Origin of the sequence: Mesorhizobium sp. B1-1-1, assembly GCF_006442955.1 — a bacterium.
GTDB lineage: Bacteria > Pseudomonadota > Alphaproteobacteria > Rhizobiales > Rhizobiaceae > Mesorhizobium.
This window is the reverse complement of sequence record NZ_VFWW01000009.1, coordinates 1-56570: the sequence shown is the minus strand read 5'-3', so window position 1 is coordinate 56570 and position 56570 is coordinate 1. Positions and strand designations below refer to the sequence as shown.

At 61.3% G+C, this 56570-nt stretch carries 53 protein-coding genes and 4 pseudogenes (1 of these 57 running past the window's edge); 34 read left to right on the top strand and 23 right to left on the bottom strand.

Annotated features, from left to right (window positions below; all coding sequences use genetic code 11):
- The 3 genes and pseudogenes from FJ986_RS19410 to FJ986_RS19400 form a co-directional block, all read right to left on the bottom strand.
- Window positions 1-575: the start of an MDR family MFS transporter gene (locus tag FJ986_RS19410; protein ID WP_140523129.1), read on the bottom strand. Its footprint begins 1039 nt before the window's first position; only the first 575 of its 1614 coding nucleotides appear in the window; its start codon is at window positions 573-575; the stop codon falls past the left edge of the window.
- 44 nt (window positions 576-619) lie between these two features.
- Window positions 620-1858, bottom strand: a complete 1239-nt coding sequence (locus FJ986_RS19405; RefSeq protein WP_140523132.1) for an HlyD family secretion protein — start codon at window positions 1856-1858, stop codon at window positions 620-622.
- A gap of 352 nt (window positions 1859-2210) precedes the next feature.
- Window positions 2211-2632, bottom strand: a pseudogene (locus tag FJ986_RS19400) (alpha/beta hydrolase); the annotation flags it as partial.
- Window positions 2633-3118: 486 nt separating this feature from the next.
- Between FJ986_RS19400 and FJ986_RS19395 the strand changes: the two are divergent.
- From FJ986_RS19395 to FJ986_RS19380, 4 genes are read left to right on the top strand one after another with little or no spacing between them, the layout of a single operon-like run.
- Window positions 3119-6913, top strand: coding sequence for a PAS domain-containing protein (locus FJ986_RS19395; RefSeq protein ID WP_140523137.1), 3795 nt, complete (start codon window positions 3119-3121; stop codon window positions 6911-6913).
- Entirely contained in the window at window positions 6910-7557 is a 648-nt protein-coding gene (locus FJ986_RS19390) for a response regulator (RefSeq protein ID WP_023767341.1), read from the top strand. Before FJ986_RS19395 ends, FJ986_RS19390 begins: the two co-directional genes overlap by 4 nt.
- Window positions 7554-7943 (top strand): response regulator, encoded by a 390-nt coding sequence (locus FJ986_RS19385; RefSeq protein WP_013896619.1) that lies wholly within the window; start codon window positions 7554-7556, stop codon window positions 7941-7943. The genes FJ986_RS19390 and FJ986_RS19385 overlap by 4 nt, the downstream gene beginning before the upstream one ends.
- Complete coding sequence (locus tag FJ986_RS19380) at window positions 7933-8661, top strand: response regulator transcription factor (protein WP_140523140.1); 729 nt, start codon at window positions 7933-7935, stop codon at window positions 8659-8661. The genes FJ986_RS19385 and FJ986_RS19380 overlap by 11 nt, the downstream gene beginning before the upstream one ends.
- 239 nt (window positions 8662-8900) lie before the next feature.
- Here FJ986_RS19380 and FJ986_RS19375 read toward each other — a convergent pair whose 3' ends face one another.
- Complete coding sequence (locus tag FJ986_RS19375; RefSeq protein WP_140523142.1) at window positions 8901-9866, bottom strand: alpha/beta hydrolase; 966 nt, start codon at window positions 9864-9866, stop codon at window positions 8901-8903.
- Between the two features lie 566 nt (window positions 9867-10432).
- Between FJ986_RS19375 and FJ986_RS19370 the strand changes: the two genes are divergently transcribed.
- Both FJ986_RS19370 and FJ986_RS19365 read left to right on the top strand, forming a co-directional pair.
- The gene (locus tag FJ986_RS19370) at window positions 10433-11410 is read left to right on the top strand and encodes an alpha/beta hydrolase (RefSeq protein ID WP_140523145.1); all 978 of its coding nucleotides are present in this window, start codon (window positions 10433-10435) and stop codon (window positions 11408-11410) included.
- A 177-nt stretch (window positions 11411-11587) separates the two neighbouring features.
- A complete protein-coding gene (locus FJ986_RS19365) occupies window positions 11588-12337 on the top strand; it encodes a glucose 1-dehydrogenase (RefSeq protein ID WP_140523148.1) in 750 nt (249 codons plus the stop codon).
- A gap of 204 nt (window positions 12338-12541) precedes the next feature.
- Here FJ986_RS19365 and FJ986_RS19360 read toward each other — a convergent pair whose 3' ends face one another.
- On the bottom strand, window positions 12542-12769 hold the full coding sequence (locus FJ986_RS19360) for a DUF680 domain-containing protein (protein WP_013896614.1): 228 nt from the start codon (window positions 12767-12769) through the stop codon (window positions 12542-12544).
- A gap of 418 nt (window positions 12770-13187) precedes the next feature.
- On the opposite strand from FJ986_RS19360, the gene FJ986_RS19355 reads away from it, so the two are divergent.
- From FJ986_RS19355 to FJ986_RS19320, 8 genes are all read left to right on the top strand, one after another.
- Window positions 13188-13958 carry an alpha/beta hydrolase gene (locus FJ986_RS19355; RefSeq protein WP_085984582.1) on the top strand — a complete coding sequence of 257 codons (771 nt, stop codon included), beginning with the start codon at window positions 13188-13190 and terminating at the stop codon, window positions 13956-13958.
- A gap of 66 nt (window positions 13959-14024) precedes the next feature.
- On the top strand, window positions 14025-14783 hold the full coding sequence (locus FJ986_RS19350) for an SDR family oxidoreductase (protein ID WP_140523151.1): 759 nt from the start codon (window positions 14025-14027) through the stop codon (window positions 14781-14783).
- Between the two features lie 71 nt (window positions 14784-14854).
- On the top strand, window positions 14855-15256 hold the full coding sequence (locus tag FJ986_RS19345; RefSeq protein ID WP_140523153.1) for a cupin domain-containing protein: 402 nt from the start codon (window positions 14855-14857) through the stop codon (window positions 15254-15256).
- 68 nt (window positions 15257-15324) lie between these two features.
- Window positions 15325-15972, top strand: coding sequence for a hypothetical protein (locus FJ986_RS19340; RefSeq protein WP_140523156.1), 648 nt, complete (start codon window positions 15325-15327; stop codon window positions 15970-15972).
- Window positions 15973-16030: 58 nt separating this feature from the next.
- Complete coding sequence (locus tag FJ986_RS19335; RefSeq protein WP_140523159.1) at window positions 16031-16468, top strand: CBS domain-containing protein; 438 nt, start codon at window positions 16031-16033, stop codon at window positions 16466-16468.
- A gap of 209 nt (window positions 16469-16677) precedes the next feature.
- Window positions 16678-17412 carry an ATP-binding protein gene (locus tag FJ986_RS19330; RefSeq protein ID WP_140523162.1) on the top strand — a complete coding sequence of 245 codons (735 nt, stop codon included), beginning with the start codon at window positions 16678-16680 and terminating at the stop codon, window positions 17410-17412.
- Between the two features lie 51 nt (window positions 17413-17463).
- Window positions 17464-17745 (top strand): GNAT family N-acetyltransferase, encoded by a 282-nt coding sequence (locus FJ986_RS19325; RefSeq protein ID WP_140523165.1) that lies wholly within the window; start codon window positions 17464-17466, stop codon window positions 17743-17745.
- A 45-nt stretch (window positions 17746-17790) separates the two neighbouring features.
- The gene (locus tag FJ986_RS19320; RefSeq protein WP_140523168.1) at window positions 17791-18222 is read left to right on the top strand and encodes a DUF1810 family protein; all 432 of its coding nucleotides are present in this window, start codon (window positions 17791-17793) and stop codon (window positions 18220-18222) included.
- A 48-nt stretch (window positions 18223-18270) separates the two neighbouring features.
- Here FJ986_RS19320 and FJ986_RS19315 read toward each other — a convergent pair whose 3' ends face one another.
- The 4 genes from FJ986_RS19315 to petA all read right to left on the bottom strand — a co-directional run bounded on the left by FJ986_RS19315 (window position 18271) and on the right by petA (window position 22688).
- On the bottom strand, window positions 18271-19179 hold the full coding sequence (locus FJ986_RS19315; protein ID WP_140523171.1) for a pirin family protein: 909 nt from the start codon (window positions 19177-19179) through the stop codon (window positions 18271-18273).
- Window positions 19180-19183: 4 nt separating this feature from the next.
- Entirely contained in the window at window positions 19184-20743 is a 1560-nt protein-coding gene (locus FJ986_RS19310; RefSeq protein WP_140523174.1) for a mechanosensitive ion channel family protein, read from the bottom strand.
- A gap of 157 nt (window positions 20744-20900) precedes the next feature.
- Window positions 20901-22196 carry a cytochrome b N-terminal domain-containing protein gene (locus FJ986_RS19305; protein WP_140523177.1) on the bottom strand — a complete coding sequence of 432 codons (1296 nt, stop codon included), beginning with the start codon at window positions 22194-22196 and terminating at the stop codon, window positions 20901-20903.
- Window positions 22197-22211: 15 nt separating this feature from the next.
- Window positions 22212-22688: a ubiquinol-cytochrome c reductase iron-sulfur subunit gene (gene petA, locus FJ986_RS19300; protein ID WP_023767325.1), complete on the bottom strand. Its 477-nt coding sequence runs from the start codon at window positions 22686-22688 to the stop codon at window positions 22212-22214.
- A gap of 470 nt (window positions 22689-23158) precedes the next feature.
- On the opposite strand from petA, the gene FJ986_RS19295 reads away from it, so the two are divergent.
- The 3 genes from FJ986_RS19295 to FJ986_RS19285 all read left to right on the top strand — a co-directional run bounded on the left by FJ986_RS19295 (window position 23159) and on the right by FJ986_RS19285 (window position 26269).
- Window positions 23159-23743, top strand: coding sequence for a glutathione binding-like protein (locus tag FJ986_RS19295; RefSeq protein WP_140523180.1), 585 nt, complete (start codon window positions 23159-23161; stop codon window positions 23741-23743).
- 360 nt (window positions 23744-24103) lie between these two features.
- Window positions 24104-25165, top strand: coding sequence for an alpha/beta hydrolase (locus FJ986_RS19290; protein WP_140523455.1), 1062 nt, complete (start codon window positions 24104-24106; stop codon window positions 25163-25165).
- Between the two features lie 123 nt (window positions 25166-25288).
- A complete protein-coding gene (locus FJ986_RS19285; RefSeq protein WP_210239471.1) occupies window positions 25289-26269 on the top strand; it encodes a Dyp-type peroxidase in 981 nt (326 codons plus the stop codon).
- Window positions 26270-26468: 199 nt separating this feature from the next.
- On the opposite strand, the gene FJ986_RS19280 is transcribed toward FJ986_RS19285, so the two are convergent.
- The 6 genes from FJ986_RS19280 to FJ986_RS19255 all read right to left on the bottom strand — a co-directional run bounded on the left by FJ986_RS19280 (window position 26469) and on the right by FJ986_RS19255 (window position 31366).
- Complete coding sequence (locus tag FJ986_RS19280) at window positions 26469-27413, bottom strand: threonine/serine dehydratase (RefSeq protein WP_140499646.1); 945 nt, start codon at window positions 27411-27413, stop codon at window positions 26469-26471.
- Window positions 27410-28426, bottom strand: coding sequence for a succinylglutamate desuccinylase/aspartoacylase family protein (locus FJ986_RS19275; protein ID WP_140499644.1), 1017 nt, complete (start codon window positions 28424-28426; stop codon window positions 27410-27412). The genes FJ986_RS19280 and FJ986_RS19275 overlap by 4 nt, the downstream gene beginning before the upstream one ends.
- A gap of 79 nt (window positions 28427-28505) precedes the next feature.
- The gene (locus tag FJ986_RS19270; protein WP_056570895.1) at window positions 28506-29294 is read right to left on the bottom strand and encodes a transporter substrate-binding domain-containing protein; all 789 of its coding nucleotides are present in this window, start codon (window positions 29292-29294) and stop codon (window positions 28506-28508) included.
- Window positions 29295-29329: 35 nt separating this feature from the next.
- Window positions 29330-30061, bottom strand: coding sequence for an amino acid ABC transporter ATP-binding protein (locus FJ986_RS19265; protein ID WP_140499643.1), 732 nt, complete (start codon window positions 30059-30061; stop codon window positions 29330-29332).
- Window positions 30048-30698 carry an amino acid ABC transporter permease gene (locus FJ986_RS19260; protein WP_140499641.1) on the bottom strand — a complete coding sequence of 217 codons (651 nt, stop codon included), beginning with the start codon at window positions 30696-30698 and terminating at the stop codon, window positions 30048-30050. The genes FJ986_RS19265 and FJ986_RS19260 overlap by 14 nt, the downstream gene beginning before the upstream one ends.
- Window positions 30695-31366 (bottom strand): amino acid ABC transporter permease, encoded by a 672-nt coding sequence (locus tag FJ986_RS19255; protein WP_140499639.1) that lies wholly within the window; start codon window positions 31364-31366, stop codon window positions 30695-30697. Before FJ986_RS19255 ends, FJ986_RS19260 begins: the two co-directional genes overlap by 4 nt.
- 122 nt (window positions 31367-31488) lie before the next feature.
- Between FJ986_RS19255 and FJ986_RS19250 the strand changes: the two genes are divergently transcribed.
- Window positions 31489-32250, top strand: a complete 762-nt coding sequence (locus FJ986_RS19250) for an IclR family transcriptional regulator (RefSeq protein WP_181165404.1) — start codon at window positions 31489-31491, stop codon at window positions 32248-32250.
- Window positions 32251-32256: 6 nt separating this feature from the next.
- Here the strand turns inward: FJ986_RS19250 and FJ986_RS19245 are convergent, their stop codons facing one another.
- Both FJ986_RS19245 and FJ986_RS19240 read right to left on the bottom strand, forming a co-directional pair.
- Window positions 32257-33414 carry a Xaa-Pro peptidase family protein gene (locus FJ986_RS19245; RefSeq protein WP_140523182.1) on the bottom strand — a complete coding sequence of 386 codons (1158 nt, stop codon included), beginning with the start codon at window positions 33412-33414 and terminating at the stop codon, window positions 32257-32259.
- The gene (locus tag FJ986_RS19240; protein ID WP_140523185.1) at window positions 33414-34613 is read right to left on the bottom strand and encodes a RidA family protein; all 1200 of its coding nucleotides are present in this window, start codon (window positions 34611-34613) and stop codon (window positions 33414-33416) included. The genes FJ986_RS19245 and FJ986_RS19240 overlap by 1 nt, the downstream gene beginning before the upstream one ends.
- Before the next feature lie 123 nt (window positions 34614-34736).
- On the opposite strand from FJ986_RS19240, the gene FJ986_RS19235 reads away from it, so the two are divergent.
- Window positions 34737-35333 carry a TetR/AcrR family transcriptional regulator gene (locus FJ986_RS19235; RefSeq protein ID WP_140499631.1) on the top strand — a complete coding sequence of 199 codons (597 nt, stop codon included), beginning with the start codon at window positions 34737-34739 and terminating at the stop codon, window positions 35331-35333.
- 91 nt (window positions 35334-35424) lie between these two features.
- Here FJ986_RS19235 and FJ986_RS30875 read toward each other — a convergent pair.
- The 5 genes and pseudogenes from FJ986_RS30875 to FJ986_RS19215 form a co-directional block, all read right to left on the bottom strand.
- A pseudogene (locus tag FJ986_RS30875) lies at window positions 35425-35658 on the bottom strand (transposase); the annotation flags it as partial.
- Window positions 35659-35806: 148 nt separating this feature from the next.
- Window positions 35807-36065, bottom strand: a pseudogene (locus FJ986_RS30870) (IS110 family transposase); the annotation flags it as partial.
- Between the two features lie 221 nt (window positions 36066-36286).
- Window positions 36287-37222, bottom strand: coding sequence for a choline/ethanolamine kinase family protein (locus tag FJ986_RS19225; protein ID WP_140523188.1), 936 nt, complete (start codon window positions 37220-37222; stop codon window positions 36287-36289).
- Window positions 37223-37231: 9 nt separating this feature from the next.
- A complete protein-coding gene (locus FJ986_RS19220; protein WP_140523191.1) occupies window positions 37232-38317 on the bottom strand; it encodes a phosphotransferase in 1086 nt (361 codons plus the stop codon).
- A 132-nt stretch (window positions 38318-38449) separates the two neighbouring features.
- The gene (locus FJ986_RS19215; protein WP_140499625.1) at window positions 38450-39214 is read right to left on the bottom strand and encodes a DeoR/GlpR family DNA-binding transcription regulator; all 765 of its coding nucleotides are present in this window, start codon (window positions 39212-39214) and stop codon (window positions 38450-38452) included.
- A 471-nt stretch (window positions 39215-39685) separates the two neighbouring features.
- On the opposite strand from FJ986_RS19215, the gene FJ986_RS19210 reads away from it, so the two are divergent.
- The 11 genes and pseudogenes from FJ986_RS19210 (at window position 39686) to FJ986_RS19160 (ending at window position 52727) form a co-directional block, all read left to right on the top strand.
- Window positions 39686-41239, top strand: coding sequence for an ABC transporter substrate-binding protein (locus FJ986_RS19210; RefSeq protein ID WP_140523193.1), 1554 nt, complete (start codon window positions 39686-39688; stop codon window positions 41237-41239).
- A 57-nt stretch (window positions 41240-41296) separates the two neighbouring features.
- A complete protein-coding gene (locus FJ986_RS19205; RefSeq protein WP_140499621.1) occupies window positions 41297-42286 on the top strand; it encodes an ABC transporter permease in 990 nt (329 codons plus the stop codon).
- Entirely contained in the window at window positions 42286-43200 is a 915-nt protein-coding gene (locus tag FJ986_RS19200) for an ABC transporter permease (protein WP_140499619.1), read from the top strand. Before FJ986_RS19205 ends, FJ986_RS19200 begins: the two co-directional genes overlap by 1 nt.
- Window positions 43197-45068, top strand: a complete 1872-nt coding sequence (locus FJ986_RS19195) for an ABC transporter ATP-binding protein (RefSeq protein ID WP_140499617.1) — start codon at window positions 43197-43199, stop codon at window positions 45066-45068. The genes FJ986_RS19200 and FJ986_RS19195 overlap by 4 nt, the downstream gene beginning before the upstream one ends.
- Window positions 45069-45147: 79 nt before the next feature.
- Window positions 45148-46731 carry a GMC family oxidoreductase N-terminal domain-containing protein gene (locus FJ986_RS19190; protein WP_140499615.1) on the top strand — a complete coding sequence of 528 codons (1584 nt, stop codon included), beginning with the start codon at window positions 45148-45150 and terminating at the stop codon, window positions 46729-46731.
- A gap of 34 nt (window positions 46732-46765) precedes the next feature.
- The gene (locus FJ986_RS19185) at window positions 46766-48202 is read left to right on the top strand and encodes an aldehyde dehydrogenase (RefSeq protein ID WP_140523199.1); all 1437 of its coding nucleotides are present in this window, start codon (window positions 46766-46768) and stop codon (window positions 48200-48202) included.
- 18 nt (window positions 48203-48220) lie between these two features.
- Window positions 48221-49630, top strand: coding sequence for an amidohydrolase (locus tag FJ986_RS19180; RefSeq protein WP_140499610.1), 1410 nt, complete (start codon window positions 48221-48223; stop codon window positions 49628-49630).
- 453 nt (window positions 49631-50083) lie between these two features.
- Window positions 50084-50890: an SDR family oxidoreductase gene (locus FJ986_RS19175; protein ID WP_140523201.1), complete on the top strand. Its 807-nt coding sequence runs from the start codon at window positions 50084-50086 to the stop codon at window positions 50888-50890.
- A gap of 13 nt (window positions 50891-50903) precedes the next feature.
- Window positions 50904-51848 carry a 3-hydroxyacyl-CoA dehydrogenase gene (locus tag FJ986_RS19170; protein ID WP_140523204.1) on the top strand — a complete coding sequence of 315 codons (945 nt, stop codon included), beginning with the start codon at window positions 50904-50906 and terminating at the stop codon, window positions 51846-51848.
- Window positions 51845-52062, top strand: a pseudogene (locus FJ986_RS19165) (3-keto-5-aminohexanoate cleavage protein); the annotation flags it as partial. The gene FJ986_RS19170 and the pseudogene FJ986_RS19165, both read left to right, overlap by 4 nt.
- A gap of 29 nt (window positions 52063-52091) precedes the next feature.
- Window positions 52092-52727, top strand: a complete 636-nt coding sequence (locus FJ986_RS19160; protein ID WP_140523207.1) for an AAA family ATPase — start codon at window positions 52092-52094, stop codon at window positions 52725-52727.
- A 57-nt stretch (window positions 52728-52784) separates the two neighbouring features.
- On the opposite strand, the gene FJ986_RS19155 is transcribed toward FJ986_RS19160, so the two are convergent.
- Entirely contained in the window at window positions 52785-53708 is a 924-nt protein-coding gene (locus FJ986_RS19155) for a nucleotidyltransferase and HEPN domain-containing protein (RefSeq protein WP_140523464.1), read from the bottom strand.
- A 407-nt stretch (window positions 53709-54115) separates the two neighbouring features.
- On the opposite strand from FJ986_RS19155, the gene FJ986_RS19150 reads away from it, so the two are divergent.
- The 4 genes from FJ986_RS19150 to FJ986_RS30625 all read left to right on the top strand — a co-directional run.
- Window positions 54116-55375 carry a DNA repair exonuclease gene (locus FJ986_RS19150; RefSeq protein ID WP_140523209.1) on the top strand — a complete coding sequence of 420 codons (1260 nt, stop codon included), beginning with the start codon at window positions 54116-54118 and terminating at the stop codon, window positions 55373-55375.
- Window positions 55372-55665 (top strand): AAA family ATPase, encoded by a 294-nt coding sequence (locus tag FJ986_RS30865; RefSeq protein ID WP_246674848.1) that lies wholly within the window; start codon window positions 55372-55374, stop codon window positions 55663-55665. Before FJ986_RS19150 ends, FJ986_RS30865 begins: the two co-directional genes overlap by 4 nt.
- Window positions 55566-56252, top strand: a complete 687-nt coding sequence (locus tag FJ986_RS19145; RefSeq protein WP_246674846.1) for an AAA family ATPase — start codon at window positions 55566-55568, stop codon at window positions 56250-56252. The genes FJ986_RS30865 and FJ986_RS19145 overlap by 100 nt, the downstream gene beginning before the upstream one ends.
- The coding region (locus FJ986_RS30625) for a hypothetical protein (RefSeq protein ID WP_210241341.1) at window positions 56252-56570 on the top strand (319 nt) is incomplete at its 3' end. The genes FJ986_RS19145 and FJ986_RS30625, both read left to right, overlap by 1 nt.

Below are 56570 nucleotides of genomic sequence, written 5' to 3'. Positions count from 1 at the left end.
TTGACGTAGAAGATGTATTGCCAGCCCCAGTTCTCGGTGAGATAGCCGCCGATGGTCGGGCCTATCGCTGGCGCGAAGGTGGCCGACAGCGCGAACAGGGCCAGGCCGATCGGCTGCTTGGCTTTCGGCAACATCGTGATGACAATGGTGAAGGCGAGCGGGATGAGCACGCCGCCGGTAAAACCCTGGATCGCTCGTAGGACAATCATCTGACCTAGATTGGCGGCGAAGGCGCAGGCGACCGAAAAGACGAGGAACAGCACCGCGTTGGTGATCAGATAGATCCGCAGCGAGAAGACCTGAGACAGCCAGCCGGTCAGCGGGATCACCACAATCTCCGCTATGAGGTAGGACGTCGAGATCCAGCCACCGTCATCGATGCCAGCCCCAATCGCCCCCTGGATGTCGGCAAGCGAGGCATTGACGATCTGAATATTGAGCACGGCCATGAATGCTCCGAGAGCAGAGCCGACCACCGCCACCCAGACCCGCAGCGAATTGGCGGCACCAGCAGATCCGGCCGCGTTCTGGACGTCGCCGGCCGACGTCGGAAGCGAGGAGACGGCGGTTTTCATTGCTGCAACTCCTCAAGCGCCAGTAAGAACGGCGCCAGTGTCAATCATCGCGAAACTGAGGAACGACCGTCGGCCAGCACGGCCGCTTTGGTGTTAATGGTCGGCTCGACGGACATGCCGGACCTGAGCAGCCCGTCGAGCTTGTGATTGTCGATGGAGATCCTCACCGGGATACGCTGCACGATCTTGGTGAAGTTGCCGGTCGCGTTGTCGGGCGGCAGCAATGCGAATTCCAGGCCGCTCGCCGGCGACAGGCTGTCGACCTGACCAGTCAATTCGACGCCAGGGAAGCCGTCGACGGCGACGCGCACCGGCTGCCCGGGACGCACATGAGCGAGCTGCGTCTCCTTGAAGTTGGCGACGACATAGACGGCATGCAGCGGCACCACAGCCATCAACTGCGTGCCTGATGCCACATACTGTCCAACCCTGAGCGTGCGCGCGCCGACCGTGCCGTCGACCGGTGCCGTGATTGTGGCATAGGAAAGGTTCAGTCGGGCCTGATCGGAAGCTGCCTCGGCGCGATCCGTTTGGGCAACGGCACTGTCGCGCTCGGTGGCGAGTACGTCGATCTTAGCCTTTGCGGCGGCTAGGGAAGCCTGGTCGCGCTGCAACCCGGCGATGAGTTGATCGGCCTGGGCGCGGCTTGCTTCGGCTTTCTGCGCAGTACCGGTGCCGCTCCTTGCCAACGTCGCATAGCGGTCGGCGTCGGTGCTGGCGAACGCCAGCGAAGCTTGCGTTGCGGCGACTGTCGCCTTTGCCTGCAGGATCAGCGACTGCTGGAGCGCGATCTGTGCGTCGAGATTACGGACGGCCGCCTCGGCGGCCTCGACCTCGGCATCAGCCTGGGCGAGCGCGGCACGGAAGTCGCGGTCATCGATGCGGGCGAGAACCTGCCCGGTCTCGACAGTCTGGTTGTCATGCACCGGCACATCGGCAATGTAGCCCGATATCTTCGGCGCCACCGTCGTGTAGTCGGCTTTCAAATAGGCGTCGTCGGTAGACTCCAGATACCGGCCTGCGGTCCAGTAGCCATAGCCCCAATCACCTCCCGCGGCTGCGCAAATCAGAAACGTCGCCGCGAATGCGATCCGCTTGAGGCGGCGGCTCCTAGATACCGCCGCAGTGACGTCGCCGGGAGTAGCTTCCGTACCAACCGGCAAGGCACTCGGCTCTTCCGCCGAGGGCCGAGCTGGCTGCTCGACGAAGGCAGCCGGCCGCGGCTGAGGCACGGCCGCGCCGGGTGCGTTGGAGAAGTTGGTGGTCGCGGGCATCTCGGACATCTCATTCGTCCTGACGTTCATCGTGCTTTGCGCAAGAGCGGAATGCCCCTGTGCTCAAAAATCGGAAGCCGGACAGGTAAGAAGCTCGCCTGCCTCTTCGTTGGCTGCAGAGAGAAACCGGAAAAACCCCTGCTTTCGTCGTCCGTACCTCGTCCGGTTGACACGGCTCGAAGTACATATTGCGATATCCGAGCCGAAAATCATCTGCACCAGCGTATAGGGAGGTGGCTGCGATAGCAGCGATGAAGATGGTCGTTCTGATCGTTCTCTTGCTCCTGTTTGTGAAGGGGGATTGCCTGCCGATCGGAGCGGCAGCCAGACTGGGCTCTTGTCGGGGGGAGGCGGCGCGAGCCTACGACCTGACTAGGGTGAGCAGGTCAGGATTTGATAGTGTCGGCCTGCGTCGTGCACATGCCGTGCGGAAATTTCTCATAGACCTTGAGTGTTGCTCGCTTCAGTGTTCGCGAGAGTAGCGCCGAGTCATGGATCGGAACGATCTAGTCGTCGTCGCCATGCATCACGAACGGAGACAAGTCGATTGACTTGGAGGTGTTCGGTGAAGTGGGTCTCCGAAAAGGCCTTGATGAATTGAATCTGGGCATTGGCGGCGCCCATCATGTGTGAACGACGCTCGCAATGGCTTCGCGTCGGATCGGTTGAACACTTAGAACGGGCCGCTCGCAAAATCGAGATAGAACTGCGCCCGACTTGCAGCGCTTGGCTCAGCCCGTCAAAAACTTCGATAGGCAAACCACTTGGATTGGCAGGCGTCTCAAGATCGGTGGCACTGCCGGAGGCCGGCATCGCGATCACCCTGAAGCCGGCATTGCGATACACGCTGTGGACGGCCGATCTTGGCAGCTTGGAGGCGAGCGGGCATTTGGCCTTTGCCCCGAACGAGTGTTGCGGCAAACATTACGAAAATACCGGCATGGCGAAGATGAATTTCACGGGGAGTTCCGGGGACTGCTCAGCGTAGTTGAGGCGAGGCCCGAGGCTTTCTGTATGTCGGTGAAGGCATGCGTTTTTAACGGCTAGGTTTTCGATTTCTCCGCGTGAAAGGCTATAGCTTCAATCGGGACGTGTAGGTGCCTCACCCGGAGGTTTGGTCACTCACATCTCATGGATTTCCATGAGGTGCGGCTGCGGCGTGGTCCGGTTAAGATCGGAAAAACGAATTCACGAGCCCAGATGGTCAATGATGAGAGTTAAAGAAGGCGCTGACAGTCTCCGCCTTTCATTGTCCGGCAGGAGAAGACAATGACGACAGCGTTCAACTCGCTTGGCGAACCCGACGCGGAAGCGTTGCGGGCGGCTCGGATCATTGAAAGCGTGGTCGGCAATGGGTGGGCGACAGACGCGGCCGGCAGATTCAGCTATGTTACTCCCAGCACGCTATCGCTTCTCGGCACGACGCTGGAGGAGTTCAACACTTCGTCAGAAGGTGGCCCCGCGGGTTGGAAGCGGCTAATCCATCCAGACGACTATGACCGAGCCGTGGCCGAGTGGCGTCGCTGCCTGCAGACAGGTGAGCACTACAATGTGGAGCACCGCATTTTGCGCGCGAGCGGTGCTTACGGTTGGAGCCGAATCTCCGGACAGCCGCTGTGCGATAGCGAAGGTAACGCCGTTGCATGGTATGGCACATTGATTGAAGGCGATTCGCCGTCCGCAGCCACAGAGCGATCCGCTGACGTGATCATTGCGGCCGAGAAGGAAGCAGCCTCCGACGCTCACCATTCCCTGAGACTGGTCCATCCGGACGACCGGACAGCGGCGGCGCACGCAGTCGCCCGCGCGTTCTGGACAGGTGTCCCCCAGGTAACGAGGCACAGGCAACTGCAGGCCGACGGAAGTTATCGCTGGAACGAGACCCGATCGGAGCCCGGCTACAGTGTCAGTGTGGACATTGATGATCTGGTGACAGATGGGGAGCCGCTTTCCGGGGCGAACCTGGATCACTTGGTTGAGAACAATGCCGGGCCAATTCGATCGGCGAAAATCGTTGAAAGCATATTCGGGAACGGATGGGCGTTCGATGCGGCGGGTAGATGGATCTACCTGCATCCGTTCGCGCTGAGCTCCCTCGGGGTGACGCTGGAGGATCTGAACGCTCCATTGAACGAGGGGTACACCGCCTGGAAGCGTTTGCTTCATCCAGACGACTATGAGCAGATCGCGGTTACCTGGCGCCATTGTCTGAGGACCGGCGATCATTTCAATGTCGAGTTTCGCTTTCGGCGCGCAAACGGCACCTATGTATGGGCCCGAACCGCCGCGCGGCCCGCGCGCGACAGCCAGGGTCGTATCACGGGATGGTATGGAATCGCGCTCGACAACGATGTCTACAAGAAAACCGTGGCGGAGCTGCGCGGTCGGGAGCGGGAACTTTCTCAGCTCGTCGACATGGTCCCAGTCCAGATCAGACGGCTGACGCCTGAAGGCGAGCCGACCTTCTTCAACAGACGTTTGCTTGACTTCTTCGGTCTCGACGGTGTGGCGGATCTGGACAAGCCGGGGATGAGCCGGCAGGCGGCGGCCATACAGTCCCTCGTCTATCCCGAAGATGCGGCACGCCTCCTGGAGACCGTCCGCCACTCTCTGGCTACCGGCGAACCATACTCCATGAAGTATCGAATGCGCCGTGCGGACGGAGCGTACCGCTGGGTGGATGGACGCGGCGAGCCGCTGCGTGATCACAGCGGCGCGATTGTTCAGTGGTATGTGATCTCTATCGACGTCGACGACGAGATGCGCGCACAGGAAGCGTTGCGCGACCGGGAGCGGGAACTCTCGCAACTGGTCGACATGGTGCCGAGCTTCCTCTGGCGCCTGTCTGCGTCGGGCGAGCCGGTCTTCTTCAGCAAGCGAATGGTTGAGTATCTCGGCCTTGACGTAGGAGGATACGAGAATGTCGGAGGAAATGGCCTGAAGGCGGCCATTGCGGCTGTCGTACATCCCGATGACGCCGCCACGCTGGAAACAGCGATCAACCACTCGGTCACCACCGGGGAAAGCTTCTCCCTGAACTATCGCCTGCGTCGTGCTGACGGCGTCTTCCGATGGATGTCGGGCCGAGCGGAACCGATGCGGGACGAGTGTGGGACTGTCGTCCAATGGTACGGTCTTTCGCACGACATCGACGACCAGGTGAGGGCAGAAGAAGCGCTGCGGAAAGCCAACCGGCAACTGGAGCAAATGATTGACGCTGTGCCCGTGAATCTCCTGAGCTTTGCCCCTTCAGGCAGGATCACCTACACCAGCAAGCGATACCTGGAGAAGGTCGGTTCGCCACCGACGCACATCAATAATTTCGATGCCCTGGCCCGGGACCTGGCCCATCCTGAAGACTTTCCGACAATGTTTCGGAGGGCTTCGAATGGCTTTGCGTCCGGCCAGCCTTTCGTGAACCGCTTTCGTCGACGCGAGAAGGATGGCGTGTACCGCTGGATAGAAGCACGAGCGCAACCGTTAAGGGATACCGATGGCGCGATCGTTCAATGGTATATGGCTTCAATCGACATCGAAGATGAGATGCGGGCGCAGGAGGCATTGCGCGAAAGAGAGCGCGAGCTTCAGCAGCTTGTCGATGCCTTGCCGGTCCACATCTGGAGCTGGACGCCCGATGGCAAGCTTGCGTACGTCAATAGGCGGTCTTTGGAGGAACTCGGCATCTCCGGGGCAAACTTCGAAGACTTCACGAGGGTGGCTCGAGATCTGATTCATCCCGAAGACGCTCTCGAGGTGCTCAATAGGTCAGCCAGCTGCCTCAAAACTGGCGACTCCTTCATCATGCGGTATCGCCGGCGTTGGAAAGACGGCAGCTATCGCTGGATAGAAGGGCGTTGCGAGCCTCTGCGCGATCGGGACGGAGCCATCGTTCACTGGTACCAGGTCTCCATCGACATCGACGAGGAGATGCGCGCACAGGTGGCGCTGCGCGAGAGAGAACGTTCGCTGTGGCAGCTGGTTGAAACGCTGCCGGTGATGATCGATTGCGCCGCACCGAATGGTGAGCCGATATATCGAAGCCGTCAGCTCCGCGAGTTCCTCGGATATGAGTTGGAGGTATTGGACGGTAAGGGAAAATCCCGCCTTTCCGGGACACTCGACGAAGGCGTTCATCCTGACGACCTGGCGGGCGTCAAAGCGAACTATGCTCATTCGTTGGCCACTGGCGAACCGTATGCGCGGAGGCACCGTCTGCGTCGCTTCGATGGCGAATATTGCTGGGTCGATACGCGCGCGGCACCGATGCGCAATGCAGAAGGGGCGATTGTTCAGTGGAACGTCGTCTGTCTGGACATCGACGGTGAAGTTCGCACGCAAGAAGAGCTGCGCCTGGCGCAAGAGAGACTTGCACGCGCGAGCCAGGCGGCGAGTCTCGCCGAGCTTTCAGCCTCTATAGCGCATGAGGTGAACCAGCCTCTGGCGGCTGTTGTCGCCAATTCATATGCCTGCCAGCGTTGGCTCACGGCCGATCCGCCAAATATCGAGCGGGCGCAGAAGACTGTGGAGCGTATTATCCGTGATGCCAACTCAGCTGCGGATGTCGTCAGCCGTATCCGCGCCTTATTCAAGCAATCGGCAGACGCGATGGCTTACACAGCACTCGACAGCGTCATCGCGGAGGCGCGCGACCTCATCGCCGAGGAGGCGGTGCGGCGCCGTGTTCGTCTGGATATCGATGTCGAAAGCGACCTTCCTATTGTCGCGCTCGATCGGGTGCAGATCCAGCAGGTTCTGGTGAACCTCATCCGCAATGGGATCGAGGCGATGGACTCTGTTACCGGTGACAAGGTTCTTGGACTTCGCGTGGGCCGTATAGGGGACGCGATCCAGATCGAGATCAGCGATTGTGGCCCGGGCATTGAGTTTCCTGACCGAATATTCGAGCCGTTCTTTACGACGAAAGAGCATGGCATGGGCATGGGACTCGCGATCTGCCGTTCGATCGTCGAGTCCCATGGCGGACGGTTGTGGGTGGAGAAGAACGACCCGCACGGAACGGCGTTCGTCTTCACGATGCCAGTTGAAATGAAAGCGGCAGCATGACGCCCCACGATCAAATGGTCTTCATCGTCGATGACGACGTGCGTATTCGGGAAGCGCTTGGTGAGCTTCTGGAGTCCCATGGCATGCGCGCCGTAGCGTTCGGATCGGCCGGCGACTATGTCCTTGCCGACAAGCCGGACGTCCCCGCCTGCCTGATCCTCGATGTGGAATTGCCTGACATCAACGGTCTAGATCTGCAGAAGCAGATCGCCGAGGGCGATCATCCGCCGATCGTCTTCATAACGGGGCATGGCGACATCCCGTCCTCTGTGCGTGCGATCAAGCACGGCGCTGTGGACTTCCTGACAAAGCCTTTCAGCGATACGGACCTCATGGTCGCGATCCGGGCAGCGATCGCCCAGGACCGGGAAAGGCGATCAGAGCGCGCCGAACTCACCGTGTTGAGGCAACGCTATCAAGAGCTCACGCAGCGAGAACGCGAGGTGCTGCCGCTCGTTGTGAGTGGCCTGCTCAACAAACAGGCCGCGGCTGAGTTGGGGATCAGCGAGGTCACGCTGCAAATCCATAGACGGAACGTGATGCAGAAAATGGTTGCGGCATCACTCGCTGATCTCGTGCGCATGGCGGAGCGGTTGGAGATACCGATCAGCCACTCTCGACGAACGGGAGGGAACGGAGTGTGAGCAAGGTGCGACCTGTCGTGGCGATTGTCGATGACGACCCAAGATTGCTCGAGTCGCTCGAGAACCTTTTGGAGTCTGCGGGCTATGCTGCCCGCATCTTCTCGTCGGCGGGATCACTGCTCGTCAGCGGGCTGTCTGACGTGGACTTGCTCATTACCGATATCGGGATGCCTGGTACGGACGGCTTTGAACTTCGTGACTTGGTCAAGAAGACGCGTGCGGACCTGCCGGTGTTCCTGATCACCGGTCGTCACGAGATAGCCGATCAGCACCGCGCCAAAGGCATCAGCGGGTTTTTCCGAAAGCCTTTCGATGGCCAGGCCCTGCTTGCGGCTGTGAGCGACGCTTTACGCAACCAAGAACCGAGGGATGAACATGAGAGTTGACCAACCGCTCTTGCAGAGATCGACGCCGGTGTCACGGCAGCGGAACGCCGAGCCGCAGCAGCCGCTCGTCATCATTGTCGATGACGATGCGTCTGTTCGGGAGGCACTGTCGGAGTTGATACTGTCGATGGGCTTTGAACCGGTCTGCTTCGCTTCGACCCGAGAATTGCTCGACGCTGACGTCTTGGACAGCCCCGGTTGCTTGATCCTCGACGTCCGCATGCCAGGGGCAAGCGGCCTGGATCTACAGCACCATCTTGCGTCAAACGGCAATCCCAAGCCCATCATCTTCCTGACTGGGCATGGCGACATACCGATGACTGTCCAGGCGATGAAGGCGGGCGCGGTGGATTTTCTCACCAAACCGGTGCGCGACCAAACACTCCTTGACGCCGTGATCGCGGGCATTGCGGTGGATGCCAAGCGGCGGGCAGATGCGGTGGTCGTCAAGCGCAACATCGAGCGTGTCGAGACGCTGACCCCGCGCGAGCGCGAGGTGCTGCATGAAGTGGCGCGTGGGCGCCTCAACAAACAGATCGCTTTCGACCTCGGCATCAGTGAAGTGACCGTCAAGCTTCACCGCGGCAATGTCATGCGCAAGATGGAAGCAGCTTCCATCGGAGAGCTGATCCGGGCCTGGGAAACGCTGCCCCCGCCGATGCGCGAGGCCGGCGCGGCCAGGACTTTCGAAAGGGTGAACCTCGCCTCCGTCCGATAGGATCGCCCAGCGGCTGGCGCTTCTCCGTTAAGAGTAGCCTGCCCAGGACGATCCGGACTCAGACAAATTTTCATGAAGTTTAGAGCGATGATCGCCGCGTGTAACCTGGTGTTGAGGCTACACTACCAAGCTCTTGCCGCGCATCGCCAGCTAACGGCGGCGCATTGGGAAAGCTTTGGAGCGGAGTATCTCCATCACGGCGACTATCGCTAATGTTGTGCTTCAGCCAGCCGCGAAGCTTAGTATGCTGGTGGCAGGAATTCGATCAGGGCCCTTGTGACGGCGGCCGGCTGCTCCTCCGGAACCCAATGGCCTGAGCCTTCGACTACTACGGCCCGTACGTTTTCGGCGACGTGGCGGAGATGGCCTTCGTACATCGATGCCAGGCCACCCGAACCGCTTATACCGAGTACCGGCATCGTCAGCTTGTGTTTTGCAAAGGCTTTGTTCTGTTCTTCGTCACGCGGGAAAGCCCGGTAGTACTCGAAGCCTGCGCGCAATGCGCCAGGCTGGGCATAAGAACGGCCGTAGACTTCGTCGGCTTCGGTGTCGAACGCGCGAGTATTTACCCCCTCTGCATTGTGAAACCACTTTAAATACTCAAGCTCGCGACCGGCAATGAGCATTTCCGGCACGTCGCGTACGGAGTGGAAGCGAAAATGCCAAGTGCGAGGGCCTTGGATCAATTCGTTCCACGGTTCGATGCCTGGCAGCGGGACGTCAACGATTGCCAGTGTGGTGACTTCCCCCGGGTGCTGCGCCGCATAGGAATAAGCGACCATGCCACCCATATCGTGACCGACGAGATTGAGGACCGGACCAAGGTTCAGCTGATTGACAAGTGCTCGAATATCCTCGGCAATCGCCGCCTTTTCGTAGCCGGCCGCAGGCTTGGCGGTGTCCCCCAAACCGCGCAAATCGGGCGCAAGTACCGTGTAACCGCGCGCCACCAGTTGCGGCATTACAAAGCGCCACATGTATGAGGTCGTGCCCCAACCATGCAACAACACCACGGTTTTCGGGCCGCCTGCTGCCAGCAAATAGTGATAGGCCACACCGTTAACGTCGGCCTTGCCGTCGACGATACGTGCCGACAGGTCGGTCGATTGCCCGAGCGGCACGCCGGAGTGCGGTGCGCTGGCAGAAGTCGATGGCCCGGCAGCAAGAACCGCAATGAGGAAACCAGAAAGAAAGCTAAGGCGCATAAAGCACTCCGGGGTTGTGAGGTACAAAGTGCTCCAAGAGCGGCAAATGCCGTGCAATTTCTATAAGGCGAAAGCTTTAAAGCCTTTGTCGTTATAATAACGCGTTGTACACCTAAGCATATTGCGCTCTGGCCGGCGGTGAGTTGATTACTCAACATGAGGACCACGTAGGCGAAACCTATCGCGGTCCGTTCGGGCGGTGACTTGCTCGCGATCAGCCGCTCCTCGTTTTGAGAAGAATCCTCATACGGCTTGATAGGTCGTGTTTGTGACAGCCGCACGCGGCACGTCGCGCACGAACCAACGTCATCGCATCATTTGCCCCATCTCAGCGACAGTTCCAGCACCTCGGCGTACCTACCCTGCACCTTGGCATCGTACGACAGATGCTTGCGTAGAATAGGTTCGCGGGGCGGATCGGCGCATCTTCTCCCTCGCAAGCCATCACGATCATCGGGCGTCGCCGCTCCTTCGCCCGCTCCTCCCCCCGAAAGCGACGGTGCAGGTCGACCCGGTGATCGTGATGGTGAGCCGACCCGAGAAGCCGCTCACCAAGGATGGACACGATGAGTATGGATGGACTTTTCACCCTCGGTGCAACCCGCCGCGACGTCTTGTTGGCCAGTTTTTCAGCAGCGGTCATAGCCGGACTGCCAGTCGCTTCGTCATCCGGCGCCCAGCAAAACCCACATGTTCCCACCCCTCAATCAGGACGCAAAACAATGAGCACCATCACAACCAAGGACGGTACGGAAATCTATTACAAGGACTGGGGTAGGGGTCCGCCAATAACCTTCTCACACGGCTGGCCGCTGAATTCCGACGCCTGGGATGCACAGATGCTCTTTCTGGCCCATAATGGCTTCCGCGTGGTTGCTCATGACCGGCGGGGCCATGGCCGCTCCAGCCAGGCCACCTCCGGCAACGACATGGATGGCTACGCGGACGATCTTGCAGCCGTGATCGAGGCGCTGGATCTCCGGGACGCCACGCTGGTCGGGCATTCAACCGGGGGAGGCGAGGTCGCTCGCTATATCGGGCGGCACGGGACGGAACGCGTGGCCAAGGCTGTTCTTATCGCCGCTGTTCCGCCGATCATGGTGAAAACGCCGGCCAATCCGGAAGGTCTGCCGATCGAAGTGTTCGACGGCATAAGGGCCGGCCTCCTCAAGGATCGCTCGCAGCACTATCTGGACCTCGCACAGCCGTTTTATGGTGCAAACAGGCCAGGCGCCACGGTCTCCCAGGGGGTTCTGAATCAGTTCTGGCTCTGGAGCATGCAGGTCGGTCTCGTGAATGCATATGAATGCGTCAAAGCGTTCTCCGAAACCGACTTCACCGAGGACCTCAAGAAATTCGATATACCGACCTTGATCCTGCATGGCGAGGACGACCAGATCGTCCCGGTCAAGGATTCGTCAGTCAAGTCGGAGCGGCTGATCAAGGGCGCAAAGGCCATATATTACCCCGGCGCGCCCCACGGGATCACGGCCACACACCAGGACCAGGTGAACGCCGATCTGCTCGCCTTCATCAAGGGCTAGTGCTCTCAAGCGGCGGTCATGGCTGGCCGCACAACACCGGTGCGGCCAGCCTGACTATGAAAACTCAGCATCGATGGCTCCTGGAGATGCTTTCTGGTCTCAGCCGTCCGAGTTCACGCTGAGAACTGCGGTTGGCAACTGCGGCGGCTCTCGTGAAAATCATCAGAGGCAATGCAAATGGGTATACTTTCAGGAAAGACCGCGTTGATCACCGGGGGAAACAGTGGGATTGGGCTATTCGCCGCGAAAGCTTTCGCGTCGGAGGGGGCGCAGGTCGTAATCACCGGCCGGAGACAGCGTGCGGTCGAGGAGGCAGTCTCCGAGATCGGAGCCGGCGCACTGGGCATTCAGGGTGATGTAGCCGACGTGGCGCACCACGAGGATGTCGCGCGACAGATCCATCAGAGGTTTGGGGCGTTCGATATCTATATGGCGAACGCCGGCGTGAACACCATCACGCATTCGTCGGCAGTTTCCGAAGCCGAGTACGATGCGCAGTTCTCTATCAATGCGCGCGGCGTCTTCTTTGGTGTGCAGAAACTGATCCCGCTGATGCGCGATGGCGGCGCAGTCATACTGACGGGATCAATCGCCAGCGAGAAGGTCTTGGAAGGCCATGCCGTTTATGCAGGCTCCAAGGCAGCCATCGGCGCCTTCGCGCGCAGTTGGGCGATAGAACTGAAATCGCGTCGCATACGCGTCAACGTGCTCAGCCCCGGCCCCGTGGATACGGCTATTCTCGACAAACTGGGTGTCCCGGCCGAAATGCGAGCATCCTTCGAGAAGTCCATGGCCGAAGCAATTCCCCTTGGTCGAATGGGCCAGCCGGAAGAACTGGCAAAAGCCGCTCTGTTCCTGGCATCGGACGCAAGCAGTTTTGTCACCGGTGTCAATCTGCGGGTCGACGGCGGAATGGCATTGCTTTGAGCTGGGGTAGCCAAGTCGCTGCCGTTTGACGGTCGAGCGTCGATCGCCATCCCACTCGGCCAGATCCAAGGTGAAAGGTGGTTTTATAGCTCCCCGGTCTCAGAACCTGTGTCAGGGCCCCCACGCACTTTCAAGGTCCTTTGGAAAGCGTGAAGAGGACCGGGGCGACGCCCCGGTCCTTCCAGGTTCTACAATTTTCGGGTGCTAGTGACCCCAGATGCCCTGGCCCGGGTCCTTGCTGGGAGCAATCGGCTTGCGCACGGTCTCCTGCACGCCGGCATCGTTGCCCGTCTTCCTGATCGAGGAGGTGTGCATGCTCTCGGAAGAAGTTGCGGGTTGCTGGACCGAGTTTGATCCGTAGTGATCGCTTCCGGCGACGGCGTTTCCTGCTGCAACAAGAAGGATTGCGGCAGCAAGAGATGTGTTCTTCATTTTGGTAACTCCATGGTTAATTTTGGATCGTATTCACAATAACAATATAAATGCTGCGTCATTGCGGAACGATCAGACGATGTGGCTGTTTGATCCATACGAAAGCATGGGCTGTGAAGGCCTAAGGTCAGGGGCAATGTCGTTCGCGGTGGGAGTCTTGCCGTTACGCCGGGGCGGCAGTGGTGTTTGGAGGCAGCAGCTCCATGGATTTGTATTGGTCACGAACCCCTGCGCTGCCGGCGATCCGCGTGCGGAATACCCAGGTCACCTGATCGCAGCGATGACCCACCCTGCACCTTGGCATCGTATGACCGACCATTCCGCACAATAGGTCGGCGCCCCGGATCGGCGCATCCTTCTCCACATTGGTCAAACGGAAGGCCGACAAAGGAGAAAGCAAATGCGAAATGTCACTGGAATCCTGGCGCTGGCCGCCGCGCTTGCCGTCGCGGGTGGCGCAACGGCGCAGGCGGCCGGAGCGAAGCCCAAGCCGACGATCGTGCTGGTGCACGGGGCCTTCGCCGAATCGTCGAGTTGGGACGCGGTCATAACCAAACTCGGCAGGGACGGCTATGTGGCGAAGGCGGCAGCCAATCCCCTCCGCAGCGTCGCCAGCGATGCCGCGGCGGTCTCGGCCATCATCCGGTCGGTTCCCGGACCGATCGTGCTGGTGGGGCATTCCTACGGCGGACCCGTGATCACCGAAGCCGCCAACGGCAATCCCAATGTGAAGGCCTTGGTATACGTGGCCGGATTCGCGCCGGATAACGGCGAATCGAGCGCCACCTTGTCCAGCATGTTTCCCGGCAGCACTTTGGCAAGCGCGCTTGCTCCAGTCGCGTCGCCGAACGGCGGCCAGGATCTCTTCATCCAGCCGGACAAATTCCGAGCCCAGTTCGCGGCTGACGTTCCCGAAGAGCAGTCGTCGCTGATGGCCGCCACCCAACGCCCGATCGCGCAGGCAGCCCTGGCCGAGCCCTCGGGCGTAGCTTCATGGAAAACGCTGCCGTCCTACATGATCTACGGCACCGATGACCGAAATATCCCGGCAGCCGTCATGAGCTTCATGGCCAAGCGCGCGCACGCCGTGAAGACGGTCGTCATCGAGGGTGCGTCCCACGCGCTCATGGTCTCGCACCCCGACGAGGTCACCTCACTTATCGAGGACGCCGCATCGGCCAGCGAGTAGCTCGCCGGAAAGCCGACATTCGACCAACACCCCGCAAATCAACACCCTCAACAAAGGAGATTGGAAATGAAGATCGTCGTCATCGGCGGAACCGGGCTGATCGGTTCCAAGACTGTGGAAAGACTGCGCAGGAAGGGACACGACGTGCTTGCGGCCTCACCGAATTCGGGAGTGAACACCGTCACCGGAGAAGGGCTGGCCGTCGCTCTTGCCGGGGCACAGGTCGTCGTCGATCTCGCGAACTCACCGTCATTCGAGGAAAAGGCCGCGCTCGAATTTTTCGCGGCATCCGGGCGTAATCTTCTTGCAGCCGAAGCGGCCGCCGGCGTCCGCCATCACGTCGCGCTGTCTGTGGTCGGCACCGACCGGCTGCAGGACATGGGGTATTTCCGCGGCAAACTGCTTCAGGAAAAGCTGATCAAGGAGTCCGCTATCCCCTACACGATCGTGCACGCCACACAGTTCTTCGAGTTCACCGCCGCCATCGCAAACACCGGCGCCGTAGGGGATACCGTCCACATGTCACCGGCGTACTTCCAACCAATGGCAGCCGACGACGTTGCCGATGCGATGGCGGACGTCGCCCTAGCAGCGCCAGTGAACGGCACGATCGAAATTGCCGGCCCCGATCGCGTTCGTATGAGCGAGCTCGTCGGTCGCTTTCTAAAGGCCACCAACGATCCGCGCAAAATCGTCTCGGATCCTGGCGCTCTCTACTACGGTCAAGTGGCAATCGACGATCAAACGCTTGTCCCCGGCGAGAACGCGCGTATCGGCGCCGTCCACTTCGACGACTGGCTCAGCCGATACACGCCACCGGCGTAAGTACTGAACGCCGGTTTCGCGACCCATCAGACCAGCATTCCCTAGCTCTCATTCCAACAAGGATATCGGACATGATCAGGAAACTCCTCTGTGCAGCGCTCGCCGCCGCATCCGTCACCGCAGCAATGGCCAAAGACGCGGACAGCGTGAAGCTCGTCTACGACCACGCCCTTCCAAATGTGCCCGGCAAGAGCTTGAAAGCCGTGCTCGTCGAGTACGGGCCGGGCGGGACATCGCCGGCGCATACCCATCCCAGTTCCGCGTTCATCTATGCCACGGTGCTGGAGGGGGCGATCCGAAGCCAGGTCAACGGTGGGCCCGTGAAGACGTACCGTGCAGGCGAAAGCTTCTCGGAATTTCCGGGCGACCATCACGCCGTCAGTGAAAACGCCAGCAAGACGGAACGCGCTCGCCTGCTTGCGATCTTCGTCGTCGATACCAACGAGACCAACCTGACGACCTACGCGAAATGAACTGGTGACGCCCTTGCCAAGGTAAGGGCGTCAAACCGACACACAATCGGCGAAGGAAAGGCACTGACATGGATGCGATCGCCAGGCGCACGCTTGCAGGGGTTTCGGTCCCCGATACGCCGCTTGTCGGCCGGGCGATCGAACATGCCCGCCAGCTATGTGAACCGTATTTGTTCAACCACGTGGTTCGATCATGGCTTTTCGCCGTCCGCATCGCACAGGTCCAGAACATCGAGCACGACGGTGAAGTTGTTGCCGTCGGAACCCTGTTGCACGACGTCACGCTCAACGAGACCTTCGCCGGGCCGCGCCGTTTCGAGGTGGAAGGCGCCGATCTGGCTCGCGCCTTCGTCCGGCAAGGCGGCTTCGACGAGCGTCGTGCTCAGTTGATATGGGACAGCGTCGCACTCAACTCGACGCCGTCGATCGGCCTCTACAAGGAGGCCGAGGTGGCGCTGTGCACAGCCGGCATCTGCCTTGATGTCGTGGGCCTGCAATACAGTTTCATCTCTTCCGCCGAGATAGCCAGGATCGTCGGCGAATTTCCGCGTCTTCAAATGAAGCGGCGGATGACGCGATGCTTTTGTCACATCGCCAAGGTGAACCCGGAAACGACCTACGACAACTTTGCCCGGGATTTCGGTGAGCGCTTTGTGGCCGGCTACAAGGCGCCGTCTTCCGTCGATTTTGTGATGAACACTCCCTTCGAAGAGTAAGCGAAACCTCGAACCTGATCTCTCCGGCTGCGGCCGCGAGACGCCTCAAGAGGGCATCATGCGAATTGACAGTCTACATCCAGAAACATCGGCGCGCCTTGCGGCGGTCGACCTCGACACGTCGCTGCGGGCAGCCGCGCTATGGCTGTCCAAGCCGGCCATAGGCCTGGTTGTCGTATGCCATGGCAGTGGCGAGGCGGCAGGCGTGCTGAGCAAGTCCGACCTTGTCCGTCATCTGGCGAATTCGGGGCCGGCGGAAGCGCCGGTATCGACACTGATGAGCCGGTCTTTCGTATCCTGTGGGCCCGATGACGACCTGCATTCGGTCTGGCAGACCATGACAACACAGCGGCTCCAGAACCTACCGGTGCTCGGCGGCGGCGCCAAGCCGATAGGCGTCCTCGATATCCGCGACGCGATGAAGGCGCTCTTCCAACAGGAAGAGCTCCAGGAGCGGCTGCTCGCCAACTATATCGGGGGCGTTGGCTACCAATAGAGGAGAATCTCGCGACGGTGCGATGAGCACGAAAGAGCGGGAGATCTGTCTCGCGAGATGTTTGGTCCCCCACTGGCGATGGTCCGCAGATCGCGGGACATATACTGCAATATGGTTTGGCTTCTTACTCGATCTAATCGACCACTCCCGTCCTCTATTGTACCGTCTTCAAGCAACTGAATTCTGCGTGAGCAAACATGAGGGTTACAATGTCTCGTCCGGAAGTGAAAGTGGATGTCTTCGACAGCCCGCCCGAGATTCCACGAGATGGCCTGCCCATTCAGCTAGCGACCGCCGGCATCGTTCATGACCTTGGCAATCTCATCCAGGTCGCCTCGTCGGCATTGAATCACCTGGCCCGTGACCCGAGCGTCTCGGCGGCTCCAGCGCTTGGGCATGTAATTTCGGGCGCCAGAACTGCCCTGGAACGAGCCGGCGCGCTTGTCCGCCAGACTATCAGTTCCGCCCGAGAGAGCCGCAGAGAAAGCGAATATGCAAATGTCGGCGCCTGTCTGGCTGAAATCGAGACCCTCATTCGAAGTGCGTCGGATCCCAAGATCCGCCTCGAGGTTCGAGTGACGCCGGACTTGCCTTCAGTGAGGTGCAATCGCCTGGATTTGCAGAACGCGATTCTGAACCTGGTATTCAACGCGCGCGATGCATCTCCCAACGGAGGCCTGATCTCGATAAATACCGCAGTGGTCTTTGATGGCTCCTCAGCCGCTCAGGTGGATATCACCACCGCCGACCACGGTGTGGGAATGACCGCCGAGACGATTGCCTTCGCATTCGATCCCTTCTTCACCACAAAAACGGAGGGCCTCGGCGGCGTCGGCCTGCCAATGGTCAAGCGCTTTGCCGAAGAGTCAGGCGGAAGCATCGATATTCAGAGCGCGCCCGGGGCAGGCACAACTGTCACGCTACGTCTGCCCGCGATGCGATAGCGACCGGGCAAGCTACATCCAGCCTCACGCAACGCACATCGAGAGATAGAGATGCACGCAAAGGTCACAGAAAACATTCAGCAGCATCGGTTCGAGCTCCCGATCACCGGTCAAGCCTTCGCAGTGGCCTACTATTCGCTCCAAGACGGCAAGGTAGTGTTGATACATACCGAAGTGCCTTTGGAATTTTCCGGACAGGGGATCGCGTCGCGGTTGGCGCAAGGCACCTTCGAATTGCTCCGCAAAACGGGCCGCAAAGCGGTCTTGAAGTGTCCCTTCATGAGCGGCTTCGTCGCCAGGTATCCGGAATACACCGATGTCGTTGCAGGGTGATCAGGCCCCGAATACAGCTGTTTGCAAAAAAAGGTCTGAGTCGAGATGGACGACCAATATAATTTGCAGAGGTTCGTCAACGCTCAGGATCCGGTCTACGGCGACGCCCTGGCTATACTGCGTCGAGGCGTGATGTGTACTCCATACATGGAGTTGATCTTCCCGAGGTTGGCTGCCGGGCTAAGCGACACTGACGCCGATCCGTACGCGATCACATCACTCGACGAGGCAGGCGCTTACCTCCAATCGCCGATACTGGGCGGTCGTTATCGGGAATGCGTCGGCACACTGCAACGACTTTCCAATCTAAGTGCTCGCGCGGTCTTCGGTGATGAAGATACAAAGAAATTGCACGCGTCCCTAACGCTGTTTTCCGAAGCAAGTAACGACGAGTTCCTGCTCAAGACCATCTTCGACGTCTGGTTCGACGGTCAAATCGACGAGGGCACGATGCGCAAACTCTACTCGATGTCATAACGCCGCCGGCGACCGGCGGATGTGGCCACCGCCGAAACCGTCACCGCCCTATTCTTCCTGTGGCAGAGGCATCAACCCGTGTTCGCCTGGTACGTCGGGGAAGCGGCCTTCGCGCCAGTCCGCCTTTGCCTGCTCAATCCGTTCGGCTGAGGAGGAGACGAAGTTCCAATGAACATAACGTGGTTCGGAAAGAGGCTCGCCGCCGATCAGCATCAGCCGCGCGGCATGGAAGGCAGGCGCCTGGAGCACGATCTCAGCGTCCGGCTCCAGCATGATCAATTCGCCTTCACCGAACGTGCCAAGTTGGCCCATGACTTCGATCTCGCCGGCGACAACATAGATCGCACGCTCGAGATATCCGGGTTTCACCTGATATCGCGCACTGCTGGTGAGCACGATTTCGGCGCAGACCAGGTCGGAGTACGTCCTTGCCGGAGACACCAACCCGTCGGAAACCCCGGCGATTAAAGTGAACTCGACCCCGTCGCCACAGATCCGTGGGATTTCGGGAGCGCCATAATGTGAAAAGTGGGCGGCAACTTCTTCGTGCTTGGTGGGGAGGGCCACCCAGGCCTGAACGCCGAAGAGATTGCTTCCTGGTGCTCGGGCTTCTGGCGACGTGCGTTCGGAATGGACGATGCCGGACCCGGCCGTCATCCAGTTGACCTCGCCGGGGCGGATGGTCTGCACTTCACCGAGATTGTCGTGATGGATAATCTCCCCGTCGAACAGATAGGTCACGGCCGCAATCCCGATATGCGGATGCGGCCCCATGTCGAAACCGCGACCTGCGTCGAATACCGCGGGGCCGAAATGGTCGAACAATATGTAGGGACCGATCATCAGGCGGTTCGAGGAGGGCAGTACGCGCCGTACCTTCAAACCGTCGGCAAAATCACGCATACTCGGCTGCCTAAGTGGGTCGATGCCGACGATGTCGCTTTGGCGGATGGTCATGAATCTAGTCCTTTCGAATGCCTGGTCGACCACGTGCTCGAGCGTGCTCCAATGGGGCGGTGTGGAAGACAGCCTGAATGGCTTTCAGGAGCGCAAATTTGGAGCTCTTGTGCTGCTGGCCGGGGATGCCGGTTTCGCCATAGGCCAACGTCCCCCTCGACAGGGTTGCCGCAAGATCTTCGGCCATCTCGGGCCTGTCGTGCAGGAGCGGCGCGAACCTCTGCTGGTCTATCTCGTAGACCAAGACGTGGGTCATCGCCCGCAATGTCGACGTCTCGCCAATACCTGCGAGCAGGCCGGTCTCGCCGAAGAAGTCGCCAGGTGCAAGCCGGCCAACCTCCTGCACGTTAGCATTGCTTTGGACATGTTGCCGGACGATGACGCCCTTCCGGACAATCATGAGGGATGGCAGCATCTCTCCTTGTTCTGCAATGACGTCGCCCTTGCGGTAGCTGCGAACCAGGATCGTCGCGGCAAGCGCCTCCTGCTCGGCATCCGTTAGCGTCGAGAAGATCGGTATGGCCTTGATCAGGTCGATCGCGGCGAAGCCTTGGGAGGTCGCCGTCCCGTCGATTGGCTGGGAGGTCATGGCAATCGAAGCCGAAAGTGGCGCTGCCAGCAGCACCCCGACCGACCTTGAATGGCGATAGACCAGATCGAAAATTTCGTTCCGAGCTGTAATCCGCTGGTCAAGGCTGGCGACGCGAAATGACAGCTCGATCCCGATTGCCGCCGCATCCAGGCTTGTGATGGCTACCACGGGCGAAGGGTCTTGGAGGATCGAGTTGCAGCTCAGGAGGACCATGCGCATCGTGTCTACGATGATAGCCGGCGTCTTGGTCAGAGTCATCTTTACCGTCACGGTAAGTCCATGGCTCTCGTCTGGGCCGCTAAGGTTTGTTACCCCGATTTTGGCGACAAGGCTGTTCGGAAGTGCGATGACGTTGTGGGCCGGGGTGAGGAGTTGGGTCGAGCGCCAATTGGTCTCTACGACGCGGCCCTCGGTTCCGTCGTTCAGAATGATCCAGTTTCCAAGCACATAAGGGCGGCCGAGGTTAAGCGCGATTCCCGAAAATACGTCGCCAAGCGTATTCTGGAGCGCCAAACCTAGCATGACGGCAAAGACGCCCGACGTGGCGATGAGCGTTCCGACCGGCACGGCAAAGACGAACGCCAGGATTGAAAGGAGCATTCCCGTATAGATGATGCCGACCACGACATCCTGCAGGAGGCGTGCCTCGCGCGGCTGCCGCTCGAACACGATATAGATACGGACAAACCCAATTAGCGCCCAGGCAAGATGGACCCACCACAGCAGCTTGACCGATCCGATGAGGATCGCTCCACTGGTCGTCCCATCGCTTCGTGCGGGCTCGTATGGGACGACCCGCAGTTCGAGAACCATGATCGACATTGCGAGGAAAAAGACGAGCTGGACGATCAACCTCGCATTGGCGAAGCGTCCCGGAACGAGGTTCCAAACGACGATTCCGGCGAGGCCGAGCGACACGATGTAGATCAGAGGTGAGTTCCACCAGTTCATCACCGGACCCAGATCGACCATGATCGCAATCCCTGTTTTTCATCATTCGGAGCAGAGCGGTTGCTGGCGCTCGACATAAAGTTGTCTCGTCGCCTCGACGCAACGGTTCGGTCCAAAGCGTGTTGCTATCGGCGCCTTTGAGACGGGCTGGCGAGACACGATCATCGCCTCTTCCCATCTACGTTTGGTCGCCGGCCACGGCGATCGCGCCTTTGCCGCCGGCCCCCTTGTTCTTCTCGAGCACCGCTTCAGTGATCGAGTTGGGCAGCCGCCGTGGCTTCTCGATTAAGCCTAGCACCGGCAGTGCGATCAGGAAGAAGGCGAAGTAGTAAAGCGTCGCCAACTGAGACATGACGACGTAATTCCCTTCGGCCGGCCGCGAACCAAGCCAGCCGAGAAACAGTCCGTTGGCGACGAAGAGCCAAAAGAACACCCTGTACCATGGCCTGTAAACGGCCGAGCGAACCTTGGACCGGTCGAGCCACGGCACGACGAAAAGCACCACGATCGAGCCGAACATGGCGAGCACGCCACCAAGTTTGGAATCGATCGGCCCGACATTGAAGGTGATGGCGCGCAGGATCGCATAGAAGGGCAGGAAGTACCATTCCGGCACCATGTGCGCAGGCGTCTTGAGCGGATTTGCGACGGTGTTGTTGTCAGGATGGCCGAGATAGTTCGGCAGGTAGAAGACGAAATAGGCGAAGAAGAACAGGAACACGATGATGCCGAACGCGTCCTTGACGGTCGCATAGGGTGTGAAGTCCACGACATCGGTTTTTGATTTCACATCAATGCCGGCTGGATTGTTCTGCCCGACGACGTGAAGCGCCCAGACATGCAAGGTCACCACACCTGCAAGCACAAACGGCAACAGGTAATGCAACGCAAAGAAGCGATTCAGCGTCGGATTGCCGACCGCGAAACCGCCGAGCAGGAGCCGCTGGAACCAGTCGCCGGCCAGTGGGATGGCCGTGAAAAAGTTGGTAATGACGGTGGCTCCCCAGAACGACATCTGTCCCCAGGGCAGCACATAGCCCATGAAGGCGATCGCCATCATAAGCAAGAGGTTGGTGCATCCGAGCACCCACAGCAGCTCACGCGGCGCCTTGTAAGAGCCGTAGTAGAGCCCGCGGCAGATATGGATGTAGGCGGCAATGAAGAAGAAGGAGGCGCCGTTCGCGTGGAGAGAGCGCAGCAGCCATCCCGAATTCACGTCGCGCATGATCTTCTCGACTGAATTGAAGGCCAACCCGGTATCTGGATCGTAATGCATGGCAAGCACGATCCCGGTCAGGATCTGCGAAACCAGCATGACCGTGAGAATGCCGCCGAACGTATAGGCGTAGTTCAAGTTGCGCGGGACGGGATAGACGATGAAGCTATCGTGCACCAACCTCGGCAGCGGCAGGCGGGCGTCGAACCAGCGTTCGATACCGGTCTTGGGCGTATAGGTCGAATTTTTGTCGCTCATCGAAATTGCCCCATCTCAGCCGATACGGATTCTGGTGTCGGAAATGAATTGGAACACCGGCACCGCCATGTTCTCGGGCGCTGGGCCTTTGCGGATGCGGCCGGCAGTATCGTATTGCGAGCCGTGGCACGGGCAGAGCCAGCCTCCGAACTCGCCTTGCTGACCAACCGGGATGCAGCCGCTATGCGTGCAGACCTGGACCATCACGATCCAGGCTTCCTTGCCCGGCGCTGTGCGGTTGGCGTCGATTGCAGGCGCATCGGCCGGCAGATTGGCGTTACGGGCGACCGAATCCTTGAGCTCGGCCAAGCTGACAGCTCTGCCGTCCTTGATTTCCTTCTCCGTGCGGTTGCGCACGACGACGGGCTTGCCGCGCCATTGCACGACCAGCGACATTCCCGGCATCAGCGAGGAGACGTCGACTTCCACCGCGGCCACAGCCTCGGCGGGCAATGCGGCAGTGCCGGTTTCGGTCTGGGATAGCTCGGCCATGACGACGACTCCTCTGATTGGAAAGCTGCTTCAGTGCGTCGGCGTGCAGTCGGAAAACCCGGCCGCGGCCTTTCGCCGTTCGCGTTTGCTCATTTCGAGTTGAACTATGCCGGCCGCAGCGGGATGTGGGCCATCGTGCCAAGGGCCCATGTGTCCAATACTTTCGTTTATGAGCCCTGAGCGAAGGACTGCGGGACTTTCGAGGACGCCAGGCGTAGTGGATGCGAATCCTTGGTTGTTGCCGTTCCCCACTTGAGCGGGATTCCGGCATTGCACGGGCAATCGCAGAACGATTGCTTGGCTTGATCATACCTCGGCATAGGCACGCCTACCTGTCGGTGTCGTAGCCTTCCTCCCCGGCAAGTGAGATCTTCTGGAACCTGATGGACGCCGCTGGCAAGTGCCCAGCTAGGCGGGCGCCGCCGCCGGACAATTGCGAAGCTTCGTCAGGATTCAAAAAGGGAAAACCCGTGAAACTTTACTATAGCCCTCTCGCCTGCAGCCTGGCCGACCACATAGCACTGGAGGAGGCGGGTGCCGCCTTCGAGCGCGAAACGGTCAATCTCAAAACCAAACGAACGGGCTCCGGTGATGATTTCACCACGGTCACGCGCAAGGGGTATGTTCCTGCCCTCGTGCTGGATAGCGGGGAAACGCTGACAGAAAATATCGCCGTCCTCGATTGGATTGCGTCGCAGTACCCGGCACTGGGAGTGGAAGGGCCAATGGGCCGTACCCGCGTTCTCGAAGCGCTGACCTACGTCTCGACCGAAATACACCGAAGCTTCAAACCCATGTGGCACCAAGGCAGCGATGCTGAAAAGGCCAAGGCGCGGACCACGATTACATCGCAACTTGATCTCTTCGCGGACGGTCTCAAGACGGATTTTCTGTTCGGCGAGAAACCCAGCGTAGCGGACTTCTACCTTTTCGTGATGCTTCTTTGGGCAGTCCGCTTCCAAGTCCCTGTTCCAGCTCCTTTGGAAGCGTTGCGCGCCCGAATAGCGGCCCGTCCGGCCGTTCGCATCGCAATGAAGCGCGAGGGCCTTGTCTAAGTGCGAGACCGGCCGCGTGTCGTGTCAACCTTCAGCCACGACACATTACGAAGGAGTTTGTCCATGCTTCTGTTCCTGCAGAACCTCCACCTGATCGCTACCAAGCGCGGCGACGGGCTACGCCCCGAATTTCTAAGCATGGAAGGCGAGGCGGGACTCGGCATGACCTTCCCATGTGATCGCGTCATTCCAGCTCAATGTATGTCTGAACAGCGCTCGGCGGAGCCACCGACGCCTCGGCTGTCCAAGGGGGTTGCCAAGGCATGCCGGCCGGGAACGCCAAGCCGATGAATGAAGCTGATGCCGGTGCCGCGCCATAACAGGTGGCATCCGGACGGTGCCGTGAAAGAGGTTGCAAGAATGGAAAATACAAGACGGCCGGGACAAATTGATCCCTATCGCAGGGCGTTCGTCGGCGTTGCTGCAATGGGTCTGGCTGCTGCTCAGTTCGCGACAGTTCGCTCAGCCGAGGCGCAACGCGTTTCAGGGCTGGACGGAGCAACGGCAGGACCATTGCCGGCTGCCTCGTTCGCAGCGCTCAGGCAAATCGACGCCGGCCTGCTGAACGTCGGCTACGCTGAAGCTGGTCCGTCCAATGGTCCCGTTATTATCCTCCTTCATGGCTGGCCCTACGACATCCACAGCTTTGTCGATGTCGCTCCCCTGTTGGCGATGGCGGGATATCGCGTGATCGTTCCCTATTCGCGTGGCTGTGGCACCACGCGCTTTCTTTCAAGTCAGACTGTCCGCAACGGCCAGCAGTCTGTGCTGGCTGTCGATGTCATCGAATTGATGGACGCGCTGAACATCGGCGAGGCAATCGTCGCCGGCTATGATTGGGGCGCGCGCACAGCCTGCATCATAGCGGCGCTCTGGCCGGAGCGTTGCAAAGCTCTCGTTTCGGTCAGTGGCTATCTGATCGGCAGTCTCGCGGCAAACAGAATGCCGCTGCCGCCGAAGGCCGAGCTCCAATGGTGGTATCAGTACTATTTTGCGACGGAACGCGGCCGGGCCGGCTACGAACAATACCGGCGCGATTTTGCAAACCTTATCTGGCGGATCGCCTCGCCGAAATGGGATTTTGATGACGCCACCTTTGAGCGCAGCGCGGCGAGCCTCGGCAACCCGGATCACGTCAGCATCGTCATTCACAATTACCGCTGGCGGCTCGGGCTTGCCGAAGGCGAACCGGAATATGACGGCCTGGAAAAACGGCTGGCCGAGAGCCCGTTGATCACGGTGCCGACCATCACCCTTGAGGGGGATGCCAATGGCGCACCCCACCCCGACAGCAGTTCCTATGCCAAGAAATTTTCGGGCAGATACGCGCATCGGACCATCACGGGCGGAATTGGCCACAACTTGCCGCAGGAAGCCCCACAGGCTTTCGCCCAGGCAGTCATAGACGTCGGCGAATACTGATCGGGCGAACTCGTGACCAACTGATGCGGAGATGATCCGCGAATTGGGTAAATCCAACTCCGCCCCTCCGGCCCTATGCCGGTCGACCAGTGGCGTTTCGATCAAGATTGAAAGGGATCTGTTGTGGATTCGACATTGCCATCCGCTGTTGCTCAACCGGTCGTCGCGCAACTGACGCGGGCCGCGATATTTCTTGTTGTGACGGTCATTTCCGGACCAGAACACGAAGCGACCGTGCGCGCCTTATGTTGCGATCTTTCCACACTTCTGCGCGCGGTCGGCTCCCGTGACCTCGAGGGCCGGCTCTCGTGTGTCATGGCGTTTGGTTCCGATGTCTGGGACCGCTTGTTTGGAGCCCCCAGACCGAAGGACCTGCATGCATTTCGCGAAATCCAAGGTCAGCATCATGCCGTCTCGACGCCGGGCGACATCCTCTTTCACATTCGTGCATCGCGTATGGACCTTTGCTTCGAACTGGCGACACAGATCATGTCGCAGCTCGACGGCGCAGTCTCCACGGCGGATGAGGTGCACGGCTTCAACTATTTCGATGACCGCGACCTGATCGGCTTCGTCGATGGCACAGAGAACCCGGTGGATGAGCGCGCCGTCAAGGCCGCGATCATCAGCGAGGAGGACCCCTCATTTGCCGGAGGCAGCTATGTGATCGTGCAGAAGTACCTGCATGATCTGAAAGCATGGAACGCGCTTCCAATCGAGGATCAAGAGGGAATTGTTGGCAGAAAAAAGCTCTCAGATATCGAACTGGACGATGACGTGAAACCGACCTCGGCGCACAATGCGCTGACCACGATCGTCGAGGACGGAGAGCAGTTGGAAATCGTACGCGACAACATGCCGTTCGGCGACGTCGGCAAGGGTGAGTTCGGTACCTATTTCATCGGCTACGCCCGTTCTCCGCGCAGAATCGAGCAGATGCTGGAAAACATGTTCATCGGCCGGCCGCCAGGCAACTACGATCGGTTACTGGACTTCAGCCGCGCAGTCACTGGCACATTGTTCTTCGTCCCGTCGACGACATTCCTGGAGAACCTTGCAACGGGGGAAGTCATCTCGACCACTGGTCCGGGCCTGTCGGGTTGACCTGTTTGGAGTAACCGTCAACAGGTTCCCCACCGAATATGAAACGCACGAACGACACCCCCACTTTGGCTTTCCAACGCTACACTGGCCTTGGGCGATGAACGGAAACGGTCGATGTTTCCGGTCTGTGCTCGAAAGTCGCATAAAACGCAGTCTGGAACTTGGTCTGGTATTTTTCGCTGCTGACATTCGGTCAGCTCTATCCTTGAATTCCATCTGGTCCGGCGCCGCAGATGATGGCACAGACGCACTCGCCTGAGCTGAACCGCACCCGACCCTCCGCAATTGCGGCAACCGCGGCAGCACCGCTTAGATCAGCCGCAAGGCCCATCTCGAACCACAAGCTTTTGGCGGCGCACAGCATCTCGGAATCGTCGACAAGCACGATCTCATCGACGCTATCGCGCACAATGTCGAAGATGCGATCGTCGGTTTTGGCGCAGGCCATCGTCGCGACAGATGTCGTGATCTTGTCCAGGGCCACATTGTGTCCGGCTTCGAGGGCGCGCAGCAGCACCGGCGAGCCTGTGGCCTCAATTCCAATAACGCGCACATGCGGCGCCAGCGCCTTGATCGCTGTCGCCACGCCGCTGACCAGCCCACCGCCGCCCATGGCGACCAACACTGTCGTCACATCCGGCATCTGGTCGAGGATTTCGAGGCCGACCGTGCCTTGCCCGGCGACCACAGCCGGGTCGGCGAAGGGATGGAAATAGACGGCGCCGGTTTCGCGGACGAAGGCTTGCGCGGCCTCGTTGGATTCGTGCCAGGCCGAGCCGACAATGTGGGTGGCCGCTCCCCAGGCGCGCAGCTTCTCGATCTTGGCCGGCGAGGCGTTGGTCGGCAGGAAGATGGTGGCCGGCACACCGGCCATGAGGCCCGCGCGGGCGGTGGCTATGCCATGGTTGCCACCCGACGCGGTGACGATGCCATGCTCCAGCGCGGCGGGGTCGAGCGAGAGCAGCCTGTTGGTGGCGCCGCGTGCCTTGAACGATCCGGTGACCTGCAGCAGTTCCAGCTTCAGCAGCAGGTCGACGCCGCCGGCCAGCGGCGTCTTGAGGTTGCCGGCGGCAATCATCGGCGTACGCCTGACATTGCCTTCGATGCGCGCGGCGGCAGTACGGATGTCTTCCAGCGCGATCACGCCAGCTCTCCTTCATAGCGCGTAGCGACGGTGACGCAGCAATTGCCGACAACGACACGGCCGGGCTGGCGGCGGCCATAGACGATGCCGTCCGAGAGGTAGCGCACGGTCTCGGGCGCGCGGCCGGGGTCGGCCAGGTCGTGGATGCGGCCGGCGTCCTGGCCAGCATGGACCTCGGCGCCCAGCGCGTGGAACGGTTCGAACACGCCATTGGTGGTGGCCAGCACATAGCCGTCATGGCCGGGAATGCGCAGGATGTTTTCGGGCCTCGCGGCAGGCGGCCTGCCTGTCGGCGGCAGCACGCCGAGGTGGCTCAGCACATTGCGCACGCCCTTGCGGCAGATGCCGAGCGCGTCGAGCGAGACCGTGCCGGCGCCGGCCATCTCGGTGCCGACCGTGGTCAGCCCGGCCCTCACCGATGTGGCCGTGGAGGTGCGCGGCTCGCCGAGATTGTCGATGACGACGGTGAGCGGAGCATCGAAGGCGAGCACCGCCTCCGTGTTGCGCTTGCGGTGGGCGGCGTCGGGCGCCGGCTCGATGATGGCGCTGGGCAGGATGTTGAGCGAGGAACCGCCGGAGTGAAGATCCATATAGGCATGCCCAAGCGGCATGACGACGTCGCTGACATAGGCCGAGATCTGCTGGGTGATGGTGCCGGTTGGATCGCCTGGGAACGTGCGGTTGAGGTTCAGCCCGTCGACGGGCGAGGTGCGGCGGCCGGCCAGCACGGCCGGCAGGTTGATCGCCGGCAGGAAGATGATGCGGCCGCTGACCATGCCCGGGTCGAGATCGCGGATGAGTTCGCCGAGCGTGATCGGCCCCTCATACTCGTCGCCATGGTTACCGGCCTGCAGGATGACGGTCGGCCCGCTGCCGTTCCGGATCACCGCGAGCGGAATGCGGGTCGCGCCCCAGGCGTCGTCATGCGGCGAATGCGGAATGTCGACGAAGCCGATCTGCTTGCCGGAACGGTCGAAATCGATGGTGGTGCGGGCGGTGGACATGCGGGCCATGTTTCTCTTTGAAACTCTAGGGGATGGAGGTGGCGAGGGAGAGGCGGCGAGGGCGGAAAGGCCCCCGCCGCCGAAGAAGTCAGATCGGCGGCAGGGTCGGCAGCGTGGTGCCGATCCACTTCTGCGACAGCGCCGAGAGCGAGCCGTCGAGCATGCCGAGATGGATGTAGGTGTCGAGCCAGCGAAGCAGCTCCGGGCTGCCCTGCTGGATGCCGATGTAGCAGGGCGAGAATTGCAGGATGAATTTGGGTTTCAGCTGCACCTTGGCGTCCTTGTCCATCAAATCCTTGGCCACGACATCGGCGGTGGCCAGCAGTTGCGCCTGGCCGGAGGTGAAAGCGGCTGCGGCGGTGGCGTCGTCGTCGAAGCGCACGATCTTGGCGTTGGGCGCGGCCTTGGTCAGTTCGAGATCCTGCGTCGTGCCGCGCGCCACCGCGATGGTCTCGTCCTTGAGCTCGGCCGGGCTCTTCACCGTGATGCTGTCGGGGCCGAAGACGCCGATCGAAAGCGCCGCATAGGGCGAGGTGAAGGCGATCTGCAGCGCGCGTTCCGGCGTCGCGCCCATGGCGGCGATGACGATGTCGAGGCGGTCGGTGACCAGATAGGGCACGCGGTTGGCGCCGGTGATCTGCTGCAGTTCGAGCTTGACGCCCAGCGCCTCGGCGATCTTCCTGGCCATGTCGACATCGAGGCCGACCGGCTCGTTCTTGGCGTCGACCGAACCGAAGGGCGGCACGTCGATCGGCACGCCGATGCGCACCGTGCCAGCGGACAGGATTTTCTGCAGGTCGGCCGCTCGCGCCGGCATTGCCGAGACGGCGCCGGCCAGGAGCACGGCTGTGACGATCCTGGTGAGATGCTTGAACATGGAACTTCCCCTTTTTCTGGTTGGACTTTCTTTTCCTAGTGAAGGACGGCGCTCAGGAAGCTCCTGAGTTCGGCCGTACGAGGCTCGAGCAAGGTCTCACGCGCTGGCCCATCCTCGTGGATGCGGCCCTCATGCATGAAGATCACGCGGTCGGCGACGTTCTTGGCAAAGTTCATCTCATGGGTGACGAGCATCATGGTCATGCCTTCGCTGGCGACGCTTTCGAGCACGCGCAGCACTTCGCCGACCAGTTCGGGGTCGAGCGCCGAGGTGATCTCGTCGAACAGCATCAGGGTCGGCTGCATGGCCAGCGAGCGCGCGATGGCGACGCGCTGCTGCTGGCCGCCGGACAATTCGTCGGGATAGGCAAGCAGCTTGTCGGCGAGGCCGACCTTGGCGACCACGGCGCGGGCGACTTCGCGGGCGGCCGGCGTGTCGAGCTTGCGCACCAGCTTCAGCGCCAGCGTGACGTTGCGCTCGACATTGAGATGCGGGAACAGATTGTAGCTCTGGAATACCATGCCGGCGCGCTGGCGCAGAAGGTTGAGGTCGGCCCTGGGCGCGGTGACGTCGATGCCGTCGACGACGATGCGGCCGGCCTGCACCTTCTCCAGCCCGTTGATGCAGCGAAGCATGGTCGACTTGCCCGAGCCGGAGCGGCCGATGACGGCGACGATCTCGCCTTTTTCCACGTTGAGCGAGATGCCCTTCAGCACCTCGATGGCGCCGAAGCGCTTGCGGATATCGGCGATTTCAACGAGCGACATGAAGTCTCCTTTCCAGCATGCGGGCGAGCTGGGAGAGGGAAAAGCAGATGACGAAATAGATGGCGGCGGCGGTGAGGTAGACCGGCAGCGGGGCAAAGGTCGCGCCGCTGATGATCTGGCTGGCGCGGGTCAGTTCGACGAAGCCGATCAGCGCGGTGAGCGAGGTGTTCTTCACCAACTGGACGAGGAAGCCGACGGTCGGCGCGACGGAGATGCGGATCGCCTGCGGCAGCACGACATGGCCGAGGCGCTGCGCGTAGGTGAGGCCGAGCGCGGCACCCGCCTCCCATTGCCGCTGCGACACCGATTGCAGGCTGCCGCGCCAGATCTCGCCGAAGAAGGCCGAAGCGTAGATCGACAGGGAAAGTGCCGCCGCCGTCCAGGCGTCGACCGAGAGGCCGATCAGCGGCAGGCCGAAGAAGAAGACGAAGAGCTGGCCGAGTAGCGGCGTGCCCTGGATCAGGTTGATCCAGGCGATGGCCAGCCAGTTGAGCGGCTTGAATGGGATGACGCGCAGGACGGCGACGACGATGCCGAGCAGCCCGCCGCCCACCGTGGCGGTGAGCGCCAGCAGCATCGTCCAGCGCGCGGCCTCGATCAGGTAGACGATATCGGTGCCGCCAAATTCGCGGATCATCGGCGCGGCCTCCTGACGAAGACCATCCAGTAGACGCCGGCGAAGAAGGCCCGGAAGCCCAGGGTCAGCACGAGATAGGAAATGGTGATCAGCGTGTAGGTCTCGAAGGAGCGGTAGGTGCGCGAGTCGATGAAGGCGGCCTGGTGGAACAGCTCGGTGGCGCCGATGGAGGAGACGACGCTGGTGGTCAGCATGATCAGCACGAACTGGCTGGCCAGCGCCGGGTAGATGGTCTTGACCGCCTGGAACAGCACGACATGGCGGAAGGTCTGGCCGGCGGTGAGGCCGAGCGAGCGGCCAGCCTCGACCTGGCTCTGGCGCACCGACTGGAAACCGGCGCGCAGGATCTCCGCGCCATAGGCGCCCATGTTGATCGACAGCGCGATCAGCGCAGCGGTGTTGGCGCCAAGCTTGATGCCGATCGAAGGCAGGCCGAAGAAGACGATGAACAGCTGCACCAGCAGCGGCGTGTTGCGCAGCGCCTCGACATAGACGCGAGCGCAGGCGCGCAGCGGCATCAGCGGGCTGATCGAGGCCATGGCGACGATCAAGCCGATGGCAAGGCCGCAGAGCATGGTGACGACCGAGAACTGCAAGGTCAGCAGCACGCCTTGCACAATCTCGGGGATATAGCGCAGCAGGACATCAAATTTGAAATTATAGCTCATGGAAGTAGAGCGTCCCCCTATGCAACTCCAGGCAGATCGCTATTTTCCGCTCGGATTTGCTGGACACCACGCTATCGTCGCTTCATATGTGACGTCAAGCGTCATCTATGAAGCGGATGCAAATGACGGACGACAAGCTGAATTACAGCGCGCCGGCCCTGGAAAAGGGGTTGGATATCCTCGAATTGCTGGCCAATGCCGGCCAGCGCATGGGCACGCGCCAGATCGCCGAGGAACTGGGGCGATCGAAGAACGAGATCTTCCGCATGGTCCATGTGCTGCTTGCGCGCGGCTACCTCCAGCGCGATGAGGGCGGCGAGGGGCTGATGCTGTCGAACAAGCTGTTCGGGCTTGGCATGCAGACGGCGCGCGCCCGCGACCTGGTCAGCACGGCGGCCCCCATCGTCGAGCGCTTCGCCGAGGAGGTGCACCAGGCGGCGCATCTGGTCGTCGCGCATCGCGGTGAAACCGTCATCATCGCGGCGGCATCGGGCGGGGCGGACATGAACTTCTCGCTCAAGCTCGGCTATCGCCGGCCGCTGGCGGATGCCCATTCCGGCCTGGTGCTGATGGCGTTCCAGCCCAAGCCCGTGCGTGACCGGATGATCGCCGAATGCCTGATGCTGATGCGTGAGCCGCCGGACCCGACGACGCTCGCCGCCGAACTCGACGCGGTGCGCGAGCGCGGCGCCATCATCCACGAGAGCCGCGACATCATCGGCGTGACCGACGTCGTCTGTCCGATCATCGCCGGCGACGGGCGCGCCGTGGCCTGCGTGACGGTGGCGGCGGTCAGCCGACGCAGCGCCGCGCCCAATTTCGAGGCCATGCTGGCGCGGCTGAAGCTCGCTTGTGCCGAGATCGCGCATGAGCTTGGAGGGTAGGGAGGCTCAGCCCGCGACGATGATGTCGCGCGGCGTGCGGGACAGCACCTCCGCACCGGCCGTGGTGACAAGCACATTGTCGATGATGCGGGCGCCAAGGCCTTCGGCGCCGATATAGACCGGCGGCTCGATGGTGACCACCATGCCGGCCTTCAGCATGTGCGGGCTGTCGCCGATCATGTGCAGCGGCTCGGCCCAGCTCGGCGGAAAGCCTGGCCCCAGCGCATAGCCGGACGTGTGGACACGGCAGGCTTCGAGCCCGGCCTCGCCGATGACGGCGCGGGCCGCCTGGTGCGGCACGGTTGCCGGCACGCCGTCGCGAATCGCCGCGATCATGGCGTCGCCGGCGCGCAGCACGATGTCGTGCAGTTCGGCCATGCGCGGCGTCGGCTTGCCCAGCGCGAAATTGCGGCCGATGGTGGCTGTGTAGCGGTTGAAGGTGGCGCCGAATTCGAGATTGCCGAAATCGCCATGTTCAAGCCGGCGCGCGGTCGGCGCGCCGTGGCTGTAGGCGGAGCGCGGGCCGGAGACGAGGTTGATCGGGCTGGCGGCGATGCCGCTGCCGTTGCGCAGCAAGGTCTCGTGGATGGTGCCGGCCAGCGCCAGTTCCGACAGGCCCGCCGCGAACTCGCCGGCAAAACGCTCCATGCCAAGGTCGGCAAGGGCCGCCGCGCGCCTGATATAAGCGATCTCGGCCGGCGACTTCACCAGCTTCAGGCCGGCGATCAGTTCCGTCGCCTCGGCAAGCAAGGTATCGCCGATGACGGCGCGAAGGCCGAGACAATGATGTGGGTGAAGATAGTAGGCCGGCACTTCGAGGCCGACGCGCCTGCCTAGCACGTCGTGGCGCCGCGCCACGTCGGCGAAGGCCGCGACCGGATCCTCGTTCTCGCCGCCGCCGAAGCCATGCACCTCGTCGGCAGCTGAATCCGTTTCGAATTCGTGCACTTCGCCCTGGCGTGTCAGCACGACGAGCGGCTCGTTGCGCGCGCCGACCAGCAGGCATTGGAATTCCTGGTAGCTCTTGGCGTCGCTGCCGGTCAGCCAATGGATGGAGGCGGGGTGAACGGCAATCAGCCAGTCGAGGTCGCGTGCGGCCATGGCGGCGCGGACACGCGCCAGACGATCGGCGAATTCGGCGGCGGTGAAATCGTGTTTCGACATTAGCCTCGCGTCACCGCCATCGCCTCGATCTCGATCAGCAGGTTCTCGAAGGCAAAGCCGGCGACGCGGATCGCAGTCACCGCCGGACCGGGCTCGGGGAAGAATTCGCGCTGCACGCGGGCAATCACCGCGCGCGTCGCCTCGATCCCGGCCCAGCTGCCTTCGGCGTGATAGTAGATATAGAGCTTGGCGACGTCGCTTTCGTCGAGCCCGCCTTCGGCCAGCGTGCGGCGGATGAACTCGAAGACGTTGCGGGTCTGCGTCTCCATGTCGTCGCCGACGGCCTGCGCCTTGTTGTCGGCCGAGATCTGGCCGCCGATCAAGGCGAGCCCGCCAATCTTCCAACCTTGCGTGAACTGGGTGTTGGGAATGCTCCAGTCCCAATGGTTGGCCGGCTGCAGGCGCTGCTTGTCGTCGCCGAGCATGCCGATGCCCTCGACCTGGATCAGTTCGCCGGCATTGCCCATGCCCTGGATGCGCAGTCCGGCACCGGCCGCCGAAGGCACCGACATGTAGCGGCGGCGCACATTGGTCATCTTCTCCCAGTAGTCGGTGACCTCGCGGCCTTCGCCGAAAAAGCGGAAATAGGTGTTCTGGCGCATCAGGCTGTGGCGGTCGCCGCCGCCCGACCGCAGCATGGTGTCGAGGTTGCGGAAGGCCTCGTCGGTCTGCACCTCGATGTCGCCGAGCCCGAGCACATTGCCTTCGGCATCGAGCGAGCGCTGGCCGCCGACAAACAGCATGTCGCCGACCTTCCAGCCATGGACGAAGGGCAGCTCCCTGCGCCAGCGCCAGTGACCCGGGGGGTCGAGCAGTTCGCGCTTGCCGCCGATCACCACCCAGGCGTCGACCATCAGCAGCGCGCCCTCGCGGTCGAGGCCGCAGCGGATTTCGGTGGTGGTCGGGCCGGGAGCGGTGAAACAGCCGGCGCGCACGGCATCGAGTTCGTCGAGCAAGGCGCCCACGGCATCGGCCTTGCAACTGAAATAGATGTTGTGCTTGACCACATCGGTCATGCCGGCGCCGGCCTGGGCGAGAAGGGCCGCCAGCCGATCGAAAATGACGCGCGCCTGACCCGTTATGCCGGTTGCGACGATATTGCCGCTGACGTCCGTCGCCATCAGCCCGCCGATGAAGACCAGGTCACCGGCGCGGACGGCCTGCGGCGCCGATCCTTCGATATCGCTGAATGTCCGCATCCGCACCACGTATCCTCCCGCTGATTTTCTACTTACTTACCTGCAAGTCAGTGTTCCGTCAAATGCTGGGGATGCAGCAAAGCTTCGGCGTCCACGGCCAACGCATTTGGCTATGATGGAAGCATGGACGAGACCGACACCAGACAGGCGATCAAGGATACGGCGCTGGAGCTTCTGGTGCGCCACGGCTATCGCGGCACCAGCTTCGGGGATATTTCGGCGGCGCTCGGCACGACGCGCGCCAACATCCACTATCATTTCGGCAACAAACAGGCGCTCGTCGACGAGGTGCTTGACGACTACATGCAGGCGACGCTGAGCGGCTTGCGGGCTGTCTGGTCGCATGAGGGGTCAAGCCTCGAGGAGCAGGTCGAGGCGATGATCGCCTACAGCCGCGCCCGCTTCCGGCATTTCAACCCAGCCGGCACAGAAGGGCAAAACTGGAGCCTGATTTCGAGGCTGCGGCAGGATGCCGACCTCCTTGATGCCGACGGCCAGAAGATGCTCGGCCATTTCAGCGCGGAGCTCTCGGCGTTGTTTGCCGGCGCGCTGTCGGCGGCGGGCCGGCGCGGCGAGTTGTCGCCGAATGTCGTGCCCGGCGACGCCGCGCTGCTGTTCGCGGCGATCGCCGACAACGCCGCGCCAATTACACTGGGCGAAGGTGGCTTTGACGCGTTGGAGAAGACCTATCGCAGCCTGATACGGATGATCCAAATCTGACTCACCGAAACGACAATGTGAAACCCCATGTTATAGCAGTGAGCCTCGCTTCCTCTGACATTCTGTCTGAAGAATTGGTCGTCTGCTCGGCTTACCTTGAGACATTCTCGGTTGCTGGCTTAATCAGCCCCGCAAGTGTGATCTTGGTCATGAGCTTGTGCTTGGACTTGTCGTGGTGGCGATAGTCCTTCCAGCGGAAGCTGACCAGAACTCCATGATCCAGGCTCACGAGGCGGCTGTTGGCGATGGCGACGCGGTAGGTGTAGCGACCAAGGTAGGCGAGGACCTGTTTTGGACCGCCGAACGGGGGCTTGGCGTAAACGACCACTCGATCCGCTTCAGTCCAGCCAGTTGGGCGCAGAAAGTAGCAGGGTCGGCCAGGCTAGCGAGATCGCTGAAGAAGCGAAGCTGGCCGGCGTCGAAGGCGTCTCGGAGGCGCTCTAGGAATAGGCGGTGACAATCGGGCGGTTACTCTATGCTGATGGTTTCGTCAGGAGAGCTCCTTCTATAACGACTCCGGAATTCACGTATTTCCACAGCGCAACAAACAGTTTCCGAGCGAGGGCGACCATGCCGCCTTCTTGCACCGGCCACCATTCGGGATGACTCGCGCCCTGAACCACTGGCTCAGTGCGAATTGGGTTGATGGGGCACCCAGACCCACGCAACCTAGACAAGCGTCGGCCGGAGCCTAGGATTGCCGGACTTCGAGACTCCCTGCTCGCAATTAATTAATCTGCCCACTCTGCTCAACCGGCCACGGTCTTCCTCCTCCGGCGTTGGCACTCGCAACATTGCGCAAACCCGAGGCTCCCGCGGTTGTGGCCAACAACGAAGCTGACGGTCTGCTTTCAGCGCAGAAAGCAGTCATTCCACCGGTGGCCTCCACTGCCCAGATGTAGCAACAATCCTCGAATGGCAAGGGAAGCCTCGAGCCAGAAGCTGGCGGGCTCCTACAGGGACGTGAGGGCGCGGTCCCAATATGGATTCTGAAGGGTCGAGCGCAGGCGCATCTGCTTCCACACGCCGTATTTGTAGAAGTCGAAGTCGATGCTCGAGGTAATGTTCTGGACCATGCACCACAGCGACCATTTCAAGTCGCCCAGCATCTGGTAGACAAACATGCGCGCCTTGGTGCTGGCTTCGACGCGACCGAAATAACATTCGATCGCCTCATCCTGCATCACGTCGCTCAGGACCATTTCCCCACACCAGGTGGCGAGATCGCAGCAGCGGTCGTTGTTCGACGCGTATTCGAGGTCGACGATCAGGATCCTGTCTTCAGTCAGCAGGAAGTTAGCTGGTGCCGGATCGTTGCAGCAAGGAACGATGTCCAGTCCTGACGCTTCCAGCGCGGCGCGAGCGGTGCGGTACTTCATGTGAATGGTAGGAAAATCGTGCGGGAATGCCGCCCCGAGCTCACGCAATTGAACGATATGTTCATCGATCATGTCAAACAGGGTCTTGGTTAAGCGAAGCGGGGCAGAATTGTTGAAGGTGCGGAACAAGTTAATAGTGGGCGCCCTAATCTCGGCGGAGTGGAAGTCGCGGGTGGTGCAGGGACGAGACCGCTCTACAAAGTCGCTGATTTCCACGCCGCGGTCGCTGAGATCACTATAGATCCGAGGCCCGATGCCAAGTTCGTGCGCGCGCCTGCCGGCCTCGAGCGAAGCGCTCCGATCGATAAACTTCTCGGTCCCGGGGCCTGGCATCTTAAGGAAAAACGTCTGACGCTCACCTCCGATCCTGACGTGCCAGTTAGAATTGCTAAAGCCCCCGAAGATTGGCCGGTAAAAGATGTCTTTGCCCTGCCATGGGGGTACCAAGGAAAGCATTGTTTCCAATGCCAGTTCGGAGGCCGATTGGCCTTCTCCGCACTTCCGTTCCATGAAGGGTTCTCAGAGCATTCGGGCGTACGAGCCGAAATCGAGGCTTCCGAGCGCGGCGCGGCAGCGGATGAAGCGCCAGAACCCGTAGCGGTAAAACTCGACATCCTTGCGCTGCGAGGTGGCGTCCATCACGAGACCCCAGAGACCCCATGCGAGATCGTCGGCGATCGCGTAGAGACGCACGCGACGGAGACTTGCCGGCCTCGGCGTGCCTTCGAACATTTCGAGGGCCGGGAGGAAGTCCTTCTCGTCTTCGAAAACCTCGTTGATCAGGATCCCGATCTCATAATAGGGGTCGACGTTGCCGGCACCGTCGAAGTCCACGAGCTCGATGCGACCATCCGGCCCGATGAGGATGTTCGAGGCCAGGCCGTCGGCATGGGAGGGCACACTGTCGACCCCCGATGCGGCGATCATGCGCTCAAAGCGCAAAACCTGCTCGAACAGGACCGGAAGGTCGGGAGGAGCCTGGGCCACGAGCCGATCGCATTCCTGCTTCAGCGCGCGGATCCGGTCGAACGGCGACACCGGGATCGTGAAGCGCAGTCCGCCGTGGACCCTGCGCTTAACACCTATCACCTCATTGAGGACGTCCAGCTTTTTCAGGTCGCTGACACGGGCGGTCGCCCAGCCGTCGCGATATTCCATGATGCAGGTCGCGCGCCGCGCATCGATGGCAAGGATCTTGGGCGCGCAGCCGAGGCCGGCCGCTTTGCGCTGCGCATCGAAGGATGCGGCCGCATCGATGAAGCGGCGCTGGTCGGGCTGAATGGTTTTGAGCAGGAGCGACGGATGCTGGCCATCGACCGACAGAAGCAGGCGGGTGCTGTCCACGCCACGATGCGACGGGACGAGAATGCCCGGCTCCATCTCCTGTGCCGATCTGCACAGCTGCGGTCCGGCACCAGAGCAGGCGGGCTCGTCGGGCGTCACAAGACAGAGGTCGGCCGGCGCCGTGAGGTCATCCGCAAAAAGGGAACGGACTTCTTTTGTTGCGGACGGGAGACGATGAATGTCCATCGGGCCGATGCGGCGATCCATACCCTTTCGCGACAGACCAATTTCCATGAAGCCAGCGGAACCCTTGTAATCCAAGCAAGCACAACCGACCAGCGACGGCCCGTCCACGAAAGGGAGCGGGGGACAGGCGCGCCAGCAGGAAACGCAATGCTATATCTATGCGGGCGTGAGTAAAGTGCCGACGTGCCTATCGGCGCCGAGATGCACTTAAACGCGGATGAGGTCGACGCCCAGTTCGGCGAAGCGCTGGACGAATTCTTCGCCGACACCCTTAGTGGTGATGACATGTTGGGCGTCGGCAAGGCCGAATGCACGAACCGAGCCGAAGCGTCCGAACTTCGATCGATCGGCTACCATGACGGTGGTGCCGGCCTGACGCCTCGCCTCATCGTGCAGTGCAACCTCGTCCTCACCAAAGCCCATGAAGCCGTGATCGACATGGACGGCGCTGGCACCCATCAAAGCCAGGTCGAACCTGTGCCCTTTCAGCGCGGTAATGGTAGAATGCCCGAATGTGGCCTGATATTCCGGCACCATCGGACCGCCGAGCACGCGGACACTGGTGCCCCAGCCGTGGGAGAAAAAATGCGCCGCAATGGCGATGGAGTTCGTGAAGATCGTCAGGTCTGCATGCTTGTCAAGGTGCTTCACGCAGGCCAGCGTAGTGGTTCCCGAACTGACGAAGATCTTCATACCGTTCTGGATAAGGCTGGCAGCCCTTTCGGCGATCAAGTTTTTTTCCGGCGCATTGACCCGGCTGCGCTCGCCAAACGGCTTGTCCCCCTCTTTTGGCGTCAGTACCGCACCGCCGTAGACGCGCCGAGCCAAGCCATTTGTTTCGAGTAGACGCAGATCGCGCCGGATGGATTCCGGACTGACTTCGAGGCGATCGGCGAGCAGATTGACACTCGCGCGCTCATTCGCGCGCAGTATTTCCAGGATTTTTTCCTGGCGAAACTCAGAAAATCTCATGGACCGAATCTGCCTGTGACCATTTGGGTCTTTCCGGACTTAACATATCCCCGAGCACGTCGAACACTGCGAGATGCCGGAAGACCGAAAATCCCGGCGCCAAGCTAGTCGACATGCTCAAACCAGTCAAATCCGTCTTAGTCGCTCAACAGTCCTAGGGTCTAACAGCCTTGAGATTTAGACCTGTTCGGGACTGGGCACTCGCCGAGAGTAGGCCAAGCCGCGCTTGACCACAGGCAAATGTGTCGATATTGGTGTTTTTGACCGATTTGTGTGTTTTGAGAAATTGGATCGGTTTGAGGATGGATCTGGCGTCCAGTCAGGATTTGGAAGGCTCGTCTGGCAATGGCGAATAAGTGCCATGCTGCAGGTCGAAGGATGGAGTTCAACGGGCCGGCGCCGAGCGGGTCCTAGAAAACTAAACCGCACATCGGCAAAACAACCGCCGATACAAAAAGGGGAACAGGATCAATGATTACGCGTAGAGACATTATGGTTGGCGCGGGCGCGCTTGGCGTGGCCGGCGTGCTCGGCAAGCTCGCGGTGCCGGCCAATGCGCAGGGCAAGAAGTCACTCGTGCTCGCGTCGATGGGGCCCGTCACGGGTAATTGGGATCCGACTTCCCACACGACCCTTGGTCAGGGCAATTTCGAAAAGTTCGTCTTCAATGCGTTGACGCGTGCCCCGATGCGGGACGGCGAGGCGGACCTGCTCGAACCCGCGCTGGCGGAAAGCTGGAAGCTGATCGACACCAACACGTTCGAGTTCAAGCTGCGCGACGGCGTGAAATTTCACGACGGCAAGGAATTCAGCGCCGAGGACGTAAAGGCGACGCTCGAATACTCCTGCGACCCGGCCCGCCCGGCGGCTTCCTTTTGCCCCGGAAAGGTCGATGTCGAAATTGTCGATCGCCTTACGGTGCGACTGCACACCGAGAAGCACGGCTATCCGGCATCGGCTTGGTGGTTTATTTCAAGCGTGATCCCGATCCTCTCGGCGAAGGATGTTGCTGATCCGAAGATTCTCCAAAAGCGTCCGAACGGCACGAACGCCTTCAAGTATGTCGAGACCAACGGCGACAAAAATATTCTTCACGCCTATGACGACTTCTTCGGCGGGCGTCCGAAGATCGATGAGGTCGTCTATGCCTATGTTCCGGATGCCAACACGCGGGTTCTCGGCCTCTTGAACGGCCAGTACCACATCGCCGAACGTCTCGAGCCGGAACAGTACGCATCGCTCGCCGGAAATCCGAAGGTCACCACTCGCAAGGGTCTCACGACCGAGAACAAATATCTGCATTTTCGCTGCAACAAGGCGCCCTTCGACGATCCGCGCATCCGCCTGGCGGCATGCCATTCGATCGATCGCAAGCAGATCCTCGAACTGATGGGCGAAGCGGCGCTCGAGTCAAGCTGTTACGTCTCCCCGATGAAGTTCGGCTTCACCGACATCAAGGGATATCCAGACTACAATCCCGAGGAAGCGCAGCGTCTGCTGGCCGAAGCCGGCTTCCCGAACGGGGCGGGGCTGCCGCAGCTCGAATATATCACTTCGATCGGCTTCTATCCCAAGACCAAGGAGTATGGCGAACTGATCGCCGCGATGCTCCAGGAGCAGGGCTTCAACGTGCAGTTGACGGTGCTCGAGCCAGCGGCCTGGGAAGTGGCGATCTATCGCCGCGCCGACGGTCAGGGCCAGGGCCATATGTGCGACGTCGGCTGGATGACGCCGTCGCCTGAGCCGGACCTCGTCCTGCGGCCCAACTGGCACTCCAGCGCGGCGCTGATTTCGGGCATCAATGATCCCGAGATCGACGCGGTCCTGGACAAGGAGCGCAACGCGCCCAATCCGGAACAGCGGCTGAAGATCCTCACCGAGGAAACCTTCCCGACGATGGCCAAGAAAGTCCCAAGCTTCTCACTGTTCTCTGCGCTCACCTTCCACGGCGCCGCCAAGAACCTTGAAGGCGCGGTCTACCTGCCCTACGGACCTATCGACCTGTCGAAGGCGGATCTCGTCTAACCTTTGGCCCAGCAGCGTCGCCATCCGGCGGCGCTGCTCCTTCGTGAGCCTGCCGTTATGCTTTTTGCAATAGACTTCTTCGTTCGCCGTCTTGCCCAAGGCGTGATCATTGTGGCGGGCATCGCCCTGTTGATCTTCACCCTGCTGCGCGTGGTGCCCGGCGACCCCGTGCGGCTGATGCTCGGCCCGATGGTTTCGCAGTCCGTGGCGGAGCAGACGGCCAAGGAGCTCGGCCTCCGGGATCCGATAATCGTCCAGTTCGGGCGGTATATGACCCAGATCGTCCGCGGCGATTTCGGCCGATCCTTCGTGCGCAGCGCCCAGGGCGGCAGCACTGGAGGTTCGCGCGGCGAATCGACCTTCGATGCCAGCAACCGGGCGCCGGTCATTGATCTGATCGGCGCGACATTGCCCTACAGCCTGCTGCTGGCCGGCCTGGCCTTCCTGATCTCACTGTCGATCGCGGTTCCGCTCGGCATCTGGGCCGGCCTTAACGCGGGCAGGGCGCCCGACCGATTCGCGCTTTACCTGAGTTCGGTCCTCGTCTCGCTGCCCAATGTATGGCTCGGACTGGTGTTCATTTATTTGTTGTCGGCCAGGACTGGCTGGCTACCTGCAATCGGCTACGAGAACTGGACCTATGCGATCCTGCCGGCCTTGGTCCTGGCGGTGGAACTGATTCCGATCATCGTCCGGTCGCTCTCGGTTTCGGTCTCCTCCAACCTCCTCGAGCCCTATGTCTATGTTGGCCAAATCCGCGGGCTGACCCGACGGCGCATGATCTCGGCGCATGTTCTGCGTAACTCCGGGATACCCCTTCTGAACGTGTTGGGCATCCAGGCGGTCGGCCTGATCCTCGGCTCGCTGTTCGTCGTCGAATACCTCTTCAACTATCCGGGGATCGGCCTGCTCATGATCAATGCGGTGTTCCAGCGCGATTTCCCGATCATCCAGGCGATCGCGATCTTCGCCTGCGCCGGGCTCGTCGGTGTGAACATCCTCGTCGATTTCGCATCGACCACGATCGACAGAAGGCTCCAGTACTGATGTCCGAACACACCATCGTCGACGCGGAAGTCAGCGTTCCCCCAAAAGCCCGAAGCCTCGGCGCTAATATCTTCCTTCAAGCATTCAAGACGCCGGAGTTCCGGGTCGGGGCGGTCATTTTCATCGCCGTGATCCTGCTCTCGGTCGCCGCGCCGGGGCTGCTCGGCCTTTCCGCGACGAAATTCAACGTCGGCCTCAAGTTCTCGCCGCCCTGGCCTGCCGAAGGTTCGGTCTGGCCTCATTTCATAGGGACCGACCAGTTGGGCCGCGATCTTCTAGCCCGATCGCTGATCGGCCTGCGGAACGCCCTGATGATCGGCATTACGAGCGTCATCGGCATGTTCGTTCTAGGTTCGGCGGTCGGGATGGTGGCCGGCTATGTCGGCGGCTGGACCAACCTGATCCTGATGCGCATCACGGATGCGCAGATGTCGATCCCGGTGATCATCCTCGCCATCACCATCCTCGGCGTGACGCGGCCGACGCCGCTGACGGTCATCCTCGTCTTCATCCTCGCGGGCTGGCCAGGCTACGCACGCGTGGCGCGTAGCGTCACCATGTCCGAGCGGCGCAAGGAATATGTGCGCGCCGCCAAGATCCTCGGCGCATCGGACGTCCGGATACTGCTGGTGCATATCGCGCCGAACATCCTGCCCCCGATCGCATTCGTCGCCGTGCTCGACGTCGCGCGCATGATGATCTTCGAAGCCATCCTCGGGTTCATCGGCATCGGCATCCAGCCGCCCACGCCTACATTCGGGACGATCATCGCCGACGGCACCAAGTATCTCCTGAATGCGTGGTGGATCACCACCATTCCCGGCCTGCTGCTGGCGATATCGCTGTGCAGCATCAACCTCATGGGCGGTGCCCTTGAGCGCTCCCGCAACAAGCTACTCCAAGGTGTCCTATGAGCGGGGAGAGTGTAAGCATTCTCGAGATTTCGGGCCTGTCGGTCGATCTAGCGTTGCCAGGCGGCGCAAGGCGCGCTGTTCTTCAGGACGTCAATCTCTCGGTTTCCCAGGACGAGGTCCTCGGCATCATCGGTGAAAGCGGCTCGGGTAAGACCGTCCTGTCGCGCGCACTCGTCAACTGGATAAGCCCGCCGCTGGTCGTGACCGGCGGGACGATTGCCTACCATGGCCGCAACCTGTTCGATCTCGCGCCCGCCGAGATGCAGAGATTGCGAGGGCGCAAGGTGGCCTATATAGGCTCCGACCCTGGCAGCGCACTCGATCCGACCATCCCGGTCGGACAGCAGATCATCGAGAAGCTGCGCGCCGTCGAGCCGGGCATTTCGACTGCGGAAGCCAAGGCGCGCGTGCTTCGTGTCCTCGACGCGGTCCGCATTCCTTCCCCGGCGCAGCGCTTTCACGAATTTCCTTTCCAGTTCAGCGGCGGGATGATGCAGCGCGTGCTGATTGTCGATGCCCTGGTCACCAACCCTGACCTGCTCGTCGCTGACAACATCACGCAGCCGCTCGACGTGACGGTCGCCGCCCAGATTCTTCGCCTACTGAGGGATCTCCAGCGCGATTTTCGCACGGCGGTCATCTTCGTCTCCTCGGCGCTCGGTGTGGTTAACGAGATCGCAGACAACGTCCTCGTGCTCGCCGATGGCCGCGTGGTCGAGTGCCAGCAGACCCGTAAACTGATCGACGAACCCCAGCACAACTACACGCGCAACCTCATCAAGAGCGTGCCGCGCATCTGGGGCGCCGAGCAGGTCACCGCCGCGCCGGGCTTGGCCAAGGACGACACACGCGAAATCATCCTTTCGGTCCGCGACGTCTACCGTTCCTACGCAACCAAGGACCGTGAGAGGCTGTTTGCGTACCGGGTTGTCCAGGCCGTCCGGGGCGTCTCGTTCGACGTCTACAAAGGCGATAATCTTGGCATCGTAGGCGAATCCGGTTGCGGGAAGTCGACGCTTTCGCGTCTACTCAGCCGCCTCGAAGCACCCAATCGCGGCCAGATCCTGTTCAAGGGCCAGGACATCGCGCATCTCGGCCGAAAGAAGCTGCTTGATCTGCGCCGTCGGTTCCAGCTGCTGCTGCAGGATCCCTACAACGCCATCCCGCCACATTTGGCCATTGGCCGGACGATCGCCGAACCGCTGCGCATCCATGGCGGAATGAGCGCCAAGGAGATCGGCGAGAAGGTCGCCTACACGATGAACGAGGTGGGGTTGCGCCCCGAGCTGACGGACAAACTGCCGGTAGGGCTCAGTGCGGGCCAGCGGCAACGCGTCAACATCGCCCGCGCCATGGTGCTGGACCCGGAACTCCTGATCCTCGACGAGACGCTGTCGGCACTCGACCAAGTGGAACAGGGCAAGCTGCTCGATCTTTTCGAGCGTCTGCAGGCCCGCCACGGCATGACCTACATCTATATCTCGCACGATCTGAGCATGGTGCGCCGCGTCTGCAATCGCGTGGCCGTGATGTATCTCGGTCGCATCGCCGAACTCGCCGGCAACGAGGCGACGTTCTTCGATCCCGGCCATCCCTACACGCGAGCCCTGCTCAGTGCGGTTCCGGCGATCGAGCACAAGCCCTACGACACGGCGACCTATCTCCTTGAAGGCGAGCCGCCGGACCCCATCGACATTCCTTCCGGCTGCACCTTCCGCACACGCTGCCCGTTCGCTTTTGACCGCTGCGTCACGGAGGATCCGGCGCTGCTGAAACGAAGCGACGTGGATTACGCCGCGTGCCATCTCGTCGAGGCCGGCTTGTCGGCGCCAAGGCTGATGCCGGCGGTCGATCTGAGCGGCCCGTAACAGCGGCGCAGTCCCTGACCGTCCTGGGCGCCCCTGACCCCGGCGCGGTGCCCCGCAATCCCGATGAGGCAAGCGTATCATGGAATTCGACTATATCGTCGTAGGTTCGGGCAGTGCGGGTTCACCGCTCACCGCCAGGCTTGTCGAAAAGGGTGCGAGCGTCCTTCTCCTCGAAGCGGGCAAGCGCGAGAAGCTCCACCTGACGCGCGTACCGGCCGCGCTCATGTATACGATCGGTAACAACCGGTACGACTGGAACTACGTCACCGAGCCTGATCCGAGCCGTAACGGACTGCAGGAAGCCTGGCCGCGCGGGCGGGTTCCGGGTGGTTCGTCGGCCATCAACGGGATGATCTTCATTCGTGGCGCGGCCGGCGACTACGACGCTTGGGAGGCGCTGGGAAACAAGGGATGGGGCTGGGCCTCCGTGCTTCCCTATTTCCGCAAGATGGAGACGGCGGACGACGACAGGGACAATTCTCACCGCGGCGGGATGGGTCCGCTCCGGGTTTCATCGCTGCGCTGGAAACACCCACTATCGCAGAAATTCATTGACAGCTTCGTCAATGCCGGCGTGCCCCGCAACCCGGACCTGAACGGGAGCTCGCATGAAGGGGTCGCCTGGAATCAAGGGTCCACGACAGGGGGCTTGCGTCATTCGGCGTTCGACGCCTTCGTCCTCCCACGTCTCAAGGACAATAAGTTGACCTTCATGGACGACGCGCTGGTGGAGCGTATCGTCATGGAGGGTAAGCGGGCCTCGGGCGTGGACATCATGCGCGGGGACAAGACAATCCGGGCAACAGCACGCCGCGGTGTGGTCCTGTCTGCAGGCTCCATCAACTCGCCACAGCTCCTAATGCTTTCGGGCATCGGCGATCCGGCCGAACTGAGTCGCCATGGCATCGAAGTGCGCGTCGCCAGCCCCGACGTCGGGCGCAACCTGATGGAGCATCCGGGCCTCTATGTCCGCGCCGAAATGGACGTCAAGACGGGCAATGCCTATGCGTCGGCCCTGGGCCGGCTGCGCGCCGCCGGGCAGTGGGCGCTGTCGCGCAGTGGCGTGCTGAGCGTGCCGACCGCGCAGGTGCTCGCCTTCCTCAAATCCACACCCGAGCAGGAGGTGCCCGACCTCCAGTTCCACCTCTTCCCGTTCGGCTATTTCAGCGAAAGCGGACGCCTGCGCGTCCCCACGCGCAATCTCGTCACCATTCTGGCGAACGTGAATTACCCCAAGAGTACTGGCCGTCTGGAACTACGCAGCAGCGATCCGCGCACGCCGCTCGCGATTTATCCGCGGCTCCTCGACCACCCAGACGACCTGGACTGCGTTCTACGCGGACTGGCCTGGATTCGCCGCCTTGCTTCGACGCCGCCATTCGGAAACCACGTGCGCGAGCTGATCGACGTGCCGCCCGAGGGGGCCGGCCGCGATGCGGAGGAGCAGTATGTGCGCAAGGCAACGGTCCCCTTCCTTCACCCGGTCGGGACCTGCCGGATGGGGATCGACGATAAGGCGGTGGTGACGCCGGAACTGCGCGTGCGCGGCACCGAGAGGCTGTGGGTGGCGGATGCCTCGATCTTTCCGCGCCACATCGCGGGCAACACCAACGCGACTGCAATCATGATCGGCGAGCGGGCGGCGGATCTCATCCATCCCTGATCCCAGGCAAGCCGGAACAGGAGCCAGACGGGCAATGACCAGGAATTTCAAGCACAATTTCATCGGCGGCAGGCGCGTCGACCCGCTCGGCCCGGAGTCCATCGAAGTTCGTTCGCCCTACGACGGCAGCCTGGTCGGCACGGCTCCGCTCGCCGCACAGGCGGACATCGACCTTGCCGTCGACGTGGCGCGCAAAGCGTTCGACGAAGGGCCGTGGCCGCGCATGCCGGTAGCCGAGCGCATCGCGGTCATCCGTAAATTCACCGACCTCTACGAGGCGCGGTCCACGGAATTTGCCCGACTGGTCACGGCAGAAATGGGCGCTCCCGCGTGGTTCGCCGCGGCGATCCAGGCCCTGATCCGTGATCAGGGCCAGGCTTATCTGACCGCGGCCGAACACTATCCCTGGGAAGTGAAGCGCGAGGGCTTCCCGAAAGGGACGTCCATCTGGATCCGCGAACCAGTCGGCGTGGTTGCCGCCATCATCCCCTGGAATGCACCGCATCAGGTCGCGCTAGCGAAACTCTTTCCGGCTCTGCTTGCCGGATGCACGGTGATTCTGAAATTGGCGCCGGAGACGGCGATTGACGGCCAATATCTGGGCGAACTTTTCAGCGAAGCCGGACTGCCGGACGGCGTGCTGAGCATCCTGGTAGCGCACCGGGAAGTGAGCGAGTATCTCGTCACGCATCCGGGAGTGGACAAGATCGGCTTTACCGGGTCGACCGCCGCCGGAAGCCGCATCGCCAGCCTCGCCGGTGCGCAGCTGAAGCGAGTCAGCCTAGAACTGGGTGGCAAGTCCGCGGCGCTCGTCTTAGACGACGCGGATATCGGCGAAACGGTCGAGGCGCTGCGTTACCGCTCGTTTCCGAACAACGGCCAGGTCTGCGTTGCGCAGACTCGGATACTCATATCGCGCCGGCGCCACGATGCCTTCACCTCGGCGCTGGTGGACAATGTTACGGGTATGAAGATCGGGAATCCGGCCGACCCGCAAACTTTCCTCGGTCCGGTTGCTGCCGAGCGCCAGCGCCAGCGGGTCAGTGACTACATCCAGTCTGGGCTGGAAAGCGGCGCGGAACTTGCGACGGGCGGCCTTGGAATGCCGGAAGGCATCAATCACGGCGCCTTCGTGAAGCCGACGGTTTTTGCCAATGTCGACAACAACTCACGCATCGCCCAGGAGGAGATCTTCGGCCCAGTCGTCTGCGTCATCCCCTATGACGGGGTGGATGAGGCAGTGCGGCTCGCCAACGAGTCGGAGTACGGTCTCTCCGGTTCGGTTTGGACGAACGATACTGACCAGGGTCTGGCGATCGCCCGCCGCATCCGCAGCGGCGGGCTGACGATCAACAACGCGGCCTCGGACCTGCTCTCCCCCTTTGGCGGCTTCAAGCGAAGCGGCGTGGGACGCGAGTTCGGCCCGGAAGCCATCAATCACTACATCGAGCACAAGACTGTCGCAGTCTGAGGGAGTTCCGGAGCGATAATGAGCAACGGCCATGGAATATGGATGCATGTCGACGGTCAGGCCGGGCGCTTCATCGAACTGAGCGACAGGGTTTGGGAAACGCCCGAACTGAACTATCAGGAACATCGGTCGTCGGCCGAGCATCTGAAGGCGCTTAACGATCAGGGCTTCCGAGTTGCTACCGGCCTTGCCGGCATGCCGACGGCCATCATGGGCGAGGCAGGCGAAGGCGGCCCGGTCATCGCCTTCCTCGGCGAGTTCGATGCATTGCCGGAGTTAAGCCAGGAAGCCGGCGTAGCGGAACACCGGCGTCTTTCCGGCAATGGACCGGGACATGGCTGCGGACACAATCTGCTCGGGGCCGGCGCACTGCTCGCCGCTACGGCGACGAAGGATTGGCTGGCCGCGAACAGCCTGCCCGGGCGTGTACGCTATTATGGCTGCCCGGCCGAGGAGGGCGGATCGGGCAAGGCGTTTATGGTTCGCGACGGGGTTTTCGCTGACGTCGACGCGGCGCTTTCCTGGCACCCCTTCTCGTTCGCGGGCGTAATGGAGCCGGCCTCGCTCGCTTACGCGATCCTTGATTTTTCTTACACTGGACGGTCCGCCCATGCTGCGGGCTCGCCGCATCTCGGCCGCAGCGCGCTCGACGCCGTTGAGCTGATGAGCGTCGGCGTCAACTATCTGCGCGAACACATCCCCTCCGATTGCCGGGTTCATTACGCCTATCTCAATGCGGGCGGTCCGGCGCCGAACATCGTGCAGGCGGCCGCAATTGTGCGCTACATGGTTCGGTCGCCGCGAGCCTCCGAGGTGTTGATGCTAGTCGAGCGGGTCAAGCGCATCGCGGAGGGTGCAGCGCTGATGAGCGAGACACAAGTGGAGTCGCGCTTTGTCTGTGCGATGAACAGCCTGCTTGGCAATCGCGTTATGGAGGGAGCGATGGCGCAGAATTTCGAGATGCTGGGGCCGCCGGAATTCGATGCGGCTGACCAAGCGTTCGCGGGGCAGATCCAGGCCACGCTGACAAGGGAGCACATCCAATCAGCCTATGCGATGTTCCGGCTTCAGGAGAGTGACAGCGCTCTCAGCGACGGTATCGTCGGCGCCGCTTCCGGTGGCAAGCAGATGCTTGGATCGACTGATGTCGGCGATGTGAGCTGGGCCGTACCGACCGTGCAGGCATATGGCGCGACCTATGCCATCGGCACGCCTTTGCACACATGGCAAGTAACGGCGCAGGGCAAATCGCCACATGCACACAAGGGCATGATCCATGTTGCCAAAGCGCTGGCGGCGACGGCGGCGGACCTCTTTAGCCACCCCGATCTGCTAGCTTCAGCTAAGGAGGAACATGCAGCAAGGTTGGCGCGCGATCCCGCAGTACAGATCCTGCCGCCCCACCTCGCGCCCCCGTTGGACGGCTAGATGTATGATGCCGGGCATCGTGCTCATCTTTGTCGTCCTAATCAAAGGAACCGCTGGAGCGAAGCGACATACTTTGCCCGAAGATGGGATTTCTCCTGGAAGATGTGTGAACGATCCCGTGATAGTGACGGTTGATCGGCCCTCATCAAGCTGTTGCACTGCGATGGGCTTTGAATCACTTCTCCCGATCCTCGGGTTGCCCGGATCTCCATCACTGATGTCGTTCTCTCCTGCCGAAAGGGGACGTCTTTTCGTGCGACTGTCGGTCATCCTCAAGGGTGCGGCGCGCGGTAGCTTTCCTCACGCGCTATCGATCCGTCCTACCTTGTTGGCGAGAGCGACTGTGACCTGCCGTTCCGGTTTACGCTCAAGCAACTCGTCCGCCCAAGTGCTGACGGTCGTCACTTTTCGCCGGGTGTATCATTTCCGGCCGAGCTTGTCAGAGGGACGATCATGAGTTCGAGCGCGCCATACTCCGCAAACGAATTTCTGGCTGGGCTGAAAGGCCAGCGCGTTCTGGTGACAGCGGGTGCGGGGGGCATCGGTTTTGCCATAGCCGACACGCTGTCGCGGCTCGGCGCCCGCGTCGTTGTCTGCGACGTTTCCGACGAAGCGCTCGCCGCTGCGCCCGACAAGATCGACCTGATCGCGGCAGTGAAGGCCGACGTCTCGCGCGACGATAACGTCGACCGGCTGTTCGAGGCGGTCGAGAAAGAACTCGGCGGGCTCGATGCGCTGATCAACAATGCCGGCATTGCCGGGCCGACAGGCGGTGTCGACGAGATCGATCCGGACGACTGGCGGCGCTGCATCGACATCTGCCTGACCGGCCAGTTCCTGTGCGCCCGGCGCGCCGTGCCGCTGATCAAGGCGGCGGGCGGGGGCTCGATCGTGTCGATGTCGTCGGCGGCTGGCCGCCACGGCTATGCGTTCCGCACGCCCTATTCGGCGGCCAAGTGCGGTGTCATCGGTTTCACGCAAAGCCTCGCCAAGGAGCTTGGGCTGCACGGCATCAGGGTCAACGCCATCCTGCCCGGCATCATCGAGGGACCCCGCATCGAAGGTGTTATCTCGGCGCGCGCCAAGCAGGTCGGTATCAGCCACGAGGAGATGACCGATCGTTATCTCCAAAACATTTCGCTGCGTCGCATGACCAGCCCTTATGATGTCGCGTCGATGGTCGCCTTCCTGCTGTCGGACGCCGGCATCAACATTTCCGGGCAGTCGCTCGGCGTCGACGGCAACGTCGAAACGCTCTGAGGAGGGCCGATCCATGGCAAAGGTTGCGATTGTCGGCAGCGGTTTCATTGGGCGGGCCTGGGCGATCAGCTTCGCTCGCGCCGGCCATGACGTGCGGATGTGGGACCAGTCGCCCGCCGCGACGGGCGGCGCGCGCGACTACATAGAAGGCGTGCTTGGCGATCTTTCTTCGAACGACCTGCTGCGTGGGCAGTCCGTCGACACCGTGCTTGGCCGCATCGCCATCGCGGTCGAACTGGAGGAGGCGCTGGCTGGAGCAATCCATGTCCAGGAGAACACGCCTGAAAACCTCGATGTGAAGCGGGAAGTGTTCTCCCTGATCGACAGTCTGGCCGGCCCGCAAACGGTGATCGCCAGTTCCACCTCGGCGCTGTTGCCGTCGAAGTTCACCGACCATCTGCAGGGGCGGCACCGCTGCCTGGTCGTGCATCCGATCAATCCGCCCTACCTCATTCCGGCGGCCGAGGTGGTGCCAGCGCCATGGACGTCCGCTGAGACGCTGGAAAGAACCCGCGCCTTCCTTATCGATGCCGGTCATGCGCCGCTGGTGATGAAGCGCGAGCTCGACGGTTTCATCATGAACCGGTTGCAGGGCGCCTTGCTTGAGGAAGCCTTCCGGCTCGTCGACGGCTATGCCAGCGTCGAGGATGTCGACATCGGCATCCGCGACGGGTTGGCTTTGCGCTGGTCATTCATGGGGCCGTTCGAGACCATCGACCTCAATGCGCCCGGCGGCGTGCGCGATTATGTCGATCGCTACCAGGGCATCTACTCCAACATCTTCCCGCAGATGCTGCGCCGGGTCGACTGGGCGGGCGAGGTCATGGCAACCGTCGAGGCCGAGCGCAGCAAGCGCCTGCCAAGGAAAAAACTGGGTGACCGGCAGGTCTGGCGGGATCGCCGGCTGATGGCGCTGGCGGCACACAAGAAAAAATCGGATCAGGAGTTCGGACAATGAAAGAAACCAGCCGCAAGCCCGGCGCGACGGCGACCAGGTCATCATCACCTGTGCGGTGACCGGGGCGATCCACACCCCGACCATGTCGCCCTACCTGCCGATCACACCGGACCAGATCGCGTCGGAGGCGATCGCCGCGGCCGAGGCCGGTGCCGCGATCCTGCATTTGCACGCGCGAGACCCGGAAACCGGCAAGCCCGACCAGACACCCGAGGACTCGGAAAGACTGTAGCGCTCAACTGGATAGCCGCCCAAAGCGGAGCTGCCTATTGTGAGGTTGCGCAGCATACCAAGGCTATCAGGCCGATGTTCCTGATGCTGCACGACGCCTACGGCGTCCAAAGGGACAGCAAGCACACATACGATCTTGCGAAGGATTGCATGAATTTTTTGGGCGCCCGATACGGCCCGACGCGCCCGTTGCTGGTGGACGAATATCAGAACTTCACACCCACTGTTTTGCGGGAGCTGCTGCATCTTCAGGAGCGATGCGGCTTCGCTTTACTGCTCGCCGGCAACACTCATCGGTTAGCGGGCACGAGGCGTGATACCCATGCTATGGATCAGATCGAAAGCCGTATCGGCATGCGTTTCGAGATCGGGCAGCCGACGCGGGAGGACTGCTTGAGGATTGACGCCGAACACAACGTTGAAGGAGCCGACGCCTACGTGGCAATCGCCACCTACGGGCAAAACACCTCCCTTCGCGCGCTGTGCCATCTCCTCCAGAATTGCGCTGCGGGTACCAGCGGCTTCGGCAGCATTCGTCTTCCCCGGATAGAGACCACGCTTCGCGGCATGTCGTGCGGCAGCGATGTGCTCAAGGTTCTATACGAGTGCCGAAACGACTTCGCACACGACGTGGGCAGCCCCACTTAAATTCGGACGACGACAGATAATTCCGAACATCACACCGGAATTGGTGCAATCGCGAAGTTAGCCCGCTTGCTGATCAGCCGTATTTGCCTCGCTCCTCAATTTTTCAAGCCGTGATCGGCAGATCATTTCGATACGATCGATCAACTCGGAGACCCGCTTGGCAAGCCACTGGAGCGCTTCGCGAGTGATCTCGAAGTGCCTCGAATAGCGCGCTTTCACATAAGCCTCGTTGATGACGTTGAACCAAGCTACGAAACGCTGCTGGTCGCGGGGCCAAACTTCGGCAAGTTCCTGTGCTTGATCTTCAGCGAGGCTGCGAAGGAATTTGACGTTGTGAGAGGCAGGGCTGTAATTTGTTAGAACCAACAACAACACCGCGTAGGCCTGCTCGATTGATTGGTGAAGGAGAAAGGCCGCTTCCTTGAAATTGGATTCGCTGAGAAGAAATCCAGCTGTCTTTGCAAATACTCGGGCGTGCGGCAGCCTGTCTTCGAGGTGTTCGGCTGCTAATTGGAATGCATCGGCCGGCTTCGTAGGTGCCGGATGCGCCAGCGATTCTTCGTCGAGCTCGTAGAGGACAATTCCCTCGCGACGGATGTCGACAAAGAAGTACTGACCCTCCCTGAGGGCAGTGTTCACCTCCCGGCGGGAATGTACAATGAAGCTGACTGGCGTGCTGATTTCGCGCATCAACCGGTCTGCTGCCGTCTGCCAATAGCCGGCAAAATCGGTCAGTTTGCGATTGTTCACCACCACAAGCAGGTCGAAATCCGAACGGTAGCCCTTCCTGGTATGCGGCTCGTCGACCCAGCCACCACGTGCATAGGACCCGAAAAGTATGATCTTGAGAATGCGCCCGCGCTTTTTGAAGTCGGTCATCCCTCCCTTGAGGGCATCCTCAAACTCCTCGAGGAGCAGCTCAACCGTCTTTCTCAGCTCGCGCTGCTTTGGTGGCGGGAGGTGGTCGATGCTGGATTTCATAAACAAGGATCTGTCGTCCATCGTGTGTGCATAGCCGAGACGAGGCCCCGAATCCACACACTGCCTCGTTCGGCCGAATTGAGCAACGCACACCGTGCGACATCAAATGGAAGAGTTGTTAAGTCAGCATCCTAAACATTGCAGAGGGATTTAAGCTCATCACGTATCACTGCAATGTTGGGGGTATCGTCAATACATTGCCCCACCATTTCCCAGCGCTTTTATCTGTGGAGGGTCTGTCCCGCAGCGTCGCGCTCGGTCCTCGAATAAGCGAACAGACTTCTAGCTCGGAAGATGTCGGCGAACTCATGCGGAAGGGGGGCGGCGGTATCGGCCGCCGGATTTTCTTAAGATTTTCCCTGTCGAGCCGCGGTCGAACACCGGTATGTTCAAACCGGAGATTTCCAATGCCATTTCGATTCGTCGACACCGCCGACATCCACCTCGACTCGCCGCTGCGTTCGCTGGCGATGCGAAACCCCGACCTTGCCGAACTCGTCGGAGACGCCAGCCGTCAGGCGTTTGTCTCGATCGCTGACCTCTGCCTCACGGAACGTGTCGATGCCCTGGTCATTGGCGGCGATCTCTATGATGGCGATCAGACTTCGATGAAAACGGCCCGCTTCCTGGCGTCACAGATGACACGGCTTCATCAGGCCGGCATCAGGGTTTTCAAGATCCGTGGCAATCATGACGCCCTGTCGCGGATATCGAAACAGCTGGTGTTCCCTGACACGGTCACGATCTTCGGCGGCCGTCCCCAGACCGTGCTGCAGACAGCCGGCGGGCTTGACGTCATGTTCCACGGCTTGAGCTTTGCCAGCCCCAAGGCGCCGGACAGTCTACTCCCGAAGTACTCAGCGCCGCGCGAGGGCGCGGTCAATGTCGGTATCATGCATACCAGCCTGGCCGGATCGCCGGGCCACGACGTCTATGCCCCCTGCAATGTCGCTGACCTGCACGGCCACGGTTTCGACTACTGGGCGCTTGGGCACATCCATGTCCGCCAAGTCCATCCCGGGGCAAGCACCGTGGTGATGCCAGGAATTCCACAGGGCAGGGACATCAACGAGGCCGGCGAGAAATCCGTCACCCTGGTGACGATACAAGACGACCGCACCATCGAGATCGAGGAAAGGCTCACCAGTATCGCGCAATTCGAGCGGGTGAACGTCGACGTGACCGAAACGGTGGAATGGTCCGAGATCGTCGAGCGTGTCCGATCCGCGCTCGAAGATGTGCGCGCCTCCGTTAGATCCCGTCATGCTGTGGTTCGCCTCGGCCTGACCGGGGCGTCACCTCTATCGTGGGCACTGATCCGCGACCGGGATCTGCTGCTCGCGGAAGCTGAGCAGGTCGCGGACCAGGTAGGCGAAACCTGGGTGGAGAAGCTCGAACTTAACGTCTCGCCACCCGCAGCCGAAACATCCGAGGGCGTCGCCGATCCGATTTTCGAGCTCGCAGAGTCCATGCGCGCCGATGCCGGCTCGGAAGCCTTCCGTGCCGAGGCGAGGGCGTTGGTCCAAAAGATGATCGCGGATTTTCCGCCTGACGGGCGCGATTTCGCCGGCAAGGACGAGACTGAGCAGGAGTTGTTCCTGGAGAGGGTGGTTGCCAGCGGCGCCGACCTTGTTACCGCCCGCCTCAAGGCCGGTGGGTCACAATGAGGCTGCGGCGACTTGATCTCATCCGTTATGGCAAGTTCACCGACAGGACGATCGACTTCGGGCCGAAACCGGAATCCGGTCCCGACCTGCATGTCGTCTTCGGCCTGAATGAGGCCGGCAAGTCGACGGTGCTTTCCGGCTATCTCGAGATCTGCTGTTCGGCATCGAGGAGCGCAGCCGCTACAATTTCGTGCACGAGTACAGCGCAATGCGCATCGGCGGGGTGCTCGAACTTGGCGGCGCGGAGCAGATTTTCACACGCACCAAACAGCGCACCAACTCGTTGCTGAACGCGACTGGCCAACCAGTCAGCGAAATGGCGATATCATCCCATCTCGCCGGCCTGTCGCGCGACGCCTACGAGACCATGTTCTCGTTGGACGACGAAACGCTGGAAGCAGGTGGAAAATCAATCCTGGAATCGCGCGGTGACCTCGGCAAGCTGCTGTTCACGGCCAGCGCCGGCCTCGGGCATGCAAGCGATACATTGAGCCTGCTCGAGGCCGAGGCGGACAGGCTCTATCGCAAGCAGGCACACGGAACCGAGCTTGCTCTGTTCAAGAAGCGGCTTGCGGAACTGAAGTCGAGGAGGGAGGCGATCGACACCTTGGCGTCGACCTTCGAAACCCTTGAGACAGAGCGCCTGGACGCGACAGAAAACTACGACCGCAGCATCGCCGAGCGGTCGGTGCTGTCGGCCAGGCTCGATACGATCGCGAATTATCTTCGCGCGATCCCGATCCTTGCCGATATCCGACGCAAGCAAGCCCAGCTGGCCGAGTTGCCAGAGATCGCTTCACCGTCACGGACCTGGACGGGCAGCGTCGCCGACATGATCGAGATCGACGCCAGCCTGAGAACGCGTCTGCCGTCCTGATGCAGCATCATGACCCGACGAGTCGAATTCTTGCCCAGACGCCGATCGAGCAAGCCAGCTTCCCCAGCCTTTTCGTACCGATCGCGGTAGCGTCGGAATTGCCGCTCCGACATGCCAAGCAACTCGCCGGCCTCCGTCATCGAAAGATCGCCGCCATTCCAACGGCTCAAAACGTCCCGAAACTTTTGCATTCTCCGGCCGCCGATCCAGCAACCCAGCTTCCCCAGCCTCTTCCTAACGGTCGCGGTAGCGTCGGAATTGCCGCTCCGACATGCCAAGCAACTCGCCTGCCTCCATCATCGAAAGATCGCCGCCATT

What these genes read in the sequence shown, in the direction of transcription:
- FJ986_RS19405 (WP_140523132.1), bottom strand. Translation starts at nt 1,858, where the DNA reads ATGTCCGAGATGCCCGCGACCACCAACTTCTCCAACGCACCCGGCGCG.
- FJ986_RS19395 (WP_140523137.1), top strand. Translation starts at nt 3,119, where the DNA reads ATGACGACAGCGTTCAACTCGCTTGGCGAACCCGACGCGGAAGCGTTG.
- FJ986_RS19390 (WP_023767341.1), top strand. Translation starts at nt 6,910, where the DNA reads ATGACGCCCCACGATCAAATGGTCTTCATCGTCGATGACGACGTGCGT.
- FJ986_RS19380 (WP_140523140.1), top strand. Translation starts at nt 7,933, where the DNA reads ATGAGAGTTGACCAACCGCTCTTGCAGAGATCGACGCCGGTGTCACGG.
- FJ986_RS19375 (WP_140523142.1), bottom strand. Translation starts at nt 9,866, where the DNA reads ATGCGCCTTAGCTTTCTTTCTGGTTTCCTCATTGCGGTTCTTGCTGCC.
- FJ986_RS19370 (WP_140523145.1), top strand. Translation starts at nt 10,433, where the DNA reads ATGAGTATGGATGGACTTTTCACCCTCGGTGCAACCCGCCGCGACGTC.
- FJ986_RS19365 (WP_140523148.1), top strand. Translation starts at nt 11,588, where the DNA reads ATGGGTATACTTTCAGGAAAGACCGCGTTGATCACCGGGGGAAACAGT.
- FJ986_RS19360 (WP_013896614.1), bottom strand. Translation starts at nt 12,769, where the DNA reads ATGAAGAACACATCTCTTGCTGCCGCAATCCTTCTTGTTGCAGCAGGA.
- FJ986_RS19350 (WP_140523151.1), top strand. Translation starts at nt 14,025, where the DNA reads ATGAAGATCGTCGTCATCGGCGGAACCGGGCTGATCGGTTCCAAGACT.
- FJ986_RS19345 (WP_140523153.1), top strand. Translation starts at nt 14,855, where the DNA reads ATGATCAGGAAACTCCTCTGTGCAGCGCTCGCCGCCGCATCCGTCACC.
- FJ986_RS19340 (WP_140523156.1), top strand. Translation starts at nt 15,325, where the DNA reads ATGGATGCGATCGCCAGGCGCACGCTTGCAGGGGTTTCGGTCCCCGAT.
- FJ986_RS19335 (WP_140523159.1), top strand. Translation starts at nt 16,031, where the DNA reads ATGCGAATTGACAGTCTACATCCAGAAACATCGGCGCGCCTTGCGGCG.
- FJ986_RS19330 (WP_140523162.1), top strand. Translation starts at nt 16,678, where the DNA reads ATGTCTCGTCCGGAAGTGAAAGTGGATGTCTTCGACAGCCCGCCCGAG.
- FJ986_RS19325 (WP_140523165.1), top strand. Translation starts at nt 17,464, where the DNA reads ATGCACGCAAAGGTCACAGAAAACATTCAGCAGCATCGGTTCGAGCTC.
- FJ986_RS19320 (WP_140523168.1), top strand. Translation starts at nt 17,791, where the DNA reads ATGGACGACCAATATAATTTGCAGAGGTTCGTCAACGCTCAGGATCCG.
- FJ986_RS19315 (WP_140523171.1), bottom strand. Translation starts at nt 19,179, where the DNA reads ATGACCATCCGCCAAAGCGACATCGTCGGCATCGACCCACTTAGGCAG.
- FJ986_RS19310 (WP_140523174.1), bottom strand. Translation starts at nt 20,743, where the DNA reads ATGGTCGATCTGGGTCCGGTGATGAACTGGTGGAACTCACCTCTGATC.
- FJ986_RS19305 (WP_140523177.1), bottom strand. Translation starts at nt 22,196, where the DNA reads ATGAGCGACAAAAATTCGACCTATACGCCCAAGACCGGTATCGAACGC.
- petA (WP_023767325.1), bottom strand. Translation starts at nt 22,688, where the DNA reads ATGGCCGAGCTATCCCAGACCGAAACCGGCACTGCCGCATTGCCCGCC.
- FJ986_RS19290 (WP_140523455.1), top strand. Translation starts at nt 24,104, where the DNA reads ATGGAAAATACAAGACGGCCGGGACAAATTGATCCCTATCGCAGGGCG.
- FJ986_RS19275 (WP_140499644.1), bottom strand. Translation starts at nt 28,426, where the DNA reads ATGGCCCGCATGTCCACCGCCCGCACCACCATCGATTTCGACCGTTCC.
- FJ986_RS19270 (WP_056570895.1), bottom strand. Translation starts at nt 29,294, where the DNA reads ATGTTCAAGCATCTCACCAGGATCGTCACAGCCGTGCTCCTGGCCGGC.
- FJ986_RS19265 (WP_140499643.1), bottom strand. Translation starts at nt 30,061, where the DNA reads ATGTCGCTCGTTGAAATCGCCGATATCCGCAAGCGCTTCGGCGCCATC.
- FJ986_RS19260 (WP_140499641.1), bottom strand. Translation starts at nt 30,698, where the DNA reads ATGATCCGCGAATTTGGCGGCACCGATATCGTCTACCTGATCGAGGCC.
- FJ986_RS19255 (WP_140499639.1), bottom strand. Translation starts at nt 31,366, where the DNA reads ATGAGCTATAATTTCAAATTTGATGTCCTGCTGCGCTATATCCCCGAG.
- FJ986_RS19250 (WP_181165404.1), top strand. Translation starts at nt 31,489, where the DNA reads ATGACGGACGACAAGCTGAATTACAGCGCGCCGGCCCTGGAAAAGGGG.
- FJ986_RS19245 (WP_140523182.1), bottom strand. Translation starts at nt 33,414, where the DNA reads ATGTCGAAACACGATTTCACCGCCGCCGAATTCGCCGATCGTCTGGCG.
- FJ986_RS19240 (WP_140523185.1), bottom strand. Translation starts at nt 34,613, where the DNA reads ATGCGGACATTCAGCGATATCGAAGGATCGGCGCCGCAGGCCGTCCGC.
- FJ986_RS19235 (WP_140499631.1), top strand. Translation starts at nt 34,737, where the DNA reads ATGGACGAGACCGACACCAGACAGGCGATCAAGGATACGGCGCTGGAG.
- FJ986_RS19225 (WP_140523188.1), bottom strand. Translation starts at nt 37,222, where the DNA reads ATGGAACGGAAGTGCGGAGAAGGCCAATCGGCCTCCGAACTGGCATTG.
- FJ986_RS19215 (WP_140499625.1), bottom strand. Translation starts at nt 39,214, where the DNA reads ATGAGATTTTCTGAGTTTCGCCAGGAAAAAATCCTGGAAATACTGCGC.
- FJ986_RS19210 (WP_140523193.1), top strand. Translation starts at nt 39,686, where the DNA reads ATGATTACGCGTAGAGACATTATGGTTGGCGCGGGCGCGCTTGGCGTG.
- FJ986_RS19205 (WP_140499621.1), top strand. Translation starts at nt 41,297, where the DNA reads ATGCTTTTTGCAATAGACTTCTTCGTTCGCCGTCTTGCCCAAGGCGTG.
- FJ986_RS19200 (WP_140499619.1), top strand. Translation starts at nt 42,286, where the DNA reads ATGTCCGAACACACCATCGTCGACGCGGAAGTCAGCGTTCCCCCAAAA.
- FJ986_RS19195 (WP_140499617.1), top strand. Translation starts at nt 43,197, where the DNA reads ATGAGCGGGGAGAGTGTAAGCATTCTCGAGATTTCGGGCCTGTCGGTC.
- FJ986_RS19190 (WP_140499615.1), top strand. Translation starts at nt 45,148, where the DNA reads ATGGAATTCGACTATATCGTCGTAGGTTCGGGCAGTGCGGGTTCACCG.
- FJ986_RS19185 (WP_140523199.1), top strand. Translation starts at nt 46,766, where the DNA reads ATGACCAGGAATTTCAAGCACAATTTCATCGGCGGCAGGCGCGTCGAC.
- FJ986_RS19180 (WP_140499610.1), top strand. Translation starts at nt 48,221, where the DNA reads ATGAGCAACGGCCATGGAATATGGATGCATGTCGACGGTCAGGCCGGG.
- FJ986_RS19175 (WP_140523201.1), top strand. Translation starts at nt 50,084, where the DNA reads ATGAGTTCGAGCGCGCCATACTCCGCAAACGAATTTCTGGCTGGGCTG.
- FJ986_RS19170 (WP_140523204.1), top strand. Translation starts at nt 50,904, where the DNA reads ATGGCAAAGGTTGCGATTGTCGGCAGCGGTTTCATTGGGCGGGCCTGG.
- FJ986_RS19155 (WP_140523464.1), bottom strand. Translation starts at nt 53,708, where the DNA reads ATGAAATCCAGCATCGACCACCTCCCGCCACCAAAGCAGCGCGAGCTG.
- FJ986_RS19150 (WP_140523209.1), top strand. Translation starts at nt 54,116, where the DNA reads ATGCCATTTCGATTCGTCGACACCGCCGACATCCACCTCGACTCGCCG.
- FJ986_RS30865 (WP_246674848.1), top strand. Translation starts at nt 55,372, where the DNA reads ATGAGGCTGCGGCGACTTGATCTCATCCGTTATGGCAAGTTCACCGAC.